The organism is Nitratireductor aquibiodomus NL21 = JCM 21793 (assembly GCF_000615975.1).
Classification (GTDB): Bacteria; Pseudomonadota; Alphaproteobacteria; order Rhizobiales; family Rhizobiaceae; genus Nitratireductor; species Nitratireductor aquibiodomus.
Map to the genome: position 1 here is coordinate 56672 of NZ_BAMP01000004.1, position 50695 is coordinate 107366.

A 50695-nucleotide genomic window follows, 5' to 3' on the forward strand; every position below is an offset into this window, starting at 1 on the left:
TCAGGCCAGGGCAAAGCTTCTCGAGCTGCGCGCCTCCATCGACAATATCGATGCTGCACTCGTGCACATGCTGGCGGAGCGTTTCCGCTGCACCAAGGCGGTCGGTCATCTCAAGGCCGTTCATGATCTGCCTCCGGCCGATCCTGCGCGCGAGGAGCGCCAGATTGCGCGCCTGCGCCGTCTCGCCGACGATGCAAATCTCGACCCGGATTTCGCCGAGAAGTTTCTCAATTTCATTATCCGCGAAGTGATCCGTCATCACGAGGCGATTGCCGAGGAGCACGGCAACGGCTCCAAGACCGGCGAGAAGGCCTGAGCATGACACCGGTCCTCGAAAGCGAGCGCCTCATTCTGCGCGGCTGGCAGCGGGAAGACTTTCCCGCCTATGCAGCCTTTTGCGCGGATGCGAAACGCACGCTTCATACCGGCGGACAGAAGGACGCCTTCCAGGCATGGACCGCTTTCTCGTCCATGGTTGGCGCATGGGCGCTCAATGGCTACGGCATGTTCGCCGTCGAGCCGAAAGACGCTGATGCAGTGGCCGGTTTCGTTGGTCTCTGGCATCCGCCGGCGATTGATGAGCCGGAGCTTGCCTGGAGCCTCTATGAGGGGTTTGAGGGTAGGGGCTACGCGGTGGAGGCAGCACGCCGCGTGCAGGTCTGGGCAGCCGAAGACCTGAAACTGCCGCCGCTTATGAGCTTCGTCCACCCGGACAATCTGGCCTCACAGGCCGTTGCAAAGAGGCTGGGTGCCGAGCCCATGTCTCCCACTGAACTGCGCGGCGAGCCGCGCCTGAGATTCCGGCACGTGTTGCCGGCTTGAAAGCCATTATCGAAAGGAAGAAACCATGGCACTGAAAATTCGTCTGGCCCGTGCGGGCTCCAAGAAGCGTCCTTACTACCACGTCGTCATCGCCGACGTGCGCAGCCCGCGTGACGGCCGTTTCATCGAGAAGGTCGGCTCCTGGAACCCGATGCTGCCCAAGGATGGCGAGCGCATCGTTCTGAACGAGGAGCGCATCAAGCATTGGCTTTCCAACGGCGCTCTGCCGACCGACCGCGTTCTGCGCTTCCTCGATGAGGCCGGCATTGCCAAGCGCGATGCGCGGAGCAACCCGAACAAGGCGAAGCCCGGCAAGAAGGCTCAGGAGCGCCTCGACGCTGCCAAGCAGGCCGAGGAAGATGCAAAGGCTGCTGCCGCCGAAGCTGAAGCCGCTGCCGCCGAGGCACCGGCCGAAGAGGCTGCTGCAAGCGAATAAGCTCTGCAGGCATGTCTATTGAGAATGGCGGGCCGAAAGGCCCGCCATTTTTGTTTGGGTTGGCCCTACCCGGAATAATTGTAATAAAATAAAAAACTCCTTCATACGTGTGCAAGCAGTTGCGAATCATCATCAGCAGGGGTTTTCAGAAATGGGGATTCGAGAACACCCGCCACCGGGCTGCATCGTCATGGTTGACTACTCTGCAGGTGGCTTCAAGGAACCAGAAATGACGAAGCGGCGACTTGCAGTGATCCTTACTCCCAAGATCAAGGCTCGCCCTCACCTTTGCACAGTCGTTCCGCTGAGCTTGACGGAGCCGGAAAAGATTATGCCTTATCATCAGCAGATCGACATACCCTTCGAACTGCCGAAAAGATGGGGAGCTGCTGAGCGTTGGGTTAAGGGCGATATGGTCAATGCCGTTGGCTTTCACCGAGTGGATTTACTCCGTTTAGGCAAGGATGGTGCCGGAAAGCGCATCTACCAGATGAAATGTCTTCCGGATGATATGTTCAAAACTGTTCGCGCCTGCGCACTGCATGGAATGGGGCTCTCACACTTGACAAAATACCTTTAGAAACCCATCTTCTGGTAGATAGCGGCTCTGCACATGCCATCCGCGTCTAAGACCCTTCCAAGGGCCACTGGTCGAAGCGAGCGAAGGCAAGCTCCTGATCAGTGTCGATTTTCCAAAACTCCGCTTCGGCGGAGTTTTGTGTTTCTAGGGGCCTTCACCCGGAAAGCACTGGCTCGCCCTCGTTCTTATATGCAAGGTCGAAACCACTCTCTGAATGAGACCACTTGCCCCCAAGGCGCTGCGTCAGATCCAAACCGGGAACACCCATACTGGGCAAAAGAAAAGCGGACCCGAAAGCCCGCCTCTCTCATTCTCAATCGAAGAACCCGCCTGAGATCAGGCAGCTTCCTTCTTAGGCTGGATCAGGCCGCGCGCCACGAGAAGCTCGGCGATCTGCACCGTGTTGAGTGCAGCGCCCTTGCGCAGATTGTCGGCCACGACCCACAGAGCCAGCCCGTTGTCGACCGTCGGGTCTTCACGCAGGCGGCTGATATAGGTGGCGTCTTCGCCGGCGCTCTCGTAAGGCGTCACGTAACCGCCGTCCTCGCGCTTGTCGATGACCTGGCAACCCGGTGCCTCGCGCAGGATCTCGCGTGCCTCGTCAGCCGTGATCGGCTTCTCGAATTCAAGGTTCACCGCTTCCGCATGGCCGATGAACACCGGCACGCGCACACAGGTGGCCGTGAGCTTGATCTTCGGGTCGAGCATCTTCTTGGTCTCGGCGACCATCTTCCACTCTTCCTTCGTAAAGCCGTCTTCCATGAAGACGTCGATATGGGGAATGCAGTTGAAGGCGATGCGCTTGGTGAACTTGTTGGCCGAGATCGGATCGGCGACGAAAACGGCGCGCGTCTGCTCGAACAGCTCGTCCATGCCTTCCTTGCCCGCGCCGGAAACCGACTGGTAGGTGGACACGACCACGCGCTTGATGGTCGCTGCCTCATGCAGCGGCTTCAGCGCGACCACGAGCTGCGCCGTGGAGCAGTTCGGATTGGCGATGATGTTCTTCTTGGTGAAGCCGTCGATCGCGTCAGGGTTCACTTCAGGAACGATCAGCGGCACGTCCTGGTCGTAGCGCCAGGCTGACGAATTGTCGATCACGACGCAGCCCTGCTTTCCGATCTTCGGAGAATACTCCTTGGAGATCGAACCGCCGGCCGACATCAGGCAGATGTCGGTGTCGGAAAAGTCGTAGGACTCGAGTGCCTTAACCTTCAGCGTCTTGTCGCCGTAGGAAACCTCGGTGCCGACAGAACGGCGTGAAGCAAGCGGGACGATCTCGTCTGCCGGGAAGCCGCGCTCTTCGAGGATATTGAGCATTTCGCGGCCGACATTCCCCGTGGCGCCGGCGACAGCTATCTTGAAACCCATGTGGTTTTTAACTCCTGTCTCTCTCCGCTTGGCTTAGATTTGAAGGCCTGCAGCCAGCAGGCATCTTCTCCCCGGCTGGGCCCGGGGAGAGAACGAGCAGCCGAGGTGTCAGACCGTTTTGGTCGTCGTTTTGGCTGTCGTTTTGGTAAAGCAGAGACCGACGCTGCCGTTCCCGGCTGCGTTCAAAAAACTTTGTGCAAATGGCGCTTCGTGATGCGCGCGCATGGCAAAGGGGTCTCCGTTTCCGCGCGTTGTTTTACGCTGAATCAGGCGCAAGTCAACGAAATAGCGTGCGCGGCCGGCCATGCCGGCCGCAAACAGGGGTCAGGCGAGCGCCTTGTATTTGGCCACGATGGCATCGCCCATGGCGGTGGTGCCGACCTCGGTCATGCCCTCGGACATCAGGTCTTTCGTGCGAAGGCCGTCGTCCAGAACCGAAGCGATGGCCTTCTCGAGGCGGTCTGCCTCTTCAACCATGTTGAAGGAATAGCGCAGGCACATGGCAAAGGAAGCGATCATGGCGATCGGGTTTGCGATGCCCTGGCCGGCGATGTCCGGTGCGGAACCGTGCACCGGCTCGTAGAGCGCCTTGCGCGAGCCGGTTTTCTCGTCCGGTGCGCCGAGCGAAGCCGAAGGCAGCATGCCGAGCGAGCCGGTGAGCATGGCGGCAACGTCAGACAGCATGTCGCCGAACAGATTGTCGGTGACGATGACGTCGAACTGCTTGGGCCAGCGCACGAGCTGCATGCCGCCGGCGTCGGCCAGCATGTGGGTCAGCTCGACGTCGGAATACTTTGCCTTGTGCGTGTTGGCGACAACCTCTTTCCAGAGCACACCCGACTTCATGACGTTGTGCTTTTCCATGGAGCAGACCCTGTTGCTCCGCGTGCGCGCCAGCTCGAAGGCGACGCCGGAAATGCGCTCGATCTCGTAGGTGTCGTAAACCTGGGTGTCGATGCCGCGCTTCTGGCCATTGCCAAGGTCGATGATCTCCTTGGGCTCGCCGAAATACACGCCGCCGGTCAGCTCGCGCAGGATGAGAATGTCGAGGCCTTCGACGACTTCCGGCTTGAGGGAGGACGTGGCGGCCAGCGCCGGGTAGCAGATGGCCGGACGCAGATTGGCGAACAGCTCCATCTCCTTGCGCAGGCGCAGAAGACCGGCTTCCGGGCGAACCTCGTAGGGAACGCCGTCCCATTTGGGGCCGCCGACTGCGCCGAACAGCACGGCATCCGCCGCCATGGCCTTGTCCATGTCGCATCGGAGATCGACTGGCCGTGCGCGTCATAGGCGCATCCGCCGACGAGGCCTTCCTCTGTCTCGAACCCGGCATTGAAGTCGGCGTTCATCATGTCGATGAGTTTCTTGACCTCGGCCATTGCCTCGGGGCCGATGCCGTCGCCGGGGAGAAGAAGGAGTTTGCGCGTTGCCATGGAATGCCTCTCGAACTGGTAATTCGAGGGACTTGCTAATCCGCCGCGCCGGATTGCGCAAGGCTGGCAGGTCAGGAAGCGGTACGCTTGCGCCTGAGCGCGGTCACCTCGATCTCGATCTTCATCTCCGGCTCATTGAGCTCGCAGACGATCATCGTCGCTGCTGGCCGGATATCGCCGAAGCTTCGCCCAGGATCGGGAAGACCCGGGACACATAAGAGCGGCTGGTTACGTAGTAATGCGCGCGCACTACGTCGGCGAGCTCGAAGCCGCCCTCGTTCAACGCTGCGCGAATGGTGGAAAGGCAGTTGCGTGTCTGCTCTTCCACGCTGTCGGGCATGGCCATGGTTGCATAGTCATAGCCCGTGGTGCCGGAAACGAAGCACCAGTCTCCATCAACCACCGCGCGGCTGTAGCCCGCGGTCTTCTCGAAGGGAGACCCGGTGGAGATGAGGCGGCGCTGGCCGCCTCTGTCATCCCGGCTTACGCCCACGGATGGCTTTCCGTGTACTTGTTCTCGAAGGTTTCGATGGCCGGAGCTTTCTCCATGGTCAGGCCGATGTCGTCGAGGCCATTCAGCAGGCAGTGCCGCTTGAAGGCGTCGATCTCGAACTTAACCACGCCGCCGTCCGGACCGCGGATTTCCTGCTCTTCCAGATCGACGGTCAGCGTCGCGTTGGCGCCGCGCTGCGCGTCGTCCATCAGCATGTCCAGTTCTTCCTGGCTGACCTTGATGGGCAGGATGCCGTTCTTGAAGCAGTTGTTGTAGAAAATGTCGGCAAAGCTGGTGGAGATGACGCAGCGAATGCCGAAGTCGAGCAGTGCCCAGGGCGCGTGCTCACGGCTCGAGCCGCAGCCGAAATTGTCGCCGGCAACGAGAATGCTGGCATTGCGGTAGGCCGGCTTGTTGAGCACGAAGTCCGGGTTCTCGGAACCGTCTTCGTTGAACCGCATTTCGGCGAAAAGCCCGGCGCCGAGGCCGGTGCGCTTGATCGTCTTGAGATAATCCTTCGGGATGATCATGTCGGTGTCGACATTGACGATCGGCATGGGCGCGGCGACGCCCGTCAGCTTGGTAAACTTGTCCATGAATCCTGGTCCGTTGTCTGCGCGGCCATTTTATCTGCCGCATCTCCATACACAAGCCAACCCCGCAAAGCAAAGCTCTCTTGTTTTTGTCCCTCAAGCGCCGGGCGGGCGCATCCGCGCCCTTGGCTTTCGGCGCACAGGCGCCGGCGGCCGGTCGGCCTTGCCATCTTGCTGCGCAGAATGGAAATCGCCGTCCAATCCGGATCGTGCGAGGAGCTTTTTCCTTCGACTGATCGTACTGTCTTGCGCCGAAAGCGCGGCTGGGCCATGAAACGGACATGCAGCATCATCCAGCACAGCTTCGCCGTTCGGTTCTTTACGTGCCCGCCAGCAATGAAAAGGCGCTGGTCAAAAGCGCAACGCTTGCCTGTGACGCGGTGATCTACGATCTGGAAGATGCCGTCGGACCGGAAGAAAAACTGGATGCGCGCGAGAGGCTGCGCGACTTTCTGAATGGCGGGGATCGTCCGCGCTGCGAGGTCGTCGTGCGCATCAATGCGCTCTCCAGCATCTGGGGAACGGAAGATTTTCTGGCTGCGCGCGCGGTGAAGCCCGATGCCATTCTCCTGCCCAAGGTGAATGGCCCCCGTGACATTCTCGACGCGGATGCGGCGCTTGATGAAACCGATGCGCCGCGCAGTCTGAAGCTCTGGGCGATGATCGAGACACCGCGCGCCGTGCTCAATCTGGGGCCAATCGCGGAGCTCGGGCGCGACCCGGCTGCCCGCCTCGCCTGTCTCGTTGCCGGCACGAACGACCTTGCCAAGGAAACCGGCGTCGAACTGACGGAAGATCGCCGCTACCTGGCGCCGTTCCTGTTCCAGCTTGTCATGGCGGCGCGGGCCGGCGGCATTTCGGTGCTTGATGGCGTCTCCAATGATTTCCGCGACCTCGACGCATTCGGGAAAGGCTGTCGGGAGGCGCGGTCGATGGGTTTCGACGGCAAAACGCTCATCCACCCGGCGCAGATCGCGCCGGCCAATGCGGTTTTTGCACCGTCCTCCGAAGCCATTGCCGAGGCCGAGGCCATCGTTGCCGCTTTCGCAGATCCCGAAAACGCCGGGCGCGGCGTGATTTCGCTCAACGGGCGCATGGTGGAGCGCCTGCACCTGGAGATGGCGCAGACACTGCTCGAGCGCGCCAGCGCAATCAGACTGAAAGAGAGTGGGGAGACGGTCCGATGAGGCTCTATCGTTTTTTGACCGGCCCGGACGATGCAAGCTTCTGTCACAAGGTGACGTTGGCTTTGAACAGGGGCTGGCTGCTCCACGGTTCCCCCAGCTATGCCTATGATGCCGAGGCCAAATCGATGCGATGCGGCCAGGCCGTCTACAAGGAAATCGACGGGCTGGAATACACGCCGGAGATGAAGCTCGGCGAATACTAGTGTAATTAAAGTTGCGCCGCGGTTCGTTTCTTGCTTTCCTCACTCCGGGCAAGGGAGGGGGACGAAATGAACACGATCAATATCGTCAATGCAGGAAATCACTCACCGGAAGAGAGTGGCTCCGTTCGGTTGCGTTGCAACTACTCAATCATGGAGGCGACCGGCTATATAATCATCTGGGCGGTTGTCTCTATTGTCACGCTCGGGATCGGCGCATTCTTCGCGATCTACTATTTCTACAAGTCGATCATCAACAAGACCTACCTGATAAACCGCGAAGGGCATGCCATCGCCAGGCTCGAGTGCGAACTCAACCTTGCCGAAATTATCGGGCACGTGATCCTCTGGATCATCCTGACCGTAATCACTTTCGGTATCGGGTTGCTGTTCTACATGTTCCGAACACTGCGCCTGTGCATGAACAAGACGCGGATGGTTCGCCTTTAGATCGTCCTTTTTTCGGTCCGATGCTACAGGATCAGGCAACGGCCTCTTCGATCCGGGCCATATCGTCGTCGGATAAGCCGAAATGATGGCCGACCTCGTGAATGAGCACGTGGTTCACGATATCTCCGAGCGTTTCTTCGTTCTCGGCCCAATAGTCGAGGATCGCCCTGCGGTAAAGCGTGATGCGGTTGGGGCCTTCTCCGGTCGCCGGGTTCCAGCGTTCGGCGATACCGCGCCCTTCAAACAGGCCGAGCAGGTCGAAAGGCGTCTCCAGAGCGAGATCGTCCATGATCTCCTCCGTGGGAAACTCGGCCACCTGGATGATGATCTCGCCGGTCAGCGTGCGGAAGTCATCGGGAAAATTCGCATAGGATTCGAGCGCCAATAACTCCATCTCCTGAAGCGAAGGCGAAAGCTGGCTTTCCCAGGCCCGTGTCTGATAGATGCGTGCCATTCCTAGTCCTTTGAGGCGCCATATAGCGGTTTATGTGGCCGCTTTCGAGTACGAAATGCGCCCCTGCATTCGGCGTCAGACGTCAAAAATCAAAATTTGGCCGAAGTCTCGCGCCTGATAAAGAGCAAATGGGGCGATGAACAGCCCCGTTGTCTATTGCGAAAGCGAGAGTGGAATGTTTTTGCGAACGGTTCTCGGCGGCGTTCTGGCGTTGCCGTTTCTCATGGCGGGGCAGGCGTTGGCGCTTGGCCCTGCGGCACTTCCATCGACGGGGTTTGCCAAGCAGGATGGCGGAAATGTCATTCTCGCCCAGGCGGGAGACCCGCGTGTCAGCGGCCTGGAAGAGCAGGTGCGCCAGCTCAACGGGCGGGTGGAAGAGTTGAATTTCCAGATTCTGCAGATGCAGGATCAGCTCCGGCGGATGCAGGAAGACAATGAATTCCGCTTCCAGGAACTGGAAAAGAACGGCGGGTCGGATGCCGCGCCTGCCGGTGGTCTGCCCGATCAGCGAACCGAGCGCATGCCGTCAGACGGCGGCCTCGGGGGCGGCCTAGGGGGCGACACGGCGAATGGCATGGAAAGCGGTACACAAAGCGCGTCACGGGACGCGCCGACCGTGGGTGAGCCACCGCGCACGCTTGGAAGTGTCCGCTTCGATGCGAACGGCAACATTGTCGGCGGCGAAGTCGGCGAGCCCATCGATCTCACCCGGTCGGGCGAGATCGGGCCGATCGGGCAGGGTGATCAGATGGCATCGCTCCCCTCGGCCGATGATCCGGAAGAACTTTACAGGAATTCCTACGAATTCATCCTGTCGGGCGATTACAAAACGGCGGAAGCCGGGTTCCGTCAGCACATCGAGCGTTTCCCGGGCGACACCCGCACGCCTGATGCGCATTTCTGGCTTGGGGAATCCCTTCTGGGGCAGGACCGCTACCGCGACGCCGCCGAGATTTTTCTGCGCGCCAGCCGCGAATACCCTTCGGCCGACAAGGCACCCGACATGCTTCTCAAGCTTGGCATATCGCTGGCGGCAATGAACCAGCGCGACGTGGCCTGCGTCACCTATAATGAAATTGGTCAGAAATACCCTGATGTTTCCACGGCGCTGCGTGAGCGCGTGAAGCAGGAACAGGCGCTCGCGGGTTGCTGAACCCGGCGATGCAGCCAGATCCGAGACAGATCTTCGACGGTATCGCATTTCCCCGACAGACCGGGGTGATTGCAGCGGTTTCCGGTGGTGGCGACTCCCTCGCCCTTCTTCTCCTTTTGAAAGAATTCCTTGATTTGCAGGCAGGCGCTCCGGCCCTCACGGCGGTGACGGTGGATCACGCCCTGCGAGCCGAGGCGGCCGAAGAGGCGCGCTTTGTCGCTGCCCTTTGTGCCAGCCGCGGCATAGCTCATCGCACAATGGTCTGGCGCGGCGAAAAGCCGGCGACGGGCATTTCCGCTGCCGCGCGCTCGGCACGGCTGTCGCTACTGGCGCAGGCGGCACGTGAGGCGGGTGCCGGTCTGGTTTTCACCGGCCACACGCGCGACGACCAGGCCGAAACCGTTTTCATGCGCGCCGGGCGCGGCACGGGGCTGGGCATGGGGCTAGGCGGGGCGGGGATTGCCCCCGCTTCGCTCTATGAGGGTGCGATCTGGTTTGTCCGGCCGCTGCTTTCTCACGGCCGCGCCGATCTGCGCAGCTATCTGGCGTCACGGGATGTGCGCTGGATCGACGACCCGACCAATGACGATACGACCTATGAGCGCGTGCGCGTGCGCCGCTCGCTGACTGCCGAAATGGCGGCCAGACGAATTGCGGAAGCCGAGACCGCCGCCGCCCGGCGTGTTGCGCTTGGCGCGCGCGCAGCGCGTCTGATCGATGGGCATGCACGCTGTGTTGCGCCGGGGCTCTATCGCGTTGATCCGGCGTTTGTCGAGGACGCGGACGCCGAGGCTGCGCTCCATGCCCTGCGGGTGCTGACGGCGATGGCTGGTGGCGCTCTGCACCTGCCTTCCGAAGAGCCGTCGGCCCGTGTGCTTGCCGGGCTGCGCGCTGGAGTTTGCGCCACATTGTCGCGGGCGGTGATCGACCGGCGCGCAAGCGGCATCTACCTTCACCGCGAACGGCGCAACCTTCCGACAGGAAACGAAGCGACGCGGAAGGTGCTGTGGGATCGGCGCTACTGGCTTTCCGCGCCGGAAGGCCTGCACATTGCTCCGTTTGGTGCTGCAGCGCACGATCTTCTGCCGGAGGCGAACCCCACCCTGCCGCAGGATCTTCTTTTTGCAGCGCAATTTGCCGAGCCGGCTCTGTGGCGCGGCGATGTCTGCATTGGACCCGCGCGTATGGCGCTGCCGGGAAACGGGATCGGCGTGCCAGCCCCCTGGGCGCACCTGCTTCCATCCTTCGATATTGACGTTGCGCAGGCCCTCATTCGACTGGTTGGCGGCAAAACAGTTCTAAAACTGCCATGAGCGCACCACATTCGGCATGGAAGCTTAACCTAAAGGTGAGCAGGTGTGGTGCCCTGGCTTGGCAAGGAAGCACCGGCTCCCTATGTTAATCCTGACCACGAAAAACGGACGATCGCCGGGCTTCGGCGAGTATGCGGGACTTATATGAATCCGAATTACAGAAACTTTGCGCTCTGGGCGATTATCGCCGTTCTGCTGATTGCGCTCTTCAACCTGTTCCAGGCTCCCCAGCAGCGCGGTGCGACGCGCGATATCGCGTATTCGCAGTTTCTGGAAGAGCTTTCGTCGGGAAGCGTTGAATCGGTGACGATCACGGGCGATCGCATCACCGGCACCTATACGGGCAACCGCACCCCCTTCCAGACATACTCTCCGGGCGATCCTTCGCTGGTGCAGCGCCTTGAAGAGCGCGGCGTGACGATCAACGCCCGGCCTGAAAGCGACGGTTCCAACTCGTTCCTCGGCTATCTTGTCTCTTGGCTGCCCATGATCCTGATCCTTGGCGTGTGGATATTCTTCATGCGCCAGATGCAGTCGGGCTCGGGCCGCGCCATGGGGTTCGGCAAGTCGAAGGCCAAGCTCCTGACCGAAGCGCATGGCCGCGTTACATTCCAGGATGTCGCGGGCGTCGATGAAGCCAAGGAAGACCTTGAGGAAATCGTCGAGTTCCTGCGCGATCCGCAGAAATTCCAGCGCCTCGGCGGCAAGATCCCGCGTGGCGTGTTGCTTGTCGGCCCGCCCGGAACCGGCAAGACGCTTCTTGCCCGCTCGGTGGCGGGTGAGGCCAATGTGCCATTCTTCACCATTTCGGGTTCGGATTTCGTGGAAATGTTCGTCGGTGTCGGCGCGTCCCGCGTGCGTGACATGTTCGAACAGGCCAAGAAGAACGCGCCCTGCATCATCTTCATCGACGAAATCGATGCGGTCGGTCGTCATCGCGGTGCCGGTCTCGGCGGCGGTAACGACGAACGCGAGCAGACGCTGAACCAGCTTCTCGTCGAGATGGATGGCTTCGAGGCCAATGAAGGCATTATCCTGATCGCAGCCACCAACCGTCCGGACGTGCTCGACCCCGCGCTTCTGCGTCCGGGCCGTTTTGACCGCCAGGTCGTGGTGCCGAATCCGGATGTGGCCGGCCGCGAGAAGATTCTCAAAGTGCACGTGCGCAATGTGCCGATGGCGCCGAATGTCGATCTCAAGATTGTTGCACGCGGCACGCCGGGCTTCTCCGGTGCGGACCTCGCCAACCTCGTCAATGAGGCTGCCCTGATGGCGGCCCGGCGCAACAAGCGCCTCGTCACCATGCAGGAGTTCGAAGACGCCAAGGACAAGGTCATGATGGGTGCCGAGCGACGCTCGCATGCCATGACCCAGGAAGAAAAGGAACTGACCGCCTATCATGAGGCCGGTCACGCCATGGTCGCGATCAACGTGCCGAAGGCCGATCCGCTCCACAAGGCGACCATTATTCCGCGAGGGCGCGCGCTCGGTATGGTCATGCAGCTTCCCGAGGGCGACCGCTACTCGATGAGCTACAAGTGGATGATTTCGCGCCTTGCCATCATGATGGGCGGACGCGTGGCCGAAGAGCTCAAGTTCGGCAAGGAGAACATCACCTCCGGTGCTTCCTCCGACATTGAGCAGGCCACCAAGCTTGCCCGCGCCATGGTCACGCAGTGGGGCTTCTCCGACGAGCTCGGCCAGGTGGCTTATGGCGAGAACCAGGAAGAGGTGTTCCTGGGCCATTCCGTGGCGCGCCAGCAGAACATGTCGCAGGAAACGCAGCAGAAGATCGACAGCGAAGTGCGCCGTCTGATCGATGAAGCCTACGCGACCGCGCGCGATATCCTGACCAAGAAGAAAAAGGGCTGGATCGCCATCGCCGAAGGGCTACTGGAGTACGAGACGCTTTCGGGCGACGAAATTCAGGCGCTGCTCAAGGGTGAGAAGCCGTCGCGCGATTCCGGCGACGACACGCCCCCGTCCCGCGGCTCGGCCGTGCCGAAGACAGGCACGCGGTCCCAGGGGCAGAAAAAGGGCGGCGATGAGCCGAGGGTGGCATGGAGCCACAGCCGCAGGGCTAAAGAACGTTCTTTCGGACGATCTAAACTATTAATGGAGCATCGGAATAACCCGAAAACCGGATTCCACTTTTCGGTCCGATGCTCTAGAAAGCCGTGAACATCGTTTCACGGCTTTTTTGCTGCGGTTTGACCAGACCAAAATCGCGCTTTGGTTGAGTTTGCAGGGTTGCCCTGTCTCTTAACTTGCTATTAAGCATAATTCGCAAGCAGACGTTTATTTGAGAAGCGTTACACTGTCTCACAGAATTTGATGCAAACGAGTGCTGCTCCTGTGGCAAAGAGTGAGCGAGGGACGCCGCTTTGACAGAAAAACCAGACAAAGTGCGCCGAACGGGCAGCAAGGGTAAAATGGCAAAAAAATACTTTGGTACGGACGGGATTCGCGGTCGCGCGAACCGCTTCCCGATGACGGGCGAAATTGCGATGAAGGTCGGCATGGCGGCTGGCCTTTCGTTTCAGAATGGCAGTCATCGCCACCGGGTGGTGCTTGGCAAGGACACGCGGCTTTCCGGTTATATGATCGAGAATGCGCTGGTTTCGGGCTTTTGCGCCGCCGGGATGGACGTCTTCCTGCTAGGGCCCATACCGACCCCGGCCGTTGCCATGCTGGTTCGGTCGCTGCGCGCCGATATCGGCGTGATGATCTCGGCCTCGCACAATCCCTATTACGACAACGGCATCAAGCTCTTCGGTCCGGACGGCTACAAGCTCTCCGACAAGATCGAAGGCCGCATCGAGGCGATGCTCGACAAGGAGGTAGAGCTAGCGCTTGCCGATAATGGCGGGCTGGGGCGCGCAAAGCGTGTCGACGGTGTCCATGACCGCTACATCGAGTTTGCCAAGCGCACCCTGCCGCGCTCCATGTCTCTTTCAGGGCTGCGCATCGTGGTCGACTGCGCCAATGGCGCCGCCTACAAGGTTGCCCCTGCCGTGCTCTGGGAACTCGGTGCCGAAGTGGTGGCGATCAATGACGAGCCGAACGGCGTCAACATCAATGAGGATTGCGGCTCCACGCATCCGCTCGGCCTTGCCAAGAAGGTTCATGAGGTGCGGGCTGATATCGGCATCGCACTCGATGGCGATGCCGATCGCGTGGTCATCGTCGATGAGAACGGCACGGTGATCGATGGCGACCAGATCATGGCGCTCATCGCCCAATCCTGGCACAAGGCCGGAAAGCTGCAGGGTGGCGGTGTTGTCGCCACTGTCATGTCCAATCTCGGGCTTGAGCGCTTTATGGGCGATCTGAAGCTTGATCTGCACCGCGTGAAGGTCGGCGATCGCTATGTGGTCGAGCGCATGCGCGCCAATGGGCTGAACGTCGGTGGAGAGCAGTCAGGCCATGTCGTCCTCTCGGATTTCTCCACCACGGGAGACGGGCTGGTGGCGGCGCTACAGGTGCTGGCCTGCATCAAGCGCGAGAACCGCCCGGCCAGCGAGGTCTGCAAGAAATTCGAGCCAGTTCCGCAACTCTTGAAGAATGTGCGCATCTCCGGCGGGAAGCCACTCGAATCGGCGCCGGTCAAATCGGCCATTGCCGAGGCCGAGGCACGGCTCGGTGGTAAGGGGCGGCTTGTCATCCGCCCGTCCGGCACTGAGCCGCTTATCCGCGTGATGGCCGAGGCTGACGATCCGGCGCTGGTTGAGAGCGTGGTGGATGACGTGATCAACGCAATCGCCGATTCGAAGAACGCAGCCTGACGCGGCAGAACAGAGACAGTAGCAAAGCCGGTGCTCAGCGCCGGCTTTTTTCGTTCCGGCGATGCGTGCTCGCTGGAAGCTGGCGGTTGCCTTCGATCCGCCTGTGCACAGCAGGACATGTCTTCCTGCACCCGTTCGGTGATCTCCAAGGCCCGGCGCATATGGGGCGGCTTCGTTCCTTGATCATGCAATTCCCGCAAAACGTGCATGTTGAACGTGGTTAAGGCTTAGGGTTAAGGCGTATTTAACTTTTTTCCTCAAATACTCCCGGCGAGTTGCAATTTGCCACTGTGCCCAGGGGGGCGCGGCAACGCCAAGGATGGGAAGATATGTTGAAGTCTATGAAGGTCTTCGGGGCGGCCTTGCTGCTAATCGCTCCGACCGCGGGCTATGCTGCAGATCTGTATGAGCCACCGATCATCGAAGCTCCCGAACCCCTGCCACCCGTGATCCAGCCGGACCCGGCTCCGTCCTTCGGCGGCTGGTATATTCGCGGCGACATCGACTATCACTGGTCGAAGCTGCGGGGCACCGAATACATCACCTATGGAGATGCGCCGGGCGGCCTTCGCGGCGGAACGGCGTCCTTCGATACGACAGATCTCAAGGGCGCCATGTCGCTCGGAGCCGGTATCGGCTACCAGATCAACAAATACCTGCGCGCCGACCTGACGGCGGATTACTGGTTCAAGTCCGACTTCACCGGCTCCACCTCGGGCACGTGCGGCGGTAGCCCCTGTGTGTCTACGGATACGTCGGCTTACAGCGCCTGGCTCCTGATGGCCAACGCCTATGTGGATCTCGGCACCTATTACGGGTTCACGCCCTATGTCGGTGCGGGTATCGGTGGCGCCTACATTATGTGGGACGATCTGACGAACTCGATATCGGGTGGCAGCACCACCGTGCATGAGGGCTCCAGCAACTGGCGTTTTGCCTACTCGCTGATGGCCGGTACCTCTTACTGCCTCACCGAAAACCTCAATCTCGATATGGGCTATCGCTTCACGCGCGTTGCAGGCGGCCGTATGTTTGAATACGCTTCGGGCGTTGCACCGGGCTTCGACGATGGCTTCAACGTGCACGAGGCACGCGCTGGCCTGCGCTACCAGTTCGGTGGTAGCTCGAACTGTGCACAGCCGCAGGTGGTCAGCTACGACCCGCCGCCGTTTGAACCGCCGGTTTACAAGTAAAATCAGCTATTTGGCTTTTGGTACCGCCCGGCTTTGCGCCGGGCGGTTTTTATTTGCGCGGTTGTTCTGAACAAGTGCGGTAACCCTGCGTTAGCCTTAACCTCGGCTTAACCCGCATGGTTAACAATGCTCTCCAACAGCGGCGGGGGCAGCGTTTATCCGTCGCATTTTGCGGAGTTCGGATTATGCGCACCATCACCCGTTTGCTTGCTTCTTCGGTATGTCTGACGCTGATTTCGATCGGCGCGGCAGCCGCCGCTGACTACGATCCACCCATCATCATCGACCAGGCGCCTGACGTGGTGCCGGTGGAGATTGGCAGCGGCTGGTATCTGCGCGGCGATATCGGCTATTCGCTGAAGACCGAAGCGAAGGATCCCTTCACCTACAGGACATTTGACGGTGTCAGCTATGGATCCGCGTCGTTCGACAGCGTTTCCTTATCCGATAACTTCACGTTCGGCATCGGCGCCGGCTATTCCTTCACGGACTGGCTTCGCGCCGATGTGACGCTGGACCGTTTTTCGGCTGATTTCAGCGGCACGACCTCGAGCTCGTCTCCCTGCCCCGGAAGCCCCGGCGGTACCACCTGCCGGTCAGAGGATTCGTCCGAGGTGACCGGATACTCCATGCTTCTCAATGGGTATGTTGACCTTGGCACCTATGTCGGCTTCACGCCCTATGTCGGTGCAGGCATCGGTTACACCTATCTTCGCTGGGATGATCTCTCCAACAGTTCATACTGCGTGGGCGGAAGTTGCGGTGGCACCAGTCTTGTCGGCACGACAGCCCATGGCGGCGAGTCCGACTGGCGCTTTACCTATGCCTTGATGGCCGGCGTTTCCTACGACTTCTCCAACAACATGAAGGTCGATCTGGGTTATCGCTATCGCAATATCGACGGCGGTCAGATGTTTGGCTGGGATGCTGCCACGGCGGCGGCCGGGGCCACTGGAATTCAGGGCACCGACAGCGGCCTGTCGATGCATGAGATCCGGGTGGGTCTGCGCTACGAACTGTGGTGAGCGTTTTCCTCACCACGAGGCCCAGAACAATTCACAACCCCGCCGGCACTGGCGGGGTTTTCGTCTACGGATGACTGCCGCTGACGGCCAGATTTGGTGTCGGCCTCAGCCTCAGTGAGCCTCATCCCAGTTGCTTGCCGCGCGTGCCTCGACCTGTAGGGGAACGGAGAGGGCGCGTGCGGGAAGTGCCGCGTTCTCCATGACCTCGCAGATGACGGGAATAGCCTTCTCCACCTTGCTTTCCGGCGCTTCAAAGATCAGTTCGTCATGCACCTGAAGCAGCATCTGCACGTCTTCAAGACCGGCATCGGCAAGGGCGCCTTCCATGCGCGCCATCGCGCGGCGGATGATGTCGGCTGCCGAGCCCTGGATCGGCGCGTTGATCGCCGCACGTTCGTTGAAGGCGCGCAGTTGCGGGTTTGACGAGCGGATTTCGGGATAGTGTGCCCGGCGGCCGAACACGGTCTCCACATAACCCTGCTCGCGTGCCTGGGCCTTGGTGGAATCCATATAGTCCTTGATGCCGGGAAAACGCTCGAAATAGCGCTTGATATAGGCGCTGGCCTCTTCGCGCGGAATGCCAAGCTGATTGGCCAGACCAAAGGCCGAGATGCCGTAGATGATGCCGAAATTGATTGCCTTGGCGCGGCGGCGCACCTCTGGCGGCATGCCTTCCACCGGTACATCGAACATTTCCGACGCGTCATGGCGTGAATATCGAGCCCGTCGGCAAAGGCTTTCTTGAGCTCGGGGATATCCGCCACATGGGCGAGCACACGCAGTTCGATCTGGCTGTAATCGGCCGAAATCAGCTTTGTGCCTTCCGGTGCCACGAAGGCGGTGCGGATCTTGCGGCCCTCGGCGGTGCGGATCGGGATGTTCTGCAGGTTCGGTTCGGACGATGAGAGGCGTCCGGTCGTGGTGGAAGCGAGTGCGTAGGAGGTGTGAACGCGCTTCGTCTGCGGGTTTATGTAGCCTGGCAGTGCGTCCGTATAGGTGGATTTGAGCTTGGTGACCTGACGCCAGTCGACGATCTTGCGCGGGAGTTCATGGCCCGCGGCTGCGAGGTCTTCGAGCACCTGCGCCGAGGTTGACCACTGGCCGGTCTTCGTCTTGCTGCCGCCCGGAAGGCCCATCTTGCCGAACAGGATCTCGCCAAGCTGCTTGGGCGAGCCGATGGTGAAGCGTTCACCGGCCAGCTCGTAGATCTCGTCTTCGATGCCCGCTGCCGTCTGTGCGAAATCGCCTGAAAGTCGCGAAAGAATCTGCCGGTCGACGGCGACGCCGCGATGCTCCATGCGGCCGATCACCGGAATCATGGGTCGCTCGAGCCGCTCATAGACGGAAACGAGGCCTTCGGCGGCAAGCCGCGGCTTCAGCACCTGCCAGAGCCGGAGCGTGATATCGGCATCTTCGGCGGCGTAGGCGGTGGCGCGCTCCAGATCGACCATGTCGAAGGTGACCTGCTTGCGGCCCGTTCCCGTCAGTTCCTTGTAGGGGATGGGTTTGTGACCCAGCCACCGTTCGGAGAGCGCGTCCATGCCGTGGCTTACCGTGCCGTGGCTGCCGGTTCCGGCATCGAGCACATAGGACATAAGCATGGTGTGGTCCACGCCGACGATCTCCACGCCGAGCCGATACATCAGCAGCCAGTCATATTTGAGGTTCTGGCCGATCTTGAGCACGGCAGGATTGGCCATGACGGCTTTGATTGCCTCCAGCGCGTCCTTCTGCGGAATCTGGTCCTCGATCAGCCCGCCGCCCAGAAGGTCGCCGTCGCCGCTCTTGTGGTTGAGCGGGACATAGGCGGCACGGCCGGGCTTCGTGGCGAGCGAAAAGCCGCAGAGTTCCGCCTGCATCGGGTCGAGCGAGGTGGTCTCGGTGTCGAAGGCGAGGATGCCGGTTTCGCAGGCTTCCTCGACCCACAGCTTCAGCGTGTCCAGATCGCGGATGCATTCGTAGCCGGCATGGTCGAAAGTCTGCGCTGCACCAGCTTCTGCGATACCGGCTGCAAGTTTTGCAGGGGTTGCCGCGTCACCGTCGCTTTCGGCGGGGGAGGGGTTGAGGTCCGGCCCGTGGGCGCTTTCGCCTGCTTCCACCTCCACATGAGCGGCTTCGATTTCCGCCACTTCAGCGCCGGTGGCCTCGGCCACACGGCGCGTCAGGGTGGAGAACTCCATCGCTTTCAGGAAGCCGATCAGCTTCGGCCCGTCGGGCGGGGCGAGCTCGAACGTGTCGATCCCGTGCTCGACCGGGACGTCGATCCTGAGCTTCACCAATTCGCGGGAAATGCGTGCCTTTTCGGCGAATTCGATCAGATTTTCGCGTCTTTTGTTCTGTTTTATCTCATTTGCGCGAGAAAGCAGCGTGTCGAGATCGCCATACTCTTCGAGCAGTTGGGCGGCCGTTTTCGGGCCGATCCCGGGGACGCCGGGAACGTTGTCCACCGAATCGCCCGTCAGCGCCTGAAGGTCGATCATTTTCTCGGGCGGAACGCCCCATTTCTCGATGACCTCGGGAATCCGGATCTCGCGATCCTTCATGGGATCGTACATGGAGACGTGTTCGGTGACGAGCTGCATCAGGTCCTTGTCGGAGGAAATGATGGTGGTTTCGCCGCCTGCTTCACTCGCAAGCCTGGCATAGGTGGCAATCAGGTCATCGGCTTCGAAACCGGCCATTTCGATGCAGGGCAGGTCGAAAGCCTGTGTCGCTTCGCGGATCAGGCCGAACTGCGGCACCAGGTCTTCCGGCGGCTCAGAGCGGTTGGCCTTGTATTCCGGGTAGAGGTCGTTGCGGAAGGTTTTCGAGGAATGGTCGAAAATCACCGCGAAATGCGTCGGTGTAACGCCAACATCGGTGTCGCGTGCATTCTGCAGAAGCTTCCAGAGCATGTTGCAGAAGCCGGCCACGGCGCCGACCGGCAGGCCGTCGGATTTGCGGGTCAGCGGGGGCAGTGCGTGATAGGCACGAAAGATGTAGCCCGAGCCGTCAACGAGGAAGAGATGATCGCCTTTTTTCATGGCTGTACGGGTAGCGCGGCAGGGTGCGCCTGTCCATGGAAAAGGGGGTGTTCAGCGCCTTTCGGAGAAGTGTGCTGACATGGTCGAACGCCGCCTACCGCTTTCTATCACGCGTTTGTTACGAAGATGTAATGTTCGTGCCCTTGAATAGCCACGTTCGAACACAAAATATCAGACAGCGGCAATTTTTCGCCGTGGTCCGGCCTAGGCTCGTCCCCCGCCTTTTCCGGACGAAATAGCGGCAGCCTCATCCCCCCTCTCCGGGCTGCCGCGGTGTTTCAAGCATGGCCGCCGTGGTTTCCCCTCCACCACGGCGGCTCTTGATCTGCCGCGAAAACCATCCAAAACAAGGCTCTTCAGGCAGGCTCCTCGGCGCCGGATTCCGTCACTGCTGCGGGCTGCCCGCCCACGATCATGGCCATGGCGGGCACGGCGCAGAGAGCGACAATCGCGGCCATGCCGAAAAACGTGCCATAGCCGAAATGGCTGGAAACGAATCCGGCCACGAGACCGCCAAGCATGCTGATGCCCGCATCCATCGACTGAAACAGCGTGAAATCGATCCCACCCTGCGAACGTCAGACCAGCGCATGAACTGAGCGTAGAGCGCCACGAAGCCAAGGGCCATGATCGCCGATCCACTGGCCACGGCAACGCACGCAAGAAGCCAGTTGGGCAACCCCGGAAAGAAATCATACAGGCTGAAGAAGCCCAATGCGATGGATTGTAGCGCCAGGGCAAGAACCAGCACGGGCCTCGGCCCCAGCCTGCGAACCAGCGCGCCACCCGCCAGGGCGGCGACCAGACCGACCGATAGTCCAGTCAGACCGTTGACGAGGCCTATCGTTTCCAGAGAGAGGCCGGCATCGACGAGTAGAGGGCCGAGCATCATCATGCCGCCCTTCTGGGCCAGCACGTAGACACCGGCTGCCAGCAGGCCCTTGCGGATTTCCGGGCGCCGGAGCGCCGCTTTCAGCGATGGTGTGTGTGGGCGTTCTCGTGCCGGGAACTGCATTCGAAAGAGAAAGGGAGCGCCGAGGGCAACCAGAAAAAGAGCCATCAGCGGGACCGCCTTCATCCAGCCCAGATAGGAGACGAGGACAAGAAACAGCCCGCCGCCGAGGGCTGAACCCAGATAGGCGCCGCCGACCTGTGCAGCGTTGGCCCAGCCATGCTGCGCGCGGGGAAGGGCCTCCACCGCGAACCCGTCCACCGCGATGTCCACCGTGGCAGCGGCGAATGCGACAACGGTGAGCATCGCGATTATGAACGGCACTGAATGCAGACCCACAAGGCCGGCAATGACCAGAGCGAGCACAGAGATCCCGCCCCCGATCATGACCACGATGCCGGAACGATTGCGCCCCTGCGGCGGCAGCCGAAAACGCTCGATGGCGGGTGCCCAGAGAAATTTGAGCGCCCAGGGCAAAGCAATCAGGGACAGGAGACCGAGCATGTCGAGCGGGAGACCTTCCGCACGCATGACTGCCGGAAGTCCGATCCAGGTGATGCCCCCAATCACGCTTTGCGCCACATAAAGGCCTCCGACCGCCATCACGATGGCGATCGGGCCTGTCTTTTTGTCGGTGGTTTCGGCCATAAGCTAGAACCTGTAGCGCAGGCTGCCCGTTATCTGGCGACCTTCGTCCAGATAGCAATTGCCGGCGGTGCAGATCTGCTTGCGTGTGTCAAACAGGTTCTTCGCGTTGACCTGGAGGCTGAGACCGTCCCACTCCGGCTTTGCCGCGCCGAAATCATAAGACAGGGAAGCATCCACCAGCACGCGGGCGTTATTCCTGAAGCTGCTCGCGTCGTCGCCGAAGCTTTCGCCCACATAGCGCAGACCAGCGCCGATACCGAGCCCCGCCATCGGTCCGTCCTGCACATCATAAGTGCCCCAGATGGAGAACATGTGGTTGGGCGTGGAGGAGAGTTCGTTGCCGACGGTGCCGGGCAGGCCGTCTTCGATCTTCATGCGCATATATGTGTATGAGGCGAGCATTCCGAAGCCATTGCCAAGAGACGCATGTGCCTCAAGCTCCACGCCGCGCGCGTTGAGGTCGAGCTGGCGCTGGCGCTGATTGCCCGCCGCATCGAATGTGCCGTCATAGACGACACCGTCTGTCTGATCGATGTTGAAGAATGCCGCGCTGATGACGGCGTTGTGGTCGGGTAGTTCATACTTCACACCTGCCTCGAACTGTCTGCCCTTTGTCGGCCGGGCGACGGAACGTGCATTGGTGGCATAGTCGTAGACAAAACCGAGATTGGGCGAGAAGGAGGTCGAATAATTCACATAGGGGATCAGGCCCCAGGGGGTGCGGTAGGACAGGCCGACCCGACCTGATAACGCCTTGTCGGTCTGTTCCGATCCGACGAGGGCCGCAGAAACGCTGTCCGATTTGACCCAGTCGTGCCGTGCGCTGACAAACAGCGTCCAGTCGTTCCACTCCATCTGATCATGGGCGTAAAGGCCGTATTGGTGCATCTTCTGGCTGCCGGAGAAGGCGTAGGGCACCATATCGAGAGAGGCGCTGCCCGAGAGAGAGCGCGCCGAACGGGCCGTGTAATCGGACCAGGAATAGTCGAGCCCGACAACTGCAGTATGCTCGATCGAGCCAGTGTCGAAGTCGAACTGCGCGATGTTGTCGACGACGAAATTTCTTGTCTCTTCCTGATAGCGCGCCCATATCCGGCTCGGGGGAGCGGGGTAGAAGCCGCTGTATTTCAGATCTGCATCGACAGCCTGGAAACGTAAATTCTGTCTCAGGGTCACAACATCGTTGAGACTGTGCTCGAACTCATATCCGATGCGACCCTGCCGGAGGTCGAAGTCGTTCCAGTCGGGATCGCCGGCATAAAGATCGGACAACACGCCATAGGATGAATTGTGATACCACGCGGTGGCGCCCGTTACGGCCTTTGAATACTCGCCGAGAATGGTGAGTTTTGTGCCAGCGTCGGGCTGCAGGGTTACTGCTGGTGCGATGTAGAACTTGTCGTCTTCGTATCCGGGGATCTCGGTGTCGGAGACGCGCCCGAGACCGGTGAGACGATAGAGGATCGTGCCGCTTTCATTGACCGGGCCGCTGAAATCGAATGCGCCCTGGAAGCGTTGATTGGTCCCGGCAAGGAGTTCGACCTCGCGAAAGGTCTCTTCTTTCGGGCGTTTGGTGACGATGTTGACGATGCCGCCCGGGCCACTCACGCCGTAAAGGGAAGACGCCGGGCCTTTGAGAACCATAAGCCCCTCGATTCCGTAGGGCTCGGTTCGAAACCAGGCCGAGGGGCCATTATACTGTCGCAGACCGTCCCGGAACGTGCCTGTGGAATAGGCCGGGAAGCCACGCAGGGTGAACGCGTCATAGCGATTGTCGAAACCGAAGCCGTTCGGGTTGGCGCTTGCGATATAGCCAAGGCTCTCATTGAGCGTGCGCGGCTTCTGGTCTTCCAGCTGATCCTGCGTGACCACGGAGATGGCCTGCGGGATCTGCACGATGGGAGTGTCGGTCTTTGTTCCGGTCCGGCTTTCCTGAACGATGTAGCCGTCCTGCAGGAGAATGTCGTCGCTCTCCGCTTCCACCGTCAGGCGTTGCAACACGGTTGCTTCCTGCGCCAGCACGGTCTTTGCGGTCACGGGTAAGGTCATTGCCGCCATCAACGCTAAGTGGCTGATGCGGGCTGGGTGAATTGCGGACAACGCACTCTCCATTTTCCGGGAATTTTCAGGCACGGAATGCGCCGGGAGAAACAATAGCCAAGGCTTCTATTTATTATGACTATCGGAGTCAAGTTTATGGATGAGACCGCACAATACAGGGGCCCTGAGCCGAGAGAGCCAACGGGAAACGGTGTTTCGATGTCAGGTGGAGTGTGTTTGGAGCGGTTCACCGTTTCACTGAAACGCTGCTCCGCTCAATCCATCAGTTTTTTCGCTTTGTGCGGACGTCAGGTGATGCCACCTGACTGCAAAATGCTCTAGTCGGAGCGTTGAGCGCGCTCCGAAGGGCCTCAGCTTCTCTTTCGCTTGCGCCCGTAGAGTTCCAGCCGGTGGTGCACGATGTCGTAGCCGAGTGCGCTGGCAATTTCTTCCTGCAACTCTTCGATGCGCTTCGAATGGAATTCGATTACGTCACCCGTGTCGATATCGATCAGGTGGTCGTGATGCTCGCCATCGGCCTGCTCGAAACGGGCGCGCCCGCCTTCAAAGGCATGTCGGTGGATCGCCCCCATCTCTTCCAGAAGCTTCATGGTGCGGTAGACGGTCGATAGTGAGATGCTCGGATCGATGGCCGAAGCACGCTGGAAAATTTCCATGGCGTCCGGATGATCGTCCGTTTCTGTCAGAATTCGCAGAATCACTTTGCGCGGCCGGGTGATGCGAACGCCGGCGCGGCGCAGTTCCTTCTCGTAATCCGGCTTATGGCTGGCATGCTGATTCATGCAGCAACTATGCGCCAGATGACAATCAGTTGCAAAGATTCCATCTGTTCGCACTCAAGTTTCTCCTCAGGAAACCCTGCAGTTTCAGGGTTTCAGCTTTTTATTGCAAACGATTTGCAATTGCATTGACGAGTTGAGAAATACAGCCTAGCTTCAGGCAGTCACAGCAGTTTGATGTGTTTCAGGGGATTTTCATGCGTTTAGCCAAAGGATTGGCCACTTTCATCGTCGCAGCACTCGCCGCGACCTCCGCCTTCGCTCAGGATGAGCGCTTCAAGGCGGTCACGACATTTACCGTTATCGCGGATATGGCACGCAACGTTGCGGGCGAGGCGGCGGTGGTCGAATCGATCACCAAGCCGAATGCGGAAATTCACAATTACCAGCCGACACCGGGCGATATTCTGCGGGCTCAGGATGCCGACCTGATCCTGTGGAACGGGCTCAATCTCGAGCTCTGGTTCGAGCGCTTCTTCCGCAATCTCAAGGATGTTCCGAGCGTGGTGGTTTCGCAGGGCGTGGAGCCGATGAGCATTGGCGAGGGCCCCTATACGGGCAAGCCCAACCCACATGCCTGGATGTCGCCGAGCGATGCGCTGACCTATGTCGACAACATTCGCGACGCGTTTTCGAAGCATGATCCTGAGAATGCCGGGGTGTATGCAAAGAATGCCGAAGCGTACAAGTCGCAGATCAAGGCGGTTGTTGATCCGATCCGCGAAAGGCTTGCTGCCATTCCCGAGGATCAACGGGTTCTCGTCACCAGTGAGGGTGCGTTCAGTTATCTTGCCCGCGACTTCGGACTGAAAGAGCTCTATATCTGGCCGATCAATGCCGACCAGCAGGGTACGCCGCAGCAGGTGCGCCATGTGATCGACCAGATCAGGGAAACCAGGGCGCCGGCCGTCTTCAGCGAAAGCACGGTTTCTCCCGATCCGGCGCAACAGGTGGCGCGTGAAACCGGTGCGAAGTATGGCGGGGTTCTCTACGTGGATTCGCTGAGCGATGCGAGCGGCGAGGTGCCGACCTATCTGGACCTCCTGCGGGTAACGAGCGAAACGATCGCCGAAGGACTGAGCGGGCAATGAACGCACCCGTGATCAACAGGGACAGAAAGCCGGCGGCGAAATCCGCCGGCATTGATGTTCGCGATGTGACGGTTACCTATCGGAACGGTCACACGGCGCTGCGTGACGCCAGTTTTTCAATCCCCACCGGCACAATCACGGCGCTTGTGGGCGTGAATGGCAGTGGCAAGTCCACGCTCTTCAAGGCAATCATGGGCTTCGTGCCGTTGGCCAAGGGAGAGGTATCCATCCTGGACCAGCAGGCAGGGCGGGCCCTGAAGCGCAACGTCGTTGCCTATGTGCCCCAGGCCGAAGAGGTTGATTGGAACTTTCCCGTTCTCGTCGAGGACGTGGTGATGATGGGCCGCTATGGCCACATGAATTTCATGCGTTGGCCGCGCCGGCACGATCATGAGAAGGTCGAGGCGGCGCTGGAGCGCGTGGGCATGGCGGATTTCCGCAAGCGGCAGATCGGTGAACTGTCCGGCGGCCAGAAGAAGCGCGTCTTCCTGGCGCGGGCGCTGGCGCAGGAGGGCCGGGTGATTCTGCTCGACGAGCCGTTCACCGGTGTCGATGTCCGCACGGAAGAATCCATCATCGCGCTTCTGAAGGCGTTACGTGAGGAAGGGCATGTCATGCTGGTCTCGACGCACAATCTGGGCAGTGTGCCGCGCTTCTGCGATCGAACCGTTCTGATCAACCGAACGGTGCTGGCTTCCGGGCTGACACCGGAAGTCTTCACCCGCGCCAATCTGGAAAAGGCGTTTGGTGGTGTCCTGCGCCAGTTCACGCTTGGCGGGGCGGATCTGCATGAAGACGCAGAAGAAGATTCCCGCAAGCTCACCGTTCTGACCGACGATGAGCGCCCCTTCGTCATTTATGGCGATGAGGACGGTGCCTCGGAAGCGGGTGACAGGAAATGAGCGCCTATCTGCTCGAACCTTTCTCCTATGGCTACATGGTCAACGCCATGTGGGTGAGCGCGCTGGTGGGCGGGGTCTGCGCCTTTCTCTCCGCCTATCTGATGCTCAAGGGCTGGTCGCTGATCGGTGATGCGCTTTCGCACTCCATCGTGCCGGGCGTAGCCGGGGCCTATATGCTGGGCCTGCCGTTTTCCATCGGCGCGTTCTTTGCTGGCGGGCTTGCGGCCGGTGCGATGTTCTTTCTCAATCAGCGCACCAAGCTGCGCGAGGATGCGATCATCGGCCTGATCTTCACATCGTTCTTTGGGCTCGGACTGTTTATGGTTTCGCTGTCGCCGGCGGCGGTGAACATCCAGACCATCGTTCTGGGCAATGTGCTGGCGATCACGCCATCGGACACGCTGCAGCTTGTCATCATTTCCGGCGTCACGCTGCTGGTCCTCGCATTCAAGTGGAAAGACCTGATGGTCGCGTTTTTCGACGAGAACCATGCGCGCTCCATCGGCCTCAACCCGGGTTTTCTGCGGCTGATCTTCTTTACGCTTCTGAGTGCCTGCACGGTGGCGGCGATGCAGACGGTGGGGGCCTTTCTTGTGATCGCCATGGTGGTGACGCCGGGGGCGACAGCATACCTTCTGACCGACCGCTTTCCACGGCTCGTTGCCATTGCGGTGGCGATTGGCGCGCTCTCAAGCTTCACCGGGGCCTATGCGAGCTATTTTCTCGATGGGGCGACGGGCGGGATCATCGTCGTGTTGCAGACGCTGGCGTTTCTGACAGCCTTCGTGTTTGCGCCGAAGCACGGGCTTCTGGCGGCACGCCGGCGGGCGCGTGAGGCGCTGGAAGGCGACATGCAGGAGATGAGCGCATGAGTGGCTTTTTCGATACGCTGATGCTGCCCTTCGCGTTTCCGTTCATGCAGCAGGCGTTCATCATCTCGGTGTTGATTGCTGCGCCCATGGCGCTGCTTTCCTGCTTCCTCGTGCTCAAGGGCTGGTCGCTGATGGGCGATGCCGTGAGCCATGCGGTGCTACCGGGTGTGGTGATCGCCTATATTATCGGCATACCCTTTGCCATCGGCGCTTTCGTGGCCGGCATGACCTGCGTTGTGGGCATCGGCTATCTGAAGGAGAACAGCCGTGTGAAGGAAGACACGATTATGGGCGTGGTCTTCTCCGGCATGTTCGGGCTCGGCCTTCTGCTCTACACCAAGATCCAGACCGAGGTGCATCTCGATCACATCCTGTTCGGCGACATGCTGGGCGTGACGTGGGGAGACATCGCGCAGACGGGGATTATCGCGCTTTTCGTCTGCGTGGCGATCGTGCTCTTTCGCCGGGATCTACTTCTGAATGCGTTTGACGGACAGCACGCCAAGGCGATTGGCCTGCCGGTGCGGGTGCTGCATTACGGGCTCTTGTCCATCCTCTCGCTCACCATCGTGGCGGCGTTGACGGCAGTGGGCATCATTCTGGCGATTGCGCTTCTGATCGGGCCGGGAGCGGTGGCGTTTCTGCTGGTCAGGCGGTTCGACAGGATGCTGCTGGTCAGCCTGGCAGTTGCATTGTTCTCGTCGTTCTTCGGCGTTTACCTGAGCTTCTTCCTTGATAGCGCGCCGGCGCCGACGATCGTGCTTCTGATGACCGGCCTGTTCGTGGCGGCGTTCTTCTACACGCTGCGCCGAAATGCGCGCGAGGATGCGGCGCAGCTTGCGGACATCGGGACCGCCGGTTGAATCCAGTGTGAGCCCACTCCCTCTTTGCCGGCTCACACGGAACGCCTCTCCCCCACCTGGTGGTTGTGGGGGAGAGGCGAAAACGGTGTTGGAACATGGGCTAATCCGGCAGGACGGCCGTGGCCTCGATCTCCACCTTCGCTTCATCCTCGATGAGCGCGGTGACCTGAACGACGCTCATGGGCGGGAAGTTGCGGCCCATGACGGAGCGATAGGCTTCGCCCAGCTCGCGCAGGCGGGTGGCGTAGGCTTGCTTGTCGGTGATGAACCAGGTGAGGCGCACCACATGCTCCGGGCCGGCGCCGGCTTCCTTCAGAAGCGTGACGATGTTTTCAAGCGCCTGTCGCACCTGGGCGATGAAATCGTCCGTCTCGAACACCTGATTGCCGTTCCAGCCGATCTGTCCACCAAGGAAGACGGTGCGCCCCCTTGCAACAACACCATTGGAATACCCTCTGGCCGGAACCCAGTCGGCGGGCTGGAGAATCTGGTGAAGCGGGACAGTCATGCTATTTCCTTCGTGCTTGGGAACTAAGGTCAGTCGATCCTGACCGTAAAGGCGTGGTCACACGCCGAGAAAGCGCTCCTGGATCTCGTCCGTGAGTGCTGAGGGTGCACCGGTCCATGCAGTGCGGCCTTTTTCGAGAATGACGCAGCGATCCGCCACGGCAGAAGCTCGCTCAGTGTCTTGTCGACGATCAGGATCGACTGGCCTTCCGCCCGGATGGTGCGGATGGCGCGCCAGATATCCTGCCGGATGACCGGGGCAAGACCCTCGGTCGCCTCGTCGAGAATGAGCAGACGCGGATTGGTGGCCAGCGCCCGCCCGATGGCAAGCATCTGCTGTTCGCCGCCCGAAAGCGTGCTCGCATATTGATCGCGCCGTTCCGCCAGGCGCGGAAACAGCGCGTTCACGCCATCGAGCGTCCACTTGCCCGGACGGGCGGCGGCGAGGATGTTTTCCTCCACCGTCAGATTGGGGAAGCAGCGGCGGCCTTCCGGTACCAGACCCACGCCGAGCCGCGCGATGCGGTGCGGCTTCAGGCGCATGATATTTTTGCCGGCAAAGTTTATGCTGCCTGACTGCGCCGGGGTGAGGTGGCAGATGGAGCGGATCGTCGTGGTCTTGCCCATGCCGTTACGGCCCATCAGCGCCACGGCTTCGCCTTCCTCGACCGAAAGGTCGATGCCGAAAAGCGCCTGCGATTTTCCGTAGAAAGTTTTGAGATCCTGGATGTCGAGCAGCTTCATGCGCCGTCTCCCAGATAGGCTTCGCGCACGGCGGGGTGATTGCGGATCTCATCCACCGAGCCGGTGGCGATGATGCGGCCATAGACAAGAACGGAGATGCGGTCGGCAAGGGCGAAGACGGCGTCCATGTCGTGCTCGATCAGGAGGATCGGTGCTTCGCCGCGCAGACGGTCGAGGAAGCGGGTGAGCGCCTGTGAGCCTTCGGGGCCCATGCCGGCCATGGGCTCATCCAGCAGAAACGCCTTTGCACCGAGCGCCAGGGCGATGGCGATTTCGAGCTGGCGGCGTTCGCCGTGCGAAAGCTCGGCGGCGGGCACGTCGGCACGGTCCGACAGGCCGACACGGGCGAGCGCTTCATGAGCGGGCTCGGTGAGGCCTCGGTCGTGCATGACGGGTTTGAAGAAACGGAAGCTGGAGCCCTGACGCGCCTGCACCGCGAGCATCACATTGCGCAGGGCGGAAAATTCGGGCGCCAACGAGGAAACCTGAAATGTGCGGCCCATGCCGAGCCGCGCGCGGGCGGCCATGTCGAGCGGTTTCACGTCGCGGCCCTCGAAGCGGATTTCACCGCTGTCCGGTTTCAGCGAGCCGGCAATCTGGTGGATGAGGGTCGATTTGCCTGCACCGTTAGGGCCTATCAGGGCGTGGATTTCGCCGGGTCTGAGATCGAGGCTCACGCCATCAGTCGCCTTCAGCGCGCCGAAGCTTTTCTTCAAGTCGCGGATGTCGAGGATCGGTTCAGCCATGCCGCGCCCTCCCGGCCAGAAGGCCCATCACGCCGCCGCGGGCAAACAGCACCACGGCCAGAAGGATGAGGCCGAGGAAAAACTGCCAGTGCTCGGTGATGCCGCCCAGCGCGAACTCGAACAGCACATAGACGATGGCCCCGGCCAGTGGTCCGGCCAGACGTCCGACACCGCCCAGAATGATGAGCACGATCAGTTCACCCGACATATGCCACGAGAACATGGAGGGGCTGACGAAGCGGTTCAGATCGGCAAACAGCGCGCCGGCGAGCGCCGTCATCATGGCGGAGATGACAAAGGCCGTGAGCCGGACCCGGAATGGCGCGATGCCGACGGCGGCAAGGCGCGTCTCGTTTTGCCGCCCGGCCTGAAGTGCCGCGCCAAAGCGGGATGCGCGGATGAGCGCGAAGAGGACGAGGCCGAGCGCCAGAAGGCCGAAGCAGATGAGGAAAAAGCTCATCGGCGCGAGCGTGTTCGCGCCGGGAAAGGCGTTGCGCACATAGATCGAAAGACCGTCCTCACCGCCATAGGCGGGCCAGGAGATGGCGAAATAGTAGATCATCTGCGCGAAGGCGAGGGTGATCATGATGAAATAGACGCCTGAGGTTCTGAGCGAGATCAGGCCGATTAGAACGGCAACGAGCCCGGCGGCGATGGCGCCGGCAATCCAGATGACGATCATCTGGTTGGTGCCGGGAAGGCCGAGGAGCAGCGGTTCGCTGTTGAAGGCGTGGGTGGCCAGAATGCCCGCCGCATAGCCGCCAATGCCGAAGAAGGCGGCATGGCCGAAGGAGACCAGACCGCCGAGGCCGAGCGCGATGTTGAGCCCGGTGGCGGCGAGGCCGAGGATCGCCATGCGGGTCGCAAGCGTGATGTAGAAGGTCTCACCCATCGCCTGCGCGATGAAGGCGGCGGCGAGAAGGCCGGCGACGATGACGATGCTGATGGTTGTTTCGCGTGTCATGCCCGCCCCCTCACGCATTCGCCGCAAACAGGCCCTGTGGCCTGAAAGCGAGGATGAGGGCCATGACGATGTAGATCAGCATGGAGGCAAGTGCCGCGCCCACGGTGGCGGCTTCGGAATTGGACATGAACAGGCCGAAGAGATGCGGCAGCAGGAAACGGCCGAGCGTCTCCGTCAGTCCCACGAGAATGGAGCCGATCAGCGCGCCCTTGATGGAGCCGATGCCGCCAATGACGATGACCACGAAGGCGAGGATCAGCACCGGCTCGCCCATGCCCACCTGCACCGACTGAAGCGCGCCGACCATCGCGCCGGCGAGGCCGGCAAGGGCAGCGCCCAGCGCGAAAACGAGCGTGTAGAGGGTGCCGATGTCGATGCCGAGCGCGCCGATCATTTCACGGTCGGACTCGCCGGCGCGGATGCGCATGCCGAGCCGCGTCTTGCCGATGAGGAGATAAAGCCCCACGGCCACCGCAATGCCCACACCGATCACCGCGAGACGGTATATTGGGTACTGCGCGCCGCCGGCAGATGCACCGCGCCTGACAGAAGCTGCGGAATGTCGAGATAGAGCGGGAAGGAGCCGAACACCCAGCGGGTGCCTTCCGAGAAGATGAGGATCAGCGCAAAGGTGGCGAGCACCTGGTCGAGATGGTCACGTTCATAGAGCCGTCTGATGACGAGGATTTCGACCAGCGCGCCGGCGGCGGCTGCGGCGGCAAGGCTGGCGATGAGGCCGAGCCAGAAGGAGCCGGTGGCGGCAGCCACGGCCGCGCAGGCAAACGCGCCGACCATGAAGAGCGAACCATGCGCAAGGTTGATGAGCCCCATGACGCCGAAGATCAGCGTCAGGCCGGCGGCCATCAGGAACAGCATCACGCCGAACTGCAGGCCGTTCAATATCTGCTCTATGAATAGGGTTAGGGACACGGGTCAGCTGCTGTTTGGGTTGAACTGGAAACGACCGTGGTGCGCTTCACCCCCGCCCTTCGACGGGCTCAGGATGAGGGTGAAACAGACACGTCGGCCAAACACGACAAAAAAAGAGCGCGCGCTTTATAACTGACGCCACCCCAGCCCTCATGGTGAGTCTCTTGAGCTTGCCGAAAGGCGAACCACTAGAGCGGGATGACGATCTGATTTTGCCTTACATCTTGCACTCGGCCGCGTAGGCGTCCTTGTGGTCGGTGAATGCGGTGGCCACGATCTTGTTGGTCAGCGTGTCGCCATCCTTCACCACCTCGCGGACGTAGAAGTCCTGGATCGGGTGGTTGTTGGTGTTGAAGGAGAACTTGCCGCGAACCGAATCGAAGTCCGCTTCCTTCAGGGCAGCGCGGAAGGCTTCCTTGTCCTTCACGCTCGCCTTGCCGGCGGCGGAGAGGATCAGGTTCGCCGTGTCATAGGCCTGAGCGGCATAGACGGAAGGCAGGCGGCCATAGGCTTCCCTGAACCCCTCGACGAAGGCCTTGTTGGCCTCATTGTCGAGGTCATAAGCCCAGGAAGCGGTGTTTTTCACCCCAAGCGCCGCATCGCCAATGGCGGGCAGCACATCCTGGCTGAAGGAGAAAGCAGGTCCCAGCAGCGGCAGGCCGACGCCCGACTGGGCATACTGCTTGGTGAAGGCAATGCCCATGCCGCCCGGCAGGAAGATGAACACCGAATCCGCACCCGAAGCGCGGATCTGGGCGATCTCGGCGGCGTAGTCCGTCTGACCGAGCTTGGTGTAGACCTCACCCGCCAGTTCACCCTTGTAGAAGCGCTTGAAGCCGGTCAGCGAATCTTTGCCGGCCGGATAGTTGGGCGCCATGATGAAGGTCTTTTTGTAGTCCTTGTTGGCGGCCTCGCCCATCGCCTCGTGGAAATTGTCGTTCTGATAGGCGACGTTGAAATAGCTCGGGCTGCATCCGGCACCGGCAAGGGCCGAGGGGCCGGCGTTGACTGACAGATAGATGACGTCCTGCGCGGTCGCCGACGGCACGACCGCCATGGCGAGGTTCGACCAGATGATGCCTGTCATCAGGTCGACCTTGTCGCTCTGGATCATCTTGTCGGCGATCTGGACCGCGAGTTCGGGTTTCTGGGCATCGTCTTCAACAACGACATCGATCTCCTTGTTGCCGGACTGTTCGATCGCCAGCATGAAGCCGTCGCGGGCATCAATGCCAAGGCCTGCGCCGCCGCCCGAAAGCGTCGTGATCATGCCGATCTTGATCGGTTCGGCAAAGGCATTTCCGGCGACGCTTGCCGAAAGGGCAAGCAGGCTTGCTGCAAGTAGCTTTCTCATGCGTAGTCTCCCAATCGTTCCCTTGTCATTGACGCCGCAAGCTGCGGCTTTGTTACCCGTGCCCGGTTACATGTCCGTTCGGACCCGCCAGAGCTCGGGGAATAGTTCCACATCCAGCATCTTGCGCAAGTAGGAAACGCCGGATGTGCGCCGGTGCCTCGTTTCAGCCCGATGATCCGTTCGACGGTGGTCACGTGATTGAAACGCCAGCGACGGAAATAGTCTTCGAAATCAATCAGTTTTTCTGCCAGCTCGTAAAGCGCCCAGTGCTCGTCGGGCCGCGCATAGACCGCCTTCCATGCGGCCTGCACCTGATCGTTGGCCTCGCGCTTTTCGCGCCAGCCTGTGCGTTGTGCGTCCGGGCCGATGTCGAAACCATTGCGCGCCAGAAGTCGCAACGCTTCGTCGTAAAGGCTGGGCTCGGCAAGAATTTCTTCAAGATGCGCTGTAATTTCCGGCAGGTCGGCGTGCGGCTTGAGCATGGCAAGATTTCTATTGCCAGCCAGAAACTCGATGGAGCGGTACTGCCAGGACTGGAATCCGGAGGACTGGCCGAGCGCATCGCGGAAGGTGGAATACTCGCTCGGCGTCATGGTACGCAGCACGTCCCAGGCGCTGTTCAACTGCTCGAAGATGCGTGCCACGCGGGTCAGCATCTTGAAGGCGGGGCGCAGGCGGTCTTCAGCGATGGCAGCGCGAGCGGAGCGGATCTCGGTGATGGCGAGTTTCATCCAGAGCTCGGAGGTCTGGTGCTGGATGATGAAGAGAAGCTCATCACGTGCCGTGGACAGGGGCTCCTGCGCGTCGAGTATTTTCTCCAGATGCAGATAATCGCTGTAGGACATGGGCGGCTTGATGTCCGCTGCCCTTTCGTCGTCGAGCTCCGGCTGGCTTGCCATGGTCAGTTCTTCTCCCGCAGGCGGAAACGCTGGATCTTGCCTGTCTCGGTCTTCGGCAGGGCGTCCAGAAACTTGATGGAACGTGGATATTTGTAGGGTGCTATCGCCGCCTTCACATGGTCCTGAAGGCGTTTCACCGTCAGGTCGTCGCGCGCGACGCCTTCGGCCAGAACCACATGAGCCTCGACAATCTGCCCGCGCTCCTCGCTCGGTGCGCCGATGACGGCGCATTCCATGACGTCGGCATGGGCAAGCAGTGCCGCCTCCACCTCGGGACCGGCAATGTTGTAACCGGCGGAGACGATCATGTCGTCAGAGCGGGCGGCGAAATGGAAGTGGCCGTCCTCATCCTGATAGAAGCTGTCGCCGGTGAGATTCCAGCCGTCACGGACATACTCCTTCTGTCTGTCGTCGGCGAGATAGCGGCAGCCGGTCGGGCCACGCACGGCCAGCCGGCCGGTTTCGCCGCGCGGCAGTTCGTTCATGTCTTCGTCAACGATGCGCGCTTCATAGCCGGTCACCGGGCGGCCCGTGGTGGCGGGATGGCGATCATCGAAGCGGTTGGAGATGAAGATATGCAGCATCTCGGTGGCGCCGATGCCATCGAGGATCGGTTTTCCGGTCTTTTGCGTCCACGCCTCGAACACGGGACCGGGCAGGGTCTCGCCGGCCGAAACGGCAACGCGCAGCGAGGAAAGGTCCGCACCCTCGTCCATCGCCGCCATCATGGCGCGGTAGGCGGTGGGAGCGGTAAAACTCACCGTCGCACGGTATTTTTCGATGATCTCGATCATGTTGGGCGGGGTGGCGCTTTCGAGCAGAGTCGCCGTTGCACCGAAACGCAAGGGGAAGATCGCCAGACCGCCAAGCCCGAAGGTGAAGGCGAGCGGAGGCGAGCCGACGAAAACGTCCTCGGGTGTGACCTGAAGCACTTCCTTCGCATAGGCATCGGCGATGATCAGCAGATCGCGGTGGAAATGCATGGTCGCCTTGGGCGTGCCGGTGGTGCCGGAGGTGAAACCCAGAAGCGCGACATCGTCACGGCCGGTTTTGACGGCATCGAACTGGACCGGCTTGTCGAGGGCGATGCGGTCGAGTTCTGCGTCGAAATTGGCGGTGCCGTCGAAGCCGACCACCTTTTTGAGGAATTTGCTCTCCTTCGCGCAGGCGACGAGCTCGTCCTTGATGCGCGTGTCGCACAGGGCAAGGTCGATTTCCGCCTTGTCGACGATCTTGGCGAGCTCGCCGGCGCGCAGCATCGGCATGGTGTTGACCACCACTGCGCCCGCCTTGGTGGCGGCCAGCCAGCAGGCCACCATGGCCGGGTTGTTGGCCGAGCGGATCAGGATGCGGTTGCCGGGTTTGACGCCGTAATCCTCGACCAGCGCATGGGCGAGGCGGCTCGTCCAGTCTGCCAGCTCCTTGTAGGTGCGGCGGCGGCCATTGCCGATCAGCGCCACATGGTCGCCAAAGCCGCGCTCGACGAGGCGGTCGGTCAGTTCAACGCCGGCATTCAGATACTCGGGGTAGTCAAAGCCATCGAGAAGGAAGGCCGGCCATTGGTCTTCCGGCGGGAGATTGTCCCGCGCAAAGGTGTCGGTATGACCTGTCGGTCCGAGCATGTTTCCTCCCTCATTTTCCAATCTGCCGGGCAATCACGACCTTCTGGACGTCTGATGCGCCCTCATAAATGCGGAGCGCCCTGATCTCCCGGTACAGGCTCTCTACAATATGTCCGCGGCGCACACCGTCGCCGCCATGAATTTGCACTGCCTTGTCGATCACCTCCTGCGCCCGGTCGGTGGCAAAGAGCTTCGCCATTGCCGCTTCGCGGGTCACGCGCGGCGCACCCATGTCCTTGGTCCAGGCGGCGCGGTAGATGAGGAGTGCTGCGGCGTCGATGTCGAGCGCCATCTCGGCGATGTGTCCCTGCACCATCTGCAGATCAAACAACGGCGCACCAAAGAGCTCGCGGCTGCCGGCGCGGTCCAGCGTCTCGTCCAGCGCCCGGCGTGCAAAGCCGAGTGCGGCCGCACCCACGGTCGAGCGGAACACGTCGAGCACCGACATGGCAATCTTGAAGCCTTCGCCCGGCCTGCCGATCATCGCGGAGGCGGGCACGCGCACATCGTTGAAGGCAAGCCGCGCCAGCGGATGCGGCGCGATCACGTCAAGGCGCTCCGCGACCTCCAGCCCCGGCGTGTCCGCAGGGACGAGGAAGGCGGAGATGCCTTTGGCACCCGGCGCTTCGCCGGTGCGGGCAAAGACCGTGTAGAGATCGGCGATGCCACCATTGGAAATCCAGGTCTTTTCGCCGGAAAGAACGTAGTCATCGCCATCGCGCGTGGCGGTCATGTCCATGTTTGCCACGTCTGAACCGGATCGCGGTTCCGACAGGGCGAAGGCCGAGATCGTCTTGCCGGCACGGGTCCTGTCGAGCCATTGCTGCTGCTCCGGCGTGCCGAACAGGCTGATCGCGCCGGTGCCGAGCCCCTGCATGGCGAAGGCGAAATCTGCCAGCCCGTCATGGCGGGCCAGCGTTTCGCGCGTCAGGCACAGCGTGCGCACGTCGAGCGGGCCGGGATTGTCGGTGTCGAGCGCGGTGGGTTTGAGGAAACCGGCTTCGCCGAGCCGCGCAACGAGGTCGCGGCAGGCAGCGTCCACATCGCTGTGGTCGACGGGGAGGTTTTTGCCGCACCATGCGTCGAGTTTATCGGCCCAGTCGCGGTGGCGCTGTTCGAAGAAGGGCCAGTCGAGGAAGGAGCGGTCAGGCATCAATCCCCCTCGAACACCGGTTTTTCCTTGGCGACAAACGCCCGGTACGCCCGCTCGAAATCCTTTGTCTGCATGCAGATGGCCTGTGCCTGTGCTTCGGCCTCGATGGCCTGTTCGAGACCCATCGACCACTCCTGGTTGAGCTGTGTCTTGGTGATGCCATGGGCAAAGGTCGGACCGGCGGCGATGCGCGCGGCCATGCTCAGGGTCTCCGCTTCCAGAGCATCGGCAGAGACGAGCCGGTTGTAAAAGCCCCAGCGCTCTCCTTCTTCGGCGCTCATGGAGCGGCCGGTGTAGAGCAGTTCCGCCGCACGGCCCTGACCGATGATGCGCGGGAGCATGGCGCAGGCGCCCATGTCGCAGCCGGCGAGCCCGACGCGGGTAAAGAGGAACGCTGTCTTTGCCTCCGGCGTCGCAAGCCGCAGGTCCGATGCCATGGCGATGATGGCGCCAGCGCCCACCGCCACGCCATCGATGGCGGAGATGATGGGCTTGTTGCAGGCGATCATCGCCTTGACCAGATCGCCGGTCATGCGGGTGAAGGCGAGCAGGCCCTTCATGTCCATATCGACAAGCGGGCCGATAATGTCGTGCACATCTCCGCCCGAGCAGAAATTGCCGCCATTGGAAAGGAACACCACCGCGTCCACGTCATCCGCATAGGGCAGGGCGCGGAATGTGTCGCGCAGTTCAGCGTAGGATTCGAAGGTGAGCGGATTCTTGCGGTCTGGCCGGTCGAGCTGGATCAGCGCGACATTGCCTTCCATACGCCAGATGAAGTGTTTCGGTTTCAGGCCTGCCATGGTGCTCATACGCCGCCCTCCCAATTGCTTTCGAATGTCTTGAGCGTGCCGGCAAGCGCCCGCGCCTCATCCTCCGGCAGACTGCCGAGAAGCTCGTCGACCCAGCGCTCATGTGCTTCGGCCATCGCCGCGAAGGCTTCCTTGCCGGCCGGTGTCAGCTTTATGATGGAGGTGCGGCGGTCGCCATCGCGCTTCGTGCGGCTGGCCAGACCATCCGTTACCAGGCGTTCCACGATGCCCGTCACATTGCCGTTCGAGACCAGAAGGAAGCGCGAGATGTCACTCATCGCCATGCCCTCGGGAGCGCGGTCGAGGGCCGACAGCACATCGAAACGCGGCAGGGTCGTGTCGAAGCGGGTCTTGAGCCTTTCGCGCAGAACGGCTTCGATGAGACGCGAGGCGCGCAGAATCCTGATCCACAGGCGCAGGCGTTCCTTTGCCGGTGCGCCGCTGCGGACGGAAGCCAGGGGAGCGCTTACCATGTTTCACCTCCAGAGATTGAAATCGACTGGCCGGTGACCGACGAGGCGGCCGGACTGACGAGCCACAATGCTGCCGCCGCGACCTCTTCCGGCTGGATCAGCCGGCCATGGGGATTGGCTTCGACAAAGCCCCTGCGGGCCTCCTCGTGGCTGCGCCCGGTCTTCTCGACCACGCGCTCGATGGATTCTTCCAGCATCTCGGTTTCCACGTAACCGGGGCAGATGGCGTTGACCGTCACGCCGGTCTTGACCAGTTCCACGGAAAGCGCCCGCATGAGCCCGATGACGCCGTGCTTCGATGCGACATAGGGCGCGACATAGGCATAGCCCTTGAGGCCGGCGACGGAGGCGACGAAGATGATGCGTCCGCTGCCGCGTTTGGCCATGGGCGAAAGCGCTGGCTTCACGCTTAGAAACGCTCCCGTCATGTTGACGTCGAGGATGCGGTTCCAGTCTTCGAGTTTCGTGCGGTGGGCGGGCGCGCTGGAGGCCGTGCCTGCATTGGCGATGACAATGTCAAAGGGTCCGCGCGCGGCTTCCGCCACCTCATAGAGTGCCTGCATGGAGGCTTCGTCGGTCACGTCGGCGGTGAGCGCGTGGATGCGCTCGTGCCGGGCCGCGACCTTTTCGAGAGGCTCGGCCCGCCGCCCGCAGATCGTAACGTCGATGCCGGCTTCCGCGAGGGAGAGCGCGATCGCTTCGCCGACGCCCGTTCCGCCGCCTGTGACGAGTGCGTGGCGGGTTGCGTTCATCGTCAAACCTTCCCCGTCATCTGTTCGGCCCGCTCAGCGAGCCGGTAGAGCTGATCGCGGCCTGGCAGGTAGGGATCGGGCCAGGTCACGCCGCGATCACCAAGCGATGCCGCGGCATGCAGTGTCCAGTAAGGATCGGCCAGATGCGGGCGGGCGAGGCAGACAAGGTCGGCCCGGCCGGCCATCAGGATCGAATTGACATGGTCGGGCTCGTAGATGTTGCCCACGGCCATCGTCGCCATGCCGGTTTCGTTGCGGATGCGGTCGGAGAACGGCGTCTGGAACATGCGTCCATAGACGGGGCGGGCGCGCTTCGAAGTCTGGCCCGCGGAAACGTCGCAGATGTCGACGCCGGCTTCCTGCAGCATGCGGGCGATCTCCACGGCCTCTTCCGGTGTCACGCCTTCATCGCCCACCCAGTCATTGGCCGAGATGCGCACGGAAATGGGCTTGTCGTCTGGCCAGACGGCACGAACCGCATGGAAGATTTCCAGCGGATAGCGCATGCGGTTTTCAAGGCTGCCGCCGTAGTCATCCTCGCGCCGGTTGGTGAGCGGCGAGATGAAGGACGACAGGAGATAGCCGTGGGCGCAGTGCAGTTCGAGCATGTCGAAACCGCAGCGCTCGGCCATCTGGGCAGCCGCGACGAACTGGTCGCGCACCATGTCCATGTCGTTGCGATCCATGGCTTTCGGTGTCTGGTTCTGCTCGGACCAGGACACTTCGGAAGCAGCCAGAACCGGCCAGTTGCCGTCTTTCAGCGGAGCGTCCATTTCTTCCCAGCCAAGCTGGGTCGAGCCCTTCGGGCCGGAATGGCCGATCTGCGCACAAATCTTCGCATCCGTCTCCCGATGAACGAAATCGACGATGCGTGTCCATGCGACCTCATGCTCGGGTTTATAGAAGCCGGGACAACCGGGCGTGATGCGGCCCTCGGGGCTGACACAGGTCATCTCGATATAAACCAGGCCGGCACCGCCCTTGGCGCGCTCGCAGTAGTGCACCATGTGCCAGTCGGTCGGTGAGCCGTCGACGGCCTTGTACTGGGCCATGGGTGACACGACCACGCGGTTTTTCAGCGTCAGGCCGCGCAGTTTGTAGGGCGCGAACATGGGCGGGCGGGCGGCATTGTCTTCCGCGCCGGCCTGCTGCTGGAACCAGCTTTCGGCGTCCGCAAGCCATTCGGGGTCGCGCAGGCGCAGGTTTTCATGGCTGATGCGCTGGGAGCGGGTGAGCAGCGAATAGTTGAACTGCACCGGATCGAGATCGAGATAGCGCTCAACCTCCTCGAACCATTCCAGCGAGTTGCGCGCCGCCGACTGGAGACGCAGCACTTCCAGCCGCCTTGCGTCTTCGTATTTGTCGAAGGCTTCCTTCAGCGTCGGCTCGGTGTGGAGATATTCGGCCAGGGCAATGGCGCTTTCGAGCGCCAGCTTGGTGCCCGAGCCGATGGAAAAGTGGGCGCTGGCAGCGGCGTCGCCCATCAGCGCGATGTTTTCGTGCGACCAGCGCTCGCACAGCACGCGGGGGAAGTTGATCCACGCCGATCCGCGAATGTGGTTGGCATTGGTCATCAGGCTGTGGCCACCCAGATGATCCTTGAAGATCCGCTCGCAGACCGCGATGGATTCCTGCTGGCTCATCTCCCCGAAGCCGAACTTCTCCCAGGTTTCCGGGCCGCATTCCACGATGAAGGTCGCGGTCTCGTCATCGAACTGGTAGGCGTGCGCCCACACCCAGCCATGCTCGGTCTTTTCGAAGATGAAGGTGAAGGCGTCGTCGAATTTCTGATGCGTGCCGAGCCAGACGAACTTGCACTTGCGCACGTCGATGTCGGGCTTGAACACGTCGGCGAAGGTGGTTCGCGTGCGGGAGTTCAGACCGTCTGCCGCCAGCACCATGTCGTGTTCGGCCATGAAGGGGCGGGGATCGTCGATTTCCGTCTCGAACTGGAGATTGATGCCGAGCTCGCGGGCGCGCTCCTGCAGGAGAATGAGGAGGCGCATGCGGCCGATGCCGCAGAAGCCGTGTCCCGTGGAGAGCGTGCGCACGCCCTTGTGCACCACCGCGATGTCGTCCCAATAGGCGAAATGCTCGCGGATGCGTTCGGCACTGACCGGATCGTTTTCGGCCAGATTGTCGAGGGTTTCATCCGAAAGCACCACGCCCCAGCCGAATGTGTCGTCGGGCCTGTTTCGTTCGAAAACCGTGATGTCGTGAGCCGCGTCGCGCAGCTTCATCGAGATTGCGAAGTAGAGGCCCGCCGGGCCACCGCCGAGAACAGCAACTTTCATGCTCGCGCTCCTTCCTCCCAGGATCGCTTAACACCTGGCTTGTAAGCTTGGAGCATTGCACCGGACCGGGAACATTTCAAGTATGAAATTTTAAGGTTGAAATATATCCGGCCTGGGCGCAGTCTACATGACGTGCTGCAATGATGACAGAGTCTGGGATGACAGGGTTTGCGACCACGGGGCCTGCTAGAACGTCAGGCAGGCCGGCTCGCTTTACCACAGGGAGGAATGCTCGTGTTTTACCGCCAGGTTGCTGACTGGGACGACGCTTATGCCAATGGCGCAAACATTCCTCAGGGTGAGCGATGGCCCGGTGTCTGGGTCGAGCCCGCGCAGGCTTACCGCGACGCGCTTTCCGCTGCGGGACGGGCCAAGCTCGACATTCCGTACGGGGAAGGCGCGCGCAACCGTTTCGATCTCTTTCTGCCGGAAGGCCGGCCTGCCGGTCTGGTTGTCTTCATCCATGGCGGCTTCTGGCTGAAACTCGACAAGAGCTACTGGTCGCATCTGGCGGCCGGGGCGGTCGACAGCGGCTATGCGGTTGCCATGCCGTCCTACACGCTTTGCCCGGAGAACCCGATTGCAGGCATCGTGCGTGAAATCGGTGCAGCGGTTTCCGCTGCGGCGGAGCGCGTTGATGGACCCTTGATCCTGACCGGCCATTCGGCGGGCGGGCATCTTGCGTCGCGCATGGCCTGCGAGACCTCGCCACTGCCTTCGGGTGTGCGTGCGCGGTTGCGTCATGTCCTGTCCATTTCCGGCGTGCATGACCTGCGCCCGATGATGAAGACCGCGATGAATGAGGGGCTCAGGATCACGCCCGAGGAAGCACAGGCGGAAAGCCCGGCGCTGCTTGCGCCCATGCTTGGCGTCAAACTCACCTGCTGGGTTGGTGCCTCCGAGCGGGGCGAATTCCTGCGCCAGAACGCACTTCTGGCCAATGTCTGGGTCGGGCTCGGCGCGGAGACCGCGGCTGTGGAAGAACCAGACCGGCATCATTTCGATGTCATTGACGGACTGGCGGATTCGGATCATCAGATCGTCCGCTGTCTGTTGACAGCATGAGACTATGGGCCAAGTCTGGTCCGACCCCGTTTAGCATCCGCTCCATGGAGCCCCTATGAGACCTGTCTTCGTTCAACTGCGCTGCAAGCCCGGCAAGACCTACGAGGTTGCCGATGAGCTTTACAAGCGCGAAATCGCCTCGGAACTCTACTCGACCAGCGGCGACTACGACCTGCTCATGAAGGTCTATATCGACGATGGCGTCGACATCGGAAAATTCGTCAGCGAGAATATTGCCAATGTGCCTGGCATCCGTCGCTCGCTCACCACGTTGACCTTCAAGGCATTCTGAGCAAACAAACGTCTTGGCGCGGCGCCCGGCTTGCGATACGAACCGACGATCTAAATCGGTTCGCATATGGGAGGCGGCGGTGAAACGGTCGAAAGTCAACGAGATTTTGCGCGAGGGAGACGCGTTCATCCGCTCCTTCGGCTACGTGATGCCGCCATTTGCAGACTGGACGCCCGACGAGATGAAACGGCGGCGCGAGTCGATCGGCGGCATTGTCGATGCGAGACTCGGCTGGGACATCACCGACTATGGCGGCGGCGATTTCGACCGGAGCGGCCTGTTCCTCTTCACGGTGCGCAACGGCAATCAGGACGATTTGAAGCATGGCCGCGGCATGCTCTATGCCGAGAAAATCATGATCTCCCGGCGCGACCAGGTTGCGCCGATGCACACCCATGCCATCAAGGCTGAAGACATCATCAACCGCGGCGGCGGCACGCTCTGCATCGAGCTTTTTGCGTCGGATGCCGATGGCAAGATTGACCGGACGGCCCCGGTCAGCGTGCCCACGGACGGCATGATGCGCCGCGTGGATGCAGGCGGTGTCCTGAGACTGCAGCTGGAGAGAGCGTTACGCTCCTGCCCGGTGTCTGGCATGCCTTCTGGGGCGAGAAGGACGATGTGCTGATCGGTGAGGTTTCAACCGTGAACGACGACGTGACGGACAATATTTTCGCCGACCCGATCGCGCGGTTTTCCGAGATCGAGGAAGACGAAGACCCCTATCGGCTGCTCGTTTCGGATTACCCGACCTGGCTCTGAGGGAACCCGCACCATGGTGTGCCCGTTGCCTTCCGTGGCAGAACATGTTTTCTGCGCGACGGAACATACGGGATTGAATCATGAGCTTGAGCACTGCGGCGCGGCCGGGATCGGTCGATGCCAGATTTCACTGGATCGCAGCACTGGCGCTGGCAGTGGCATTTGCCCTGCAGACCCCACTTTCTGCACAGGGCCTGCAGAGCGAAGAGGCTATCGATGCCATCGTTGGCTCCGAGGTAAAGACCGAAGAGGTCGAGGCCGAAACGGCGAGCGCGCGCATCGTAGCGGCGATCGGCGCAACGGCGGAGAACGCCGAGCGGGTGCGCAAGACCTTTTCGCTGGAAGAGATCGACATCGTCTTCCTTCCGGATCTGGATGAAAAGAAAAGCGAGATCGCCTCGGTGATTGCCGAACACGAGGATGAGATTCGCCTGCTGCGCGAGTCGATTGAGGGCAGCGCGCTGTTTTTCCATGCGGTGGATTCGCGCTCGATCCAGCTCAAAGACGTGGTCGCGCTCGAATATGCCGACAATGGGGCCGTAACAATCTTCGTGAAAGGCGGTGCAAACGGAAACTGACTGTGCGGTGTCGGCGGATATGCACCGCATACCCTTGCCGCTTGCCCCGCTTTGGTTTCTTATGGCTGCAGATTGTCAAGAGTAGAGTGCGGACGACTTGCCCCGCGATATCACAGCCGGCGCAAAAGCAAGCAGTCCCAGGAGATGTTTCATGAATGCTGAAGCCAGTTTGAGCGCAGACGAGATCGGCAAGACGATCCTGGAGAAGATCAAGACCCACGCGCAGGACGATGTCGAGACCATCACGCTCGATACGCCACTGGCCGACCTTGGCATTCATTCCCTCGAACTCACCGAGATCATTTTCGATGTCGAAGACGAGTTCAATATCGAGGTGGAGATGAACACCGCTGAAGCCTGGGAGAACATGGAAACGGTCAAGGACATCGTTGCCGCCGTTCGTGAACTGGTGGACGCCAAGAAATAAATGACAGCGCCGCGCATCGTCATAACCGGCATCGGCGGCATTTGCGCGCTTGGAACCGACGCCCCGGCCATCTGGTCGGCCATGCGGGCCGGTCGTCCTGCCATCGGACCAATCACCACCGCAGCACTTCACGAACTGAAAGTGCGCATCGGTGCCGAGATCAAGGATTTGCCGGATCACGGGATCGACCGGAAACGGCTCGTGACCATGGACCGCTTCAGCCTTCTTGCGGCGATCTCCGCCCAGGAAGCGCTGAGCCAGTCGGGTTTTACGGTTGACGCATCGAACACGCACCGTGTGGGGGCCGTCGTCGGCACAGGCGTTTGCGGCTGGGAAGCCATCGAAGACAGCTATCGGGCCATTCTCCTTGAGGGGAAGCCGCGGACCGGAATTTTCACGGTGCCGCGTGTCATGCCGGGCGCTGCCGCCGGGCAGGTCAGCATGACGCTTGGTCTGCGCGGGCCTGTTTTCGGCGCGACGTCTGCCTGTTCATCATCCAACCATGCAATATTGGCCGCTGCCGATCAGATCAGGCTCGGCCGGGCCGATGTCATGCTTGCCGGTGGTTCGGACGCGCCGCTGATCTACGGCATTCTAAAGGGATGGGAAGCGCTGCGGGTCCTTGCATCCGAGACCTGCCGGCCTTTCTCGGCCGACCGTAACGGGCTGGTGCTCGGCGAAGGCGCCGGCATTGCCGTTCTCGAAACGCTGGAACACGCAAAGGCGCGCGGTGCAACTATTCTGGCCGAGCTTGCCGGTGGTGGCATGTCCGCCGATGCCTCGGATATTGTGGCTCCAACAGTCGACGGGCCGGTGTCCGCCCTCAAGGCGTGTCTGGATGAAGCCGGCCTTTCGCCTGCCGATGTCGATTACATCAATGCGCATGGCACCGGCACCAAGGCCAACGACAAGATTGAAACGGAGGCGATCAGGCGCGTGTTCGGCGCGCATGCGGAGAAGCTCTCCGTGTCTTCGACCAAATCGATGCATGCGCATTGCCTGGGCGCATCCGGTGCGCTGGAACTGATCGCCTGCGTCATGGCGATCCGGGATGGCGTGGTGCCTCCCACGGCCGGTTACCGGGAGGCCGATCCCGACTGCGATCTGGACGTGACCCCAAATGAGGCGCGCAGGCGGGATGTGCGCGTGGCGCTCAGCAACGGGTTTGCGTTTGGCGGCACCAATGCGGTGATCGCTGTCAGAGCGATGGAGTAGCCCCGCAAAAGCGACGCCGGGGTTGCCTTCATAAACCTGATAATCTAAATCCACATTATTTGATGGCCGTCAATGGCCGCAGGTCGATCGCATGTTTTCTGCGGTCGATGATCTGGATTGGACGAGAGGGGAAGTCACATGAAGCGTCGTTTACTCATCGGTACCGCACTCGCAGCCGTCATGGCATCGCCGGCTGTTGCAGCCGAGCCGCAGGAGGTGGTTTCCACCTATGCAGACATTGCGCTGGCCACCTATGAAGACAGCCTGAAGACCGCGAAGACGCTGCGCGAAGCGGTGAACCGGCTGGTGGAGGCGCCGTCTGAAGAAACGATGGCAGCCGCCCGTGAAGCCTGGCTCGCGGCGCGTGTTCCTTACCAGCAGAGCGAGGCTTATCGCTTTGGCAACGCGATTGTCGATGAATGGGAAGGCAAGGTGAACGCCTGGCCGCTCGATGAGGGCCTGATCGACTATGTCGACGCGAGCTACGGCACGGAATCCGATGCCAACGAATTCTACACGGTCAATGTGGTCGCCAACGACAAGGTGAGCGCCGGCGGTACGGAGATCGATGTCTCCGAGATCACGCCCGAGGTGATCCAGTCGCTTCACGAGGCTGGCGGCATCGAGGCGAATGTGGCCACGGGCTACCACGCCATCGAGTTTCTCCTCTGGGGGCAGGATCTCAACGGAACGGATGCTGGCGCCGGCGCGCGCTCCCACACCGATTTCGATGCGGACAACTGCACCGGCGACAATTGCGACCGTCGTGGACAGTATCTTCAGGCCGCTGCCGACCTCCTGGTCACCGATCTGGAAGAGATGGTGGCCAACTGGCAGACCGATGGCGAGGCGCGCGCGGAGGTGACGGCTGACCCGAAGGCCGGCCTGACCGCCATGCTGACGGGCCTTGGATCGCTTTCCTATGGCGAACTGGCAGGCGAGCGCATGAAGCTGGGCCTGCTTCTGAACGATCCCGAAGAGGAGCATGACTGCTTCTCCGACAACACCCACAACAGCCACTATTATGATCTCGTCGGTATCCGGAATGTCTATTTCGGTTCCTATGAGCGTGTCGATGGGTCCAAGGTTGAGGGTCCGAGCCTTGCCGACCTGGTGTCCGAGAAGGACCCGGCGCTCGCCGAAGAGGTGAAGGCGAAGCTCGACACCACGCTGGAGGCGATGACGGCTTTGAAGGAACGCGCCGAGGGCGGCGAAGCCTATGACCAGATGATCGGTCAGGGGAACGAGGAAGGCAATGCGGTCGTGCAGGCAGCCATTGACGGGCTTGTCGACCAGACCCGCTCGCTGGAGCGCGTGATTGTTGCACTCGACCTTTCCGGTATCGAACTCGAAGGCTCTGACAGCCTCGATAACCCCGACGCCGTTTTTGAGTGAGATCAATTCTGCACCGGGCCGCTTGTCGGCCCGGTGTCCGTTTGTATAGACCCTTTCCATGAACGCTTCTGTCCGCGCCGCGCTTCTGAGTGGCCTGATTTCTCTCGTGACGCTATCCGTTCAGGCGGACAGTCTGTCCCCTGGTTCCCGCGAAGATCTGAGCGAGAAGGATCGCAGGCGGGTGGAAAAGGTGACCCGGCCTGCGACCACTTTCGACAAGCCGGAACGTTTCGAGCGCATGTCTGCAGGCGCGACAACGTCGACGAAGCTGATCAATGCGGACGCGTTCTCGCACTCTTCCGCCAATCTGGAATTTGCCGAACTGGAGCGCTTCCTGCTCGGCAACGGTCTTTTCCGCAAGGACTGGGTTTCCTCGCCGTCGTCAACACAGGCTTCTGACGGTCTTGGACCGCTGTTCAACGCGCGGGCCTGCCAGTCGTGCCATATCAAGGACGGGCGCGGTCATGCGCCGGCGAGGCCGGAGGATTCGGCGGTGTCGCTGCTCGTGCGCCTGTCCGTTCCAGCGAACAGGGAACAGGAAGCGGCGATTGCAGACGGTCGTTTGGCGGCGGCACCTGACCCTGTCTACGGGCTGCAGCTTCAGGACCATGCGGTGGCCGGGCTCAATCCCGAGGGCCGTGTCGCGATTACCTATGAGGACGTGCCGGTGGCGCTTTCCGGGGGCGAGACGGTCACACTGCGCAAGCCGACGCTTCGGGTCGCCGAACCCGGTTTCGGCCCGATGCGCGATGATCTGATGATGTCGGCGCGCGTCGCGCCGCCGATGATCGGGCTCGGTCTTCTGGAAAGCGTGCACGAGGCCGACATTGTCGCCTGGGCCGACCCCGACGATGAAGATGGCGACGGTATTTCCGGACGCGCGGCAAGGGTGCGCGACGTGGAGGGCCAATGGAAGCTTGGCCGCTTTGGCTGGAAGGCCATCGCGCCCACCATCGCCGAACAGACGGCAGGCGCGTTTTCCGGCGATATGGGGCTTTCGACCCCGCTTGCGCCGGACCATTGGGGTGACTGCACCGCGGTGCAGACCGAATGCCGGGCCCTGCCGCATGGCGCGCAGGAGCGACTGGGCGCCGAGGAAGTGCCGGAAGACCTGTTGAACCTCGTGACTTTCTATTCGAGCCACCTCGCGGTGCCCGTGCGGCGTGACGTGGATGACTCTGCGGTGCTTGCCGGGAAGAAGGTCTTTTACGACAGTGGCTGTGCCTCGTGCCATCGGCCGAAATATGTGACCCGGCGCGATGTGGACGATCCGGCCCTGCGCTTCCAGCTGATCTGGCCGTATACCGACATGCTGCTGCATGACATGGGCGAGGGGCTGGCCGATGGTCGCGGCGAGGGGCTTGCCGATGGCTATGAATGGCGCACGCCGCCGCTCTGGGGGATCGGCCTTACCGCGACGGTGAATGCGGAAGCGACCTTCCTGCATGACGGTCGTGCGCGGACGCTGCTTGAGGCCGTTCTCTGGCACGGCGGAGAGGCGCAGGCGGCGCGTGATCGCGTGGTCGACATGGCAAAGCAGGATCGGGACAATCTGATCCGTTTCCTGGAATCGCTTTAAGTTTCCCGGTGCAGATTGAGTTCGGCGACGAAGTCGAACCGGTCGCCTTTGAAGTGGGAACGGGTGAACTCCACCACGCGCCCTTCGACCGTGCGCGATATGCGTTCCAGAAAAAGGGCGGGCTCTCCGGCCTCGGCTTCGAGAAGGCGCGCTTCGAACTCCGGCAGGGCACATGCGCGCATGCGCTGCAGCGCCTTGTGCGGCCGCGCCCCGGCTGATGCCATGGACTCGTAGAGCGAGGTCCCCAGGGCTGAAAGGTCCGGCAGAAGGTCTGCCGGCACGATGGCCAGTTCGACCGCAAGCGGCAGGGCATCGGCAAGCCGCAGACGATGCAGCCGCAGCACGCGGTCGCCGGGCGAGAGACCGAGCGTCATGGCCTCCTGCGCCGAAGGGCTTGCATATTCGCGTGCCAGCCAGCGCGTTTCGGGCTTCCGACCATAGGAAAGCATGTCCTCGGTGAAGCTGGTGATCGCCGCCAGTGGCTGCTCGAAACGCTCGACCGGTGCGAGAACATAGGTGCCCGAGCCCCGGCGCTGTTCCAGCACACCCTCGCGCACCAGGAGCTCAATGCCGCGCCGCACGGTGACGCGCGAGAGTCCGGTCATCCCGGCCAAGAGGCGCTCCGACGGCAATGCGGCTCCGGTGCCCAGAGCATCGGTCTCGATCAGAAGCCGCAGCGCATTGGCGAGCCGGATGTAGCGCGGCGTCGCGTCGGCGGCATCGATTTCGATGCTCCGGGCGAGGAGTGCGCCGAGATCTTCCCTCGTTTCTGGAAGGGTATCTGTCATCGATTTGGCGGGCTCATCATCGTAGAAATGGTATTTATCTTATAAGTCCAATTATGGATTCTACGGAAACCCAATGCAAGCGGATTTGACCGGAAGCGCGCTGTCTTATTTCTGAAACAGGCAGATATAATGGTTGCGCGTAAATTCTGTTCAGGGGAATGGATTTTTGCAAGGATGCCTGATAAATCATTTGGTATTTAATTGGTCTATCAAAGACGGTCAGACCGCAACCAGAGAGCCGGCCATGACAACAGCGACAGAAACAGCAAGCCAGGCGTATCGTGACATTGAGCGGTTTTCGACCGCGGATATGCTGAGCGCCATGCTTGATGGTCAGCGGGCCGCGGTGGATGCGGCCGCTGCGGCACTCCCGGCGCTGGAAGAGGCTGTCGAAGCGGCGGCGAAGCGCCTGACGAGCCCGGAGAGCCGACTCATCTATGTGGGCGCCGGCACATCGGGCCGTGTGGCCATGCTGGATGCGGTCGAGCTTTATCCCACGTTTGGCTGGCCGGAGGAGCGCAGCCTTTTTCTGCTCGCCGGCGGCAGCATCAGTGTGGCTGAAGCGCGCGAAAGTGCCGAGGACGACACGGATGCGGGCAGAGCCGAGATCGACGCCGTCAACTGTGGTCCTCAGGACGTGGTCGTCGGGCTCGCCGCGAGCGGAAGCACGCCCTATACGCTGGCCGCAATCGAGGCCGCGAAGGCGCGCGGGGCGCTGACCATCGGCATCGCCAACAATCCCGGCAGCGCGCTTCTTGAGAGCGCTGATTGTGCGGTGCTTCTGGAAACGGGCGCGGAGGTGCTTGCCGGCTCCACGCGCATGGCGGCCGGCACCAGCCAGAAGATCGCGATGAACCTTTTTTCCACGGCGGTCATGATGCGGCTGGGCAAGGTTTATCGCGGCCGCATGGTGGACATGAAGCCCTCCAACAGGAAGCTGGTGCGCCGCGCTGTCGAGATGCTGATGCAGGTTGCCGACTGCGACGAGGCTTCGGCGCGGAGGGCGCTCGAGGAGACGGAATTCCACGTCAAGCCGGCAGTGCTCGTCCTGCGTGCCTTTCGGCGGGGGAGGCGAAGGCCGCCCTCGATCGCAATGGCGACGACCTGCACCGTGCGCTTGCCGAACTTGGCTGAATGGTCCCACATTTACCTACGAACCCACGGAAAGACTGACATGACTGACACGCCTTCCCTGATGTTTCAGGAAACCGCCGAGGCTGCCGAGGCGGTAGAGCGGCTTTTTGCGCAAGAGGCAAAGACCTTCGCCGAACTTGGCCGGGTGATTGCCGAGCGCGGACCCGCCGTGGTGAGCATGTCGGCGCGGGGCTCGTCGGATCATGCCGCGAGCTTCTTCAAATATCTGTTCGAGATCCACACGGGCATTCCCGTGGCCTCCATCGGCCCTTCGGTGGCGTCCGTCTATGACGCGTCGCTAAAACTGGAGCGCGCGCTTCACATCACGATTTCCCAATCCGGCGGGAGTCCTGACATCGTTGCCGCGCAGGCATCGGCCAAGAAGGGCGGCGCGGTGACGCTCGCTGTGGTCAACGTGGCCGACAGCCCGCTTGCGAAGGCGGCCGACATCGTCTTGCCGATCCATGCCGGACCGGAGCGGAGCGTCGCGGCGACCAAGAGCTTCATCGCGTCCGCAGCGGCACTTGCCGG

At 61.4% G+C, this 50695-nt stretch carries 42 protein-coding genes and 9 pseudogenes (1 of these 51 only partly in view); 27 read left to right on the forward strand and 24 right to left on the reverse strand.

Features of this window, described 5'->3' with window-relative positions; all coding sequences use genetic code 11:
* The 4 genes from JCM21793_RS02145 to JCM21793_RS02160 form a co-directional block, all read left to right on the forward strand.
* Positions 1-316, forward strand: partial view of a chorismate mutase gene (locus JCM21793_RS02145; protein ID WP_007009150.1) — the 3' portion only. Its footprint begins 17 nt before the window's first position; the window shows 316 of its 333 coding nt (coding positions 18-333); the start codon falls outside the window, past its left edge; its stop codon occupies positions 314-316.
* A 2-nt stretch (positions 317-318) separates the two neighbouring features.
* Positions 319-822, forward strand: coding sequence for a GNAT family N-acetyltransferase (locus tag JCM21793_RS02150; RefSeq protein WP_025029325.1), 504 nt, complete (start codon positions 319-321; stop codon positions 820-822).
* Positions 823-847: 25 nt separating this feature from the next.
* Positions 848-1258, forward strand: coding sequence for a 30S ribosomal protein S16 (gene rpsP, locus JCM21793_RS02155; RefSeq protein ID WP_007010736.1), 411 nt, complete (start codon positions 848-850; stop codon positions 1256-1258).
* Positions 1259-1448: 190 nt separating this feature from the next.
* Positions 1449-1838, forward strand: a complete 390-nt coding sequence (locus JCM21793_RS02160) for a type II toxin-antitoxin system PemK/MazF family toxin (RefSeq protein WP_100213251.1) — start codon at positions 1449-1451, stop codon at positions 1836-1838.
* A gap of 336 nt (positions 1839-2174) precedes the next feature.
* Here JCM21793_RS02160 and JCM21793_RS02165 read toward each other — a convergent pair whose 3' ends face one another.
* The 5 genes and pseudogenes from JCM21793_RS02165 to leuD form a co-directional block, all read right to left on the reverse strand.
* Positions 2175-3209 (reverse strand): aspartate-semialdehyde dehydrogenase, encoded by a 1035-nt coding sequence (locus tag JCM21793_RS02165; protein WP_007010734.1) that lies wholly within the window; start codon positions 3207-3209, stop codon positions 2175-2177.
* Between the two features lie 108 nt (positions 3210-3317).
* The gene (locus JCM21793_RS02170; protein ID WP_007010733.1) at positions 3318-3515 is read right to left on the reverse strand and encodes a hypothetical protein; all 198 of its coding nucleotides are present in this window, start codon (positions 3513-3515) and stop codon (positions 3318-3320) included.
* Positions 3516-3533: 18 nt separating this feature from the next.
* Positions 3534-4642 (reverse strand): annotated as a pseudogene (gene leuB / locus JCM21793_RS23640) (3-isopropylmalate dehydrogenase).
* Positions 4643-4713: 71 nt separating this feature from the next.
* Positions 4714-5135 (reverse strand): annotated as a pseudogene (locus JCM21793_RS23645) (RidA family protein).
* Complete coding sequence (gene leuD, locus JCM21793_RS02185) at positions 5126-5731, reverse strand: 3-isopropylmalate dehydratase small subunit (RefSeq protein ID WP_007010730.1); 606 nt, start codon at positions 5729-5731, stop codon at positions 5126-5128. The pseudogene JCM21793_RS23645 and the gene leuD overlap by 10 nt, the downstream one beginning before the upstream one ends.
* Before the next feature lie 278 nt (positions 5732-6009).
* Here leuD and JCM21793_RS02190 point away from each other — a divergent pair, with 278 nt between their 5' ends.
* The 3 genes from JCM21793_RS02190 (at position 6010) to JCM21793_RS02200 (ending at position 7565) form a co-directional block, all read left to right on the forward strand.
* Positions 6010-6915, forward strand: coding sequence for an HpcH/HpaI aldolase/citrate lyase family protein (locus JCM21793_RS02190; protein ID WP_025029326.1), 906 nt, complete (start codon positions 6010-6012; stop codon positions 6913-6915).
* Complete coding sequence (locus JCM21793_RS02195; RefSeq protein ID WP_007010728.1) at positions 6912-7118, forward strand: DUF1737 domain-containing protein; 207 nt, start codon at positions 6912-6914, stop codon at positions 7116-7118. Before JCM21793_RS02190 ends, JCM21793_RS02195 begins: the two co-directional genes overlap by 4 nt.
* A 66-nt stretch (positions 7119-7184) precedes the next feature.
* Positions 7185-7565, forward strand: coding sequence for a DUF6693 family protein (locus tag JCM21793_RS02200; protein WP_007010727.1), 381 nt, complete (start codon positions 7185-7187; stop codon positions 7563-7565).
* Positions 7566-7596: 31 nt separating this feature from the next.
* Here JCM21793_RS02200 and JCM21793_RS02205 read toward each other — a convergent pair whose 3' ends face one another.
* Positions 7597-8019: a metallopeptidase family protein gene (locus JCM21793_RS02205; RefSeq protein WP_007010726.1), complete on the reverse strand. Its 423-nt coding sequence runs from the start codon at positions 8017-8019 to the stop codon at positions 7597-7599.
* 136 nt (positions 8020-8155) lie between these two features.
* Here JCM21793_RS02205 and ybgF point away from each other — a divergent pair, with 136 nt between their 5' ends.
* The 6 genes and pseudogenes from ybgF to JCM21793_RS02235 all read left to right on the forward strand — a co-directional run bounded on the left by ybgF (position 8156) and on the right by JCM21793_RS02235 (position 16488).
* On the forward strand, positions 8156-9172 hold the full coding sequence (ybgF, locus tag JCM21793_RS02210) for a tol-pal system protein YbgF (RefSeq protein ID WP_007010725.1): 1017 nt from the start codon (positions 8156-8158) through the stop codon (positions 9170-9172).
* Positions 9173-9180: 8 nt separating this feature from the next.
* The gene (gene tilS, locus JCM21793_RS02215) at positions 9181-10485 is read left to right on the forward strand and encodes a tRNA lysidine(34) synthetase TilS (protein WP_155983361.1); all 1305 of its coding nucleotides are present in this window, start codon (positions 9181-9183) and stop codon (positions 10483-10485) included.
* A 144-nt stretch (positions 10486-10629) separates the two neighbouring features.
* Positions 10630-12569 (forward strand): annotated as a pseudogene (gene ftsH, locus JCM21793_RS23650) (ATP-dependent zinc metalloprotease FtsH).
* A gap of 348 nt (positions 12570-12917) precedes the next feature.
* A complete protein-coding gene (gene glmM / locus JCM21793_RS02225) occupies positions 12918-14270 on the forward strand; it encodes a phosphoglucosamine mutase (protein ID WP_007010722.1) in 1353 nt (450 codons plus the stop codon).
* A gap of 329 nt (positions 14271-14599) precedes the next feature.
* Positions 14600-15463: an outer membrane protein gene (locus JCM21793_RS02230; RefSeq protein ID WP_025029329.1), complete on the forward strand. Its 864-nt coding sequence runs from the start codon at positions 14600-14602 to the stop codon at positions 15461-15463.
* A 185-nt stretch (positions 15464-15648) separates the two neighbouring features.
* Positions 15649-16488, forward strand: coding sequence for an outer membrane protein (locus tag JCM21793_RS02235; protein WP_025029330.1), 840 nt, complete (start codon positions 15649-15651; stop codon positions 16486-16488).
* A gap of 111 nt (positions 16489-16599) precedes the next feature.
* Here JCM21793_RS02235 and polA read toward each other — a convergent pair.
* From polA to JCM21793_RS02255, 4 genes and pseudogenes are all read right to left on the reverse strand, one after another.
* A pseudogene (polA, locus tag JCM21793_RS23655) lies at positions 16600-19511 on the reverse strand (DNA polymerase I).
* Positions 19512-19923: 412 nt separating this feature from the next.
* Positions 19924-21111, reverse strand: coding sequence for an MFS transporter (locus JCM21793_RS23660; protein WP_244439627.1), 1188 nt, complete (start codon positions 21109-21111; stop codon positions 19924-19926).
* Positions 21112-21114: 3 nt separating this feature from the next.
* A complete protein-coding gene (locus JCM21793_RS02250; RefSeq protein ID WP_244439628.1) occupies positions 21115-23160 on the reverse strand; it encodes a TonB-dependent siderophore receptor in 2046 nt (681 codons plus the stop codon).
* A 362-nt stretch (positions 23161-23522) separates the two neighbouring features.
* The gene (locus JCM21793_RS02255; RefSeq protein WP_007010719.1) at positions 23523-23954 is read right to left on the reverse strand and encodes a Fur family transcriptional regulator; all 432 of its coding nucleotides are present in this window, start codon (positions 23952-23954) and stop codon (positions 23523-23525) included.
* 194 nt (positions 23955-24148) lie between these two features.
* Between JCM21793_RS02255 and JCM21793_RS02260 the strand changes: the two genes are divergently transcribed.
* From JCM21793_RS02260 to JCM21793_RS02275, 4 genes are read left to right on the forward strand one after another with little or no spacing between them, the layout of a single operon-like run.
* The gene (locus JCM21793_RS02260) at positions 24149-25042 is read left to right on the forward strand and encodes a metal ABC transporter substrate-binding protein (protein ID WP_036539374.1); all 894 of its coding nucleotides are present in this window, start codon (positions 24149-24151) and stop codon (positions 25040-25042) included.
* Complete coding sequence (locus JCM21793_RS02265; RefSeq protein WP_007010717.1) at positions 25039-25944, forward strand: manganese/iron ABC transporter ATP-binding protein; 906 nt, start codon at positions 25039-25041, stop codon at positions 25942-25944. The genes JCM21793_RS02260 and JCM21793_RS02265 overlap by 4 nt, the downstream gene beginning before the upstream one ends.
* The gene (locus tag JCM21793_RS02270) at positions 25941-26816 is read left to right on the forward strand and encodes a metal ABC transporter permease (protein ID WP_007010716.1); all 876 of its coding nucleotides are present in this window, start codon (positions 25941-25943) and stop codon (positions 26814-26816) included. The genes JCM21793_RS02265 and JCM21793_RS02270 overlap by 4 nt, the downstream gene beginning before the upstream one ends.
* Positions 26813-27679 (forward strand): metal ABC transporter permease, encoded by an 867-nt coding sequence (locus JCM21793_RS02275; RefSeq protein WP_007010715.1) that lies wholly within the window; start codon positions 26813-26815, stop codon positions 27677-27679. The genes JCM21793_RS02270 and JCM21793_RS02275 overlap by 4 nt, the downstream gene beginning before the upstream one ends.
* 100 nt (positions 27680-27779) lie before the next feature.
* Here JCM21793_RS02275 and JCM21793_RS02280 read toward each other — a convergent pair whose 3' ends face one another.
* From JCM21793_RS02280 to JCM21793_RS02340, 13 genes and pseudogenes are all read right to left on the reverse strand, one after another.
* Positions 27780-28187, reverse strand: a complete 408-nt coding sequence (locus tag JCM21793_RS02280; RefSeq protein ID WP_007010714.1) for a RidA family protein — start codon at positions 28185-28187, stop codon at positions 27780-27782.
* Between the two features lie 57 nt (positions 28188-28244).
* Positions 28245-28930 (reverse strand): annotated as a pseudogene (locus tag JCM21793_RS23665) (ABC transporter ATP-binding protein).
* On the reverse strand, positions 28927-29676 hold the full coding sequence (locus tag JCM21793_RS02290) for an ABC transporter ATP-binding protein (protein ID WP_007010712.1): 750 nt from the start codon (positions 29674-29676) through the stop codon (positions 28927-28929). The pseudogene JCM21793_RS23665 and the gene JCM21793_RS02290 overlap by 4 nt, the downstream one beginning before the upstream one ends.
* Positions 29669-30640 (reverse strand): branched-chain amino acid ABC transporter permease, encoded by a 972-nt coding sequence (locus JCM21793_RS02295; RefSeq protein WP_025029333.1) that lies wholly within the window; start codon positions 30638-30640, stop codon positions 29669-29671. Before JCM21793_RS02295 ends, JCM21793_RS02290 begins: the two co-directional genes overlap by 8 nt.
* A gap of 10 nt (positions 30641-30650) precedes the next feature.
* A pseudogene (locus tag JCM21793_RS23670) lies at positions 30651-31570 on the reverse strand (branched-chain amino acid ABC transporter permease).
* A 217-nt stretch (positions 31571-31787) separates the two neighbouring features.
* A complete protein-coding gene (locus JCM21793_RS02305) occupies positions 31788-32924 on the reverse strand; it encodes an ABC transporter substrate-binding protein (RefSeq protein WP_025029334.1) in 1137 nt (378 codons plus the stop codon).
* 66 nt (positions 32925-32990) lie between these two features.
* Positions 32991-33823 (reverse strand): annotated as a pseudogene (kynA, locus tag JCM21793_RS23675) (tryptophan 2,3-dioxygenase).
* A 2-nt stretch (positions 33824-33825) separates the two neighbouring features.
* Positions 33826-35445 (reverse strand): AMP-binding protein, encoded by a 1620-nt coding sequence (locus tag JCM21793_RS02315; RefSeq protein WP_025029335.1) that lies wholly within the window; start codon positions 35443-35445, stop codon positions 33826-33828.
* A gap of 10 nt (positions 35446-35455) precedes the next feature.
* Positions 35456-36598 (reverse strand): acyl-CoA dehydrogenase family protein, encoded by a 1143-nt coding sequence (locus JCM21793_RS02320; protein ID WP_025029336.1) that lies wholly within the window; start codon positions 36596-36598, stop codon positions 35456-35458.
* The gene (locus tag JCM21793_RS02325) at positions 36598-37410 is read right to left on the reverse strand and encodes an enoyl-CoA hydratase family protein (protein ID WP_007010705.1); all 813 of its coding nucleotides are present in this window, start codon (positions 37408-37410) and stop codon (positions 36598-36600) included. The genes JCM21793_RS02320 and JCM21793_RS02325 overlap by 1 nt, the downstream gene beginning before the upstream one ends.
* Entirely contained in the window at positions 37407-37883 is a 477-nt protein-coding gene (locus JCM21793_RS02330; RefSeq protein ID WP_007010704.1) for a MarR family winged helix-turn-helix transcriptional regulator, read from the reverse strand. Before JCM21793_RS02330 ends, JCM21793_RS02325 begins: the two co-directional genes overlap by 4 nt.
* Entirely contained in the window at positions 37877-38635 is a 759-nt protein-coding gene (locus JCM21793_RS02335; protein ID WP_007010703.1) for an SDR family NAD(P)-dependent oxidoreductase, read from the reverse strand. Before JCM21793_RS02335 ends, JCM21793_RS02330 begins: the two co-directional genes overlap by 7 nt.
* Before the next feature lie 2 nt (positions 38636-38637).
* Positions 38638-40929 carry a bifunctional salicylyl-CoA 5-hydroxylase/oxidoreductase gene (locus JCM21793_RS02340; RefSeq protein WP_025029337.1) on the reverse strand — a complete coding sequence of 764 codons (2292 nt, stop codon included), beginning with the start codon at positions 40927-40929 and terminating at the stop codon, positions 38638-38640.
* 234 nt (positions 40930-41163) lie between these two features.
* On the opposite strand from JCM21793_RS02340, the gene JCM21793_RS02345 reads away from it, so the two are divergent.
* From JCM21793_RS02345 to JCM21793_RS02380, 8 genes and pseudogenes are all read left to right on the forward strand, one after another.
* Positions 41164-41994 carry a hormone-sensitive lipase gene (locus tag JCM21793_RS02345; protein WP_025029338.1) on the forward strand — a complete coding sequence of 277 codons (831 nt, stop codon included), beginning with the start codon at positions 41164-41166 and terminating at the stop codon, positions 41992-41994.
* Between the two features lie 55 nt (positions 41995-42049).
* Positions 42050-42286, forward strand: a complete 237-nt coding sequence (locus tag JCM21793_RS02350) for an Lrp/AsnC ligand binding domain-containing protein (protein ID WP_007010700.1) — start codon at positions 42050-42052, stop codon at positions 42284-42286.
* A gap of 79 nt (positions 42287-42365) precedes the next feature.
* Positions 42366-43048: pseudogene (locus tag JCM21793_RS23680) on the forward strand (D-lyxose/D-mannose family sugar isomerase).
* A gap of 80 nt (positions 43049-43128) precedes the next feature.
* Positions 43129-43626, forward strand: coding sequence for a hypothetical protein (locus tag JCM21793_RS02360; protein ID WP_025029339.1), 498 nt, complete (start codon positions 43129-43131; stop codon positions 43624-43626).
* 151 nt (positions 43627-43777) lie between these two features.
* On the forward strand, positions 43778-44053 hold the full coding sequence (locus JCM21793_RS02365; RefSeq protein WP_007010696.1) for an acyl carrier protein: 276 nt from the start codon (positions 43778-43780) through the stop codon (positions 44051-44053).
* Positions 44054-45268: a beta-ketoacyl-[acyl-carrier-protein] synthase family protein gene (locus JCM21793_RS02370; RefSeq protein ID WP_025029340.1), complete on the forward strand. Its 1215-nt coding sequence runs from the start codon at positions 44054-44056 to the stop codon at positions 45266-45268. It abuts the gene before it with no gap.
* Positions 45269-45406: 138 nt separating this feature from the next.
* Positions 45407-46663 carry an imelysin family protein gene (locus tag JCM21793_RS02375; protein ID WP_025029341.1) on the forward strand — a complete coding sequence of 419 codons (1257 nt, stop codon included), beginning with the start codon at positions 45407-45409 and terminating at the stop codon, positions 46661-46663.
* A 58-nt stretch (positions 46664-46721) separates the two neighbouring features.
* Positions 46722-48242, forward strand: a complete 1521-nt coding sequence (locus tag JCM21793_RS02380; RefSeq protein ID WP_025029342.1) for a di-heme oxidoreductase family protein — start codon at positions 46722-46724, stop codon at positions 48240-48242.
* Here JCM21793_RS02380 and JCM21793_RS02385 read toward each other — a convergent pair.
* A complete protein-coding gene (locus JCM21793_RS02385) occupies positions 48239-49030 on the reverse strand; it encodes a GntR family transcriptional regulator (protein WP_025029343.1) in 792 nt (263 codons plus the stop codon). The two genes, JCM21793_RS02380 and JCM21793_RS02385, sit on opposite strands and share 4 nt — an antisense overlap.
* Positions 49031-49274: 244 nt before the next feature.
* On the opposite strand from JCM21793_RS02385, the pseudogene JCM21793_RS23685 reads away from it, so the two are divergent.
* Together JCM21793_RS23685 and JCM21793_RS02395 are read left to right on the forward strand one after the other, a co-directional pair.
* Positions 49275-50021 (forward strand): annotated as a pseudogene (locus JCM21793_RS23685) (N-acetylmuramic acid 6-phosphate etherase); the annotation flags it as partial.
* Positions 50022-50204: 183 nt separating this feature from the next.
* A partial coding sequence (locus JCM21793_RS02395) for an SIS domain-containing protein (RefSeq protein ID WP_025029344.1) occupies positions 50205-50695 on the forward strand: 491 nt, incomplete at its 3' end.

Bases quoted from the DNA above. Each gene is read 5' to 3' on its own strand.
- JCM21793_RS02150 (WP_025029325.1), top strand. From the start codon at position 319: ATGACACCGGTCCTCGAAAGCGAGCGCCTCATTCTGCGCGGCTGGCAG.
- rpsP (WP_007010736.1), top strand. From the start codon at position 848: ATGGCACTGAAAATTCGTCTGGCCCGTGCGGGCTCCAAGAAGCGTCCT.
- JCM21793_RS02160 (WP_100213251.1), top strand. From the start codon at position 1,449: ATGGTTGACTACTCTGCAGGTGGCTTCAAGGAACCAGAAATGACGAAG.
- JCM21793_RS02165 (WP_007010734.1), bottom strand. From the start codon at position 3,209: ATGGGTTTCAAGATAGCTGTCGCCGGCGCCACGGGGAATGTCGGCCGC.
- JCM21793_RS02170 (WP_007010733.1), bottom strand. From the start codon at position 3,515: ATGGCCGGCCGCGCACGCTATTTCGTTGACTTGCGCCTGATTCAGCGT.
- leuD (WP_007010730.1), bottom strand. From the start codon at position 5,731: ATGGACAAGTTTACCAAGCTGACGGGCGTCGCCGCGCCCATGCCGATC.
- JCM21793_RS02190 (WP_025029326.1), top strand. From the start codon at position 6,010: ATGCAGCATCATCCAGCACAGCTTCGCCGTTCGGTTCTTTACGTGCCC.
- JCM21793_RS02195 (WP_007010728.1), top strand. From the start codon at position 6,912: ATGAGGCTCTATCGTTTTTTGACCGGCCCGGACGATGCAAGCTTCTGT.
- JCM21793_RS02200 (WP_007010727.1), top strand. From the start codon at position 7,185: ATGAACACGATCAATATCGTCAATGCAGGAAATCACTCACCGGAAGAG.
- JCM21793_RS02205 (WP_007010726.1), bottom strand. From the start codon at position 8,019: ATGGCACGCATCTATCAGACACGGGCCTGGGAAAGCCAGCTTTCGCCT.
- ybgF (WP_007010725.1), top strand. From the start codon at position 8,156: ATGAACAGCCCCGTTGTCTATTGCGAAAGCGAGAGTGGAATGTTTTTG.
- tilS (WP_155983361.1), top strand. From the start codon at position 9,181: ATGCAGCCAGATCCGAGACAGATCTTCGACGGTATCGCATTTCCCCGA.
- glmM (WP_007010722.1), top strand. From the start codon at position 12,918: ATGGCAAAAAAATACTTTGGTACGGACGGGATTCGCGGTCGCGCGAAC.
- JCM21793_RS02230 (WP_025029329.1), top strand. From the start codon at position 14,600: ATGTTGAAGTCTATGAAGGTCTTCGGGGCGGCCTTGCTGCTAATCGCT.
- JCM21793_RS02235 (WP_025029330.1), top strand. From the start codon at position 15,649: ATGCGCACCATCACCCGTTTGCTTGCTTCTTCGGTATGTCTGACGCTG.
- JCM21793_RS23660 (WP_244439627.1), bottom strand. From the start codon at position 21,111: ATGGCCGAAACCACCGACAAAAAGACAGGCCCGATCGCCATCGTGATG.
- JCM21793_RS02250 (WP_244439628.1), bottom strand. From the start codon at position 23,160: ATGACCTTACCCGTGACCGCAAAGACCGTGCTGGCGCAGGAAGCAACC.
- JCM21793_RS02255 (WP_007010719.1), bottom strand. From the start codon at position 23,954: ATGAATCAGCATGCCAGCCATAAGCCGGATTACGAGAAGGAACTGCGC.
- JCM21793_RS02260 (WP_036539374.1), top strand. From the start codon at position 24,149: ATGCGTTTAGCCAAAGGATTGGCCACTTTCATCGTCGCAGCACTCGCC.
- JCM21793_RS02265 (WP_007010717.1), top strand. From the start codon at position 25,039: ATGAACGCACCCGTGATCAACAGGGACAGAAAGCCGGCGGCGAAATCC.
- JCM21793_RS02270 (WP_007010716.1), top strand. From the start codon at position 25,941: ATGAGCGCCTATCTGCTCGAACCTTTCTCCTATGGCTACATGGTCAAC.
- JCM21793_RS02275 (WP_007010715.1), top strand. From the start codon at position 26,813: ATGAGTGGCTTTTTCGATACGCTGATGCTGCCCTTCGCGTTTCCGTTC.
- JCM21793_RS02280 (WP_007010714.1), bottom strand. From the start codon at position 28,187: ATGACTGTCCCGCTTCACCAGATTCTCCAGCCCGCCGACTGGGTTCCG.
- JCM21793_RS02290 (WP_007010712.1), bottom strand. From the start codon at position 29,676: ATGGCTGAACCGATCCTCGACATCCGCGACTTGAAGAAAAGCTTCGGC.
- JCM21793_RS02295 (WP_025029333.1), bottom strand. From the start codon at position 30,640: ATGACACGCGAAACAACCATCAGCATCGTCATCGTCGCCGGCCTTCTC.
- JCM21793_RS02305 (WP_025029334.1), bottom strand. From the start codon at position 32,924: ATGAGAAAGCTACTTGCAGCAAGCCTGCTTGCCCTTTCGGCAAGCGTC.
- JCM21793_RS02315 (WP_025029335.1), bottom strand. From the start codon at position 35,445: ATGCTCGGACCGACAGGTCATACCGACACCTTTGCGCGGGACAATCTC.
- JCM21793_RS02320 (WP_025029336.1), bottom strand. From the start codon at position 36,598: ATGCCTGACCGCTCCTTCCTCGACTGGCCCTTCTTCGAACAGCGCCAC.
- JCM21793_RS02325 (WP_007010705.1), bottom strand. From the start codon at position 37,410: ATGAGCACCATGGCAGGCCTGAAACCGAAACACTTCATCTGGCGTATG.
- JCM21793_RS02330 (WP_007010704.1), bottom strand. From the start codon at position 37,883: ATGGTAAGCGCTCCCCTGGCTTCCGTCCGCAGCGGCGCACCGGCAAAG.
- JCM21793_RS02335 (WP_007010703.1), bottom strand. From the start codon at position 38,635: ATGAACGCAACCCGCCACGCACTCGTCACAGGCGGCGGAACGGGCGTC.
- JCM21793_RS02340 (WP_025029337.1), bottom strand. From the start codon at position 40,929: ATGAAAGTTGCTGTTCTCGGCGGTGGCCCGGCGGGCCTCTACTTCGCA.
- JCM21793_RS02350 (WP_007010700.1), top strand. From the start codon at position 42,050: ATGAGACCTGTCTTCGTTCAACTGCGCTGCAAGCCCGGCAAGACCTAC.
- JCM21793_RS02360 (WP_025029339.1), top strand. From the start codon at position 43,129: ATGAGCTTGAGCACTGCGGCGCGGCCGGGATCGGTCGATGCCAGATTT.
- JCM21793_RS02365 (WP_007010696.1), top strand. From the start codon at position 43,778: ATGAATGCTGAAGCCAGTTTGAGCGCAGACGAGATCGGCAAGACGATC.
- JCM21793_RS02370 (WP_025029340.1), top strand. From the start codon at position 44,054: ATGACAGCGCCGCGCATCGTCATAACCGGCATCGGCGGCATTTGCGCG.
- JCM21793_RS02375 (WP_025029341.1), top strand. From the start codon at position 45,407: ATGAAGCGTCGTTTACTCATCGGTACCGCACTCGCAGCCGTCATGGCA.
- JCM21793_RS02380 (WP_025029342.1), top strand. From the start codon at position 46,722: ATGAACGCTTCTGTCCGCGCCGCGCTTCTGAGTGGCCTGATTTCTCTC.
- JCM21793_RS02385 (WP_025029343.1), bottom strand. From the start codon at position 49,030: ATGACAGATACCCTTCCAGAAACGAGGGAAGATCTCGGCGCACTCCTC.